This is a genomic window from Arthrobacter sp. GW460-12-1-14-TSB2 (assembly GCF_059423525.1).
On the sequence record NZ_JBWKYC010000012.1, the window covers coordinates 57,172 to 113,401 of the forward strand.

The 56,230-nt window shown below is 66.5% G+C and carries 53 protein-coding genes (2 of these 53 running past the window's edge); 26 read left to right on the forward strand and 27 right to left on the reverse strand.

The window, feature by feature from the left end; all coding sequences use genetic code 11:
* Positions 1-217, forward strand: partial view of a phage holin family protein gene (locus AC07YR_RS14845; RefSeq protein ID WP_028271454.1) — the 3' portion only. It extends 209 nt beyond the left edge of the window; 217 of the gene's 426 nt are visible here — the last part of the coding sequence; the start codon falls outside the window, past its left edge; it ends in the stop codon at positions 215-217.
* Between the two features lie 14 nt (positions 218-231).
* Here AC07YR_RS14845 and AC07YR_RS14850 read toward each other — a convergent pair whose 3' ends face one another.
* Positions 232-1,662, reverse strand: a complete 1,431-nt coding sequence (locus tag AC07YR_RS14850) for an alpha/beta hydrolase family protein (protein WP_494734425.1) — start codon at positions 1,660-1,662, stop codon at positions 232-234.
* Positions 1,662-1,967, reverse strand: a complete 306-nt coding sequence (locus AC07YR_RS14855) for a hypothetical protein (RefSeq protein WP_494734426.1) — start codon at positions 1,965-1,967, stop codon at positions 1,662-1,664. Before AC07YR_RS14855 ends, AC07YR_RS14850 begins: the two co-directional genes overlap by 1 nt.
* Positions 1,968-2,157: 190 nt before the next feature.
* Between AC07YR_RS14855 and purB the strand changes: the two genes are divergently transcribed.
* The 8 genes from purB (at position 2,158) to AC07YR_RS14895 (ending at position 14,659) form a co-directional block, all read left to right on the forward strand.
* A complete protein-coding gene (gene purB / locus AC07YR_RS14860; protein ID WP_494734427.1) occupies positions 2,158-3,600 on the forward strand; it encodes an adenylosuccinate lyase in 1,443 nt (480 codons plus the stop codon).
* Positions 3,597-4,268: a histidine phosphatase family protein gene (locus tag AC07YR_RS14865; RefSeq protein ID WP_436059138.1), complete on the forward strand. Its 672-nt coding sequence runs from the start codon at positions 3,597-3,599 to the stop codon at positions 4,266-4,268. The genes purB and AC07YR_RS14865 overlap by 4 nt, the downstream gene beginning before the upstream one ends.
* A gap of 122 nt (positions 4,269-4,390) precedes the next feature.
* Positions 4,391-9,244: an NAD-glutamate dehydrogenase gene (locus AC07YR_RS14870; protein WP_494734428.1), complete on the forward strand. Its 4,854-nt coding sequence runs from the start codon at positions 4,391-4,393 to the stop codon at positions 9,242-9,244.
* 116 nt (positions 9,245-9,360) lie between these two features.
* Positions 9,361-9,864 carry a GNAT family N-acetyltransferase gene (locus AC07YR_RS14875; protein ID WP_055799926.1) on the forward strand — a complete coding sequence of 168 codons (504 nt, stop codon included), beginning with the start codon at positions 9,361-9,363 and terminating at the stop codon, positions 9,862-9,864.
* An 82-nt stretch (positions 9,865-9,946) separates the two neighbouring features.
* Entirely contained in the window at positions 9,947-10,381 is a 435-nt protein-coding gene (locus AC07YR_RS14880) for an acyl-CoA thioesterase (protein WP_082506761.1), read from the forward strand.
* Between the two features lie 218 nt (positions 10,382-10,599).
* Positions 10,600-11,661 (forward strand): extracellular solute-binding protein, encoded by a 1,062-nt coding sequence (locus AC07YR_RS14885; RefSeq protein WP_442854032.1) that lies wholly within the window; start codon positions 10,600-10,602, stop codon positions 11,659-11,661.
* A 47-nt stretch (positions 11,662-11,708) separates the two neighbouring features.
* A complete protein-coding gene (locus AC07YR_RS14890; protein ID WP_494734429.1) occupies positions 11,709-12,821 on the forward strand; it encodes an ABC transporter ATP-binding protein in 1,113 nt (370 codons plus the stop codon).
* Positions 12,818-14,659: an ABC transporter permease gene (locus AC07YR_RS14895; RefSeq protein WP_494734430.1), complete on the forward strand. Its 1,842-nt coding sequence runs from the start codon at positions 12,818-12,820 to the stop codon at positions 14,657-14,659. Before AC07YR_RS14890 ends, AC07YR_RS14895 begins: the two co-directional genes overlap by 4 nt.
* Here AC07YR_RS14895 and AC07YR_RS14900 read toward each other — a convergent pair.
* From AC07YR_RS14900 to AC07YR_RS14910, 3 genes are all read right to left on the reverse strand, one after another.
* Positions 14,649-15,674, reverse strand: a complete 1,026-nt coding sequence (locus tag AC07YR_RS14900; RefSeq protein ID WP_494734431.1) for an FAD-dependent monooxygenase — start codon at positions 15,672-15,674, stop codon at positions 14,649-14,651. The two genes, AC07YR_RS14895 and AC07YR_RS14900, sit on opposite strands and share 11 nt — an antisense overlap.
* Before the next feature lie 36 nt (positions 15,675-15,710).
* Positions 15,711-16,898 (reverse strand): 4-hydroxybenzoate 3-monooxygenase, encoded by a 1,188-nt coding sequence (locus AC07YR_RS14905; RefSeq protein WP_055799935.1) that lies wholly within the window; start codon positions 16,896-16,898, stop codon positions 15,711-15,713.
* A gap of 131 nt (positions 16,899-17,029) precedes the next feature.
* Complete coding sequence (locus tag AC07YR_RS14910; protein ID WP_494734432.1) at positions 17,030-17,797, reverse strand: IclR family transcriptional regulator; 768 nt, start codon at positions 17,795-17,797, stop codon at positions 17,030-17,032.
* A gap of 136 nt (positions 17,798-17,933) precedes the next feature.
* Between AC07YR_RS14910 and AC07YR_RS14915 the strand changes: the two genes are divergently transcribed.
* Positions 17,934-19,220 carry an MFS transporter gene (locus tag AC07YR_RS14915; RefSeq protein ID WP_494734433.1) on the forward strand — a complete coding sequence of 429 codons (1,287 nt, stop codon included), beginning with the start codon at positions 17,934-17,936 and terminating at the stop codon, positions 19,218-19,220.
* A gap of 27 nt (positions 19,221-19,247) precedes the next feature.
* Here AC07YR_RS14915 and AC07YR_RS14920 read toward each other — a convergent pair whose 3' ends face one another.
* Positions 19,248-20,327, reverse strand: coding sequence for an FUSC family protein (locus AC07YR_RS14920; RefSeq protein WP_494734434.1), 1,080 nt, complete (start codon positions 20,325-20,327; stop codon positions 19,248-19,250).
* Positions 20,328-20,533: 206 nt separating this feature from the next.
* On the opposite strand from AC07YR_RS14920, the gene mscL reads away from it, so the two are divergent.
* Positions 20,534-20,995: a large conductance mechanosensitive channel protein MscL gene (mscL, locus tag AC07YR_RS14925; protein ID WP_494734435.1), complete on the forward strand. Its 462-nt coding sequence runs from the start codon at positions 20,534-20,536 to the stop codon at positions 20,993-20,995.
* Positions 20,996-21,006: 11 nt separating this feature from the next.
* Here mscL and AC07YR_RS14930 read toward each other — a convergent pair whose 3' ends face one another.
* Positions 21,007-22,182: a DegT/DnrJ/EryC1/StrS family aminotransferase gene (locus tag AC07YR_RS14930; protein ID WP_494734436.1), complete on the reverse strand. Its 1,176-nt coding sequence runs from the start codon at positions 22,180-22,182 to the stop codon at positions 21,007-21,009.
* Positions 22,183-22,467: 285 nt separating this feature from the next.
* On the opposite strand from AC07YR_RS14930, the gene AC07YR_RS14935 reads away from it, so the two are divergent.
* The 6 genes from AC07YR_RS14935 to AC07YR_RS14960 all read left to right on the forward strand — a co-directional run bounded on the left by AC07YR_RS14935 (position 22,468) and on the right by AC07YR_RS14960 (position 28,723).
* Entirely contained in the window at positions 22,468-23,307 is an 840-nt protein-coding gene (locus AC07YR_RS14935) for an ACT domain-containing protein (protein ID WP_436059150.1), read from the forward strand.
* A 261-nt stretch (positions 23,308-23,568) separates the two neighbouring features.
* The gene (locus tag AC07YR_RS14940) at positions 23,569-24,918 is read left to right on the forward strand and encodes an MFS transporter (protein ID WP_055799964.1); all 1,350 of its coding nucleotides are present in this window, start codon (positions 23,569-23,571) and stop codon (positions 24,916-24,918) included.
* A gap of 98 nt (positions 24,919-25,016) precedes the next feature.
* Positions 25,017-25,700: a GntR family transcriptional regulator gene (locus tag AC07YR_RS14945; protein ID WP_494734437.1), complete on the forward strand. Its 684-nt coding sequence runs from the start codon at positions 25,017-25,019 to the stop codon at positions 25,698-25,700.
* On the forward strand, positions 25,697-26,533 hold the full coding sequence (locus AC07YR_RS14950; RefSeq protein ID WP_494734438.1) for an aspartate/glutamate racemase family protein: 837 nt from the start codon (positions 25,697-25,699) through the stop codon (positions 26,531-26,533). Before AC07YR_RS14945 ends, AC07YR_RS14950 begins: the two co-directional genes overlap by 4 nt.
* A 10-nt stretch (positions 26,534-26,543) precedes the next feature.
* Entirely contained in the window at positions 26,544-27,986 is a 1,443-nt protein-coding gene (locus AC07YR_RS14955) for an amidohydrolase family protein (RefSeq protein WP_494734439.1), read from the forward strand.
* Between the two features lie 8 nt (positions 27,987-27,994).
* On the forward strand, positions 27,995-28,723 hold the full coding sequence (locus AC07YR_RS14960; protein ID WP_494734440.1) for a maleate cis-trans isomerase family protein: 729 nt from the start codon (positions 27,995-27,997) through the stop codon (positions 28,721-28,723).
* Between the two features lie 94 nt (positions 28,724-28,817).
* On the opposite strand, the gene AC07YR_RS14965 is transcribed toward AC07YR_RS14960, so the two are convergent.
* Positions 28,818-29,741, reverse strand: a complete 924-nt coding sequence (locus AC07YR_RS14965) for a diacylglycerol/lipid kinase family protein (RefSeq protein ID WP_436059155.1) — start codon at positions 29,739-29,741, stop codon at positions 28,818-28,820.
* Positions 29,742-29,850: 109 nt separating this feature from the next.
* On the opposite strand from AC07YR_RS14965, the gene AC07YR_RS14970 reads away from it, so the two are divergent.
* Positions 29,851-30,315 carry a pyridoxamine 5'-phosphate oxidase family protein gene (locus tag AC07YR_RS14970; RefSeq protein ID WP_055799982.1) on the forward strand — a complete coding sequence of 155 codons (465 nt, stop codon included), beginning with the start codon at positions 29,851-29,853 and terminating at the stop codon, positions 30,313-30,315.
* Between the two features lie 31 nt (positions 30,316-30,346).
* Here AC07YR_RS14970 and AC07YR_RS14975 read toward each other — a convergent pair whose 3' ends face one another.
* The 12 genes from AC07YR_RS14975 to AC07YR_RS15030 all read right to left on the reverse strand — a co-directional run bounded on the left by AC07YR_RS14975 (position 30,347) and on the right by AC07YR_RS15030 (position 41,989).
* Complete coding sequence (locus AC07YR_RS14975) at positions 30,347-31,171, reverse strand: IclR family transcriptional regulator domain-containing protein (RefSeq protein ID WP_494734441.1); 825 nt, start codon at positions 31,169-31,171, stop codon at positions 30,347-30,349.
* A gap of 147 nt (positions 31,172-31,318) precedes the next feature.
* On the reverse strand, positions 31,319-32,014 hold the full coding sequence (locus tag AC07YR_RS14980; RefSeq protein WP_494734442.1) for a 3-oxoacid CoA-transferase subunit B: 696 nt from the start codon (positions 32,012-32,014) through the stop codon (positions 31,319-31,321).
* A gap of 1 nt (position 32,015) precedes the next feature.
* Positions 32,016-32,693: a 3-oxoacid CoA-transferase subunit A gene (locus AC07YR_RS14985; RefSeq protein WP_055799992.1), complete on the reverse strand. Its 678-nt coding sequence runs from the start codon at positions 32,691-32,693 to the stop codon at positions 32,016-32,018.
* 3 nt (positions 32,694-32,696) lie between these two features.
* The gene (locus AC07YR_RS14990; protein ID WP_494734443.1) at positions 32,697-33,908 is read right to left on the reverse strand and encodes a thiolase family protein; all 1,212 of its coding nucleotides are present in this window, start codon (positions 33,906-33,908) and stop codon (positions 32,697-32,699) included.
* The gene (gene pcaC / locus AC07YR_RS14995; protein ID WP_436059159.1) at positions 33,905-34,366 is read right to left on the reverse strand and encodes a 4-carboxymuconolactone decarboxylase; all 462 of its coding nucleotides are present in this window, start codon (positions 34,364-34,366) and stop codon (positions 33,905-33,907) included. The genes AC07YR_RS14990 and pcaC overlap by 4 nt, the downstream gene beginning before the upstream one ends.
* Positions 34,363-35,181, reverse strand: a complete 819-nt coding sequence (locus AC07YR_RS15000; protein WP_494734444.1) for an alpha/beta fold hydrolase — start codon at positions 35,179-35,181, stop codon at positions 34,363-34,365. Before AC07YR_RS15000 ends, pcaC begins: the two co-directional genes overlap by 4 nt.
* Positions 35,174-36,619, reverse strand: a complete 1,446-nt coding sequence (locus AC07YR_RS15005; RefSeq protein WP_494734472.1) for a lyase family protein — start codon at positions 36,617-36,619, stop codon at positions 35,174-35,176. Before AC07YR_RS15005 ends, AC07YR_RS15000 begins: the two co-directional genes overlap by 8 nt.
* Positions 36,620-36,630: 11 nt before the next feature.
* A complete protein-coding gene (gene pcaG / locus AC07YR_RS15010) occupies positions 36,631-37,206 on the reverse strand; it encodes a protocatechuate 3,4-dioxygenase subunit alpha (RefSeq protein ID WP_436059161.1) in 576 nt (191 codons plus the stop codon).
* 4 nt (positions 37,207-37,210) lie between these two features.
* On the reverse strand, positions 37,211-38,116 hold the full coding sequence (gene pcaH, locus AC07YR_RS15015) for a protocatechuate 3,4-dioxygenase subunit beta (RefSeq protein ID WP_494734445.1): 906 nt from the start codon (positions 38,114-38,116) through the stop codon (positions 37,211-37,213).
* Between the two features lie 51 nt (positions 38,117-38,167).
* The gene (locus tag AC07YR_RS15020) at positions 38,168-40,090 is read right to left on the reverse strand and encodes a bifunctional sugar phosphate isomerase/epimerase/4-hydroxyphenylpyruvate dioxygenase family protein (RefSeq protein WP_494734446.1); all 1,923 of its coding nucleotides are present in this window, start codon (positions 40,088-40,090) and stop codon (positions 38,168-38,170) included.
* On the reverse strand, positions 40,090-40,971 hold the full coding sequence (locus AC07YR_RS15025; RefSeq protein ID WP_436059164.1) for a shikimate dehydrogenase: 882 nt from the start codon (positions 40,969-40,971) through the stop codon (positions 40,090-40,092). Before AC07YR_RS15025 ends, AC07YR_RS15020 begins: the two co-directional genes overlap by 1 nt.
* Positions 40,972-41,137: 166 nt before the next feature.
* Entirely contained in the window at positions 41,138-41,989 is an 852-nt protein-coding gene (locus tag AC07YR_RS15030; RefSeq protein ID WP_494734447.1) for an IclR family transcriptional regulator, read from the reverse strand.
* A 261-nt stretch (positions 41,990-42,250) separates the two neighbouring features.
* Between AC07YR_RS15030 and AC07YR_RS15035 the strand changes: the two genes are divergently transcribed.
* A complete protein-coding gene (locus tag AC07YR_RS15035; protein ID WP_055802980.1) occupies positions 42,251-43,570 on the forward strand; it encodes an MFS transporter in 1,320 nt (439 codons plus the stop codon).
* A gap of 167 nt (positions 43,571-43,737) precedes the next feature.
* Here AC07YR_RS15035 and AC07YR_RS15040 read toward each other — a convergent pair whose 3' ends face one another.
* The 4 genes from AC07YR_RS15040 to AC07YR_RS15055 all read right to left on the reverse strand — a co-directional run bounded on the left by AC07YR_RS15040 (position 43,738) and on the right by AC07YR_RS15055 (position 47,729).
* Positions 43,738-44,820: an ATP-dependent DNA ligase gene (locus AC07YR_RS15040; protein ID WP_494734448.1), complete on the reverse strand. Its 1,083-nt coding sequence runs from the start codon at positions 44,818-44,820 to the stop codon at positions 43,738-43,740.
* 70 nt (positions 44,821-44,890) lie between these two features.
* A complete protein-coding gene (locus tag AC07YR_RS15045) occupies positions 44,891-46,264 on the reverse strand; it encodes an NAD(P)(+) transhydrogenase (Re/Si-specific) subunit beta (RefSeq protein ID WP_436059166.1) in 1,374 nt (457 codons plus the stop codon).
* Positions 46,261-46,557, reverse strand: coding sequence for an NAD(P) transhydrogenase subunit alpha part 2 (locus tag AC07YR_RS15050; RefSeq protein WP_494734449.1), 297 nt, complete (start codon positions 46,555-46,557; stop codon positions 46,261-46,263). Before AC07YR_RS15050 ends, AC07YR_RS15045 begins: the two co-directional genes overlap by 4 nt.
* Positions 46,557-47,729 (reverse strand): Re/Si-specific NAD(P)(+) transhydrogenase subunit alpha, encoded by a 1,173-nt coding sequence (locus AC07YR_RS15055; protein ID WP_494734450.1) that lies wholly within the window; start codon positions 47,727-47,729, stop codon positions 46,557-46,559. Before AC07YR_RS15055 ends, AC07YR_RS15050 begins: the two co-directional genes overlap by 1 nt.
* Before the next feature lie 150 nt (positions 47,730-47,879).
* Here AC07YR_RS15055 and AC07YR_RS15060 point away from each other — a divergent pair, with 150 nt between their 5' ends.
* The 3 genes from AC07YR_RS15060 (at position 47,880) to AC07YR_RS15070 (ending at position 50,964) form a co-directional block, all read left to right on the forward strand.
* Complete coding sequence (locus tag AC07YR_RS15060; protein WP_494734451.1) at positions 47,880-48,866, forward strand: TIGR03885 family FMN-dependent LLM class oxidoreductase; 987 nt, start codon at positions 47,880-47,882, stop codon at positions 48,864-48,866.
* Positions 48,863-50,554 (forward strand): alpha-amylase family protein, encoded by a 1,692-nt coding sequence (locus AC07YR_RS15065; protein ID WP_494734452.1) that lies wholly within the window; start codon positions 48,863-48,865, stop codon positions 50,552-50,554. Before AC07YR_RS15060 ends, AC07YR_RS15065 begins: the two co-directional genes overlap by 4 nt.
* Before the next feature lie 173 nt (positions 50,555-50,727).
* The gene (locus AC07YR_RS15070; RefSeq protein ID WP_028271406.1) at positions 50,728-50,964 is read left to right on the forward strand and encodes a hypothetical protein; all 237 of its coding nucleotides are present in this window, start codon (positions 50,728-50,730) and stop codon (positions 50,962-50,964) included.
* A 5-nt stretch (positions 50,965-50,969) separates the two neighbouring features.
* Here the strand turns inward: AC07YR_RS15070 and AC07YR_RS15075 are convergent, their stop codons facing one another.
* Genes AC07YR_RS15075 through AC07YR_RS15085 form a run of 3 tightly spaced genes read right to left on the reverse strand, consistent with a single transcriptional unit; the run spans position 50,970 to position 52,660 of the window.
* Complete coding sequence (locus AC07YR_RS15075) at positions 50,970-51,257, reverse strand: MoaD/ThiS family protein (RefSeq protein WP_436059172.1); 288 nt, start codon at positions 51,255-51,257, stop codon at positions 50,970-50,972.
* A gap of 9 nt (positions 51,258-51,266) precedes the next feature.
* The gene (locus AC07YR_RS15080; RefSeq protein ID WP_494734453.1) at positions 51,267-52,400 is read right to left on the reverse strand and encodes a WD40/YVTN/BNR-like repeat-containing protein; all 1,134 of its coding nucleotides are present in this window, start codon (positions 52,398-52,400) and stop codon (positions 51,267-51,269) included.
* A gap of 59 nt (positions 52,401-52,459) precedes the next feature.
* Positions 52,460-52,660, reverse strand: a complete 201-nt coding sequence (locus AC07YR_RS15085; protein ID WP_055802996.1) for a hypothetical protein — start codon at positions 52,658-52,660, stop codon at positions 52,460-52,462.
* Positions 52,661-52,878: 218 nt separating this feature from the next.
* Here AC07YR_RS15085 and AC07YR_RS15090 point away from each other — a divergent pair, with 218 nt between their 5' ends.
* The 4 genes from AC07YR_RS15090 to AC07YR_RS15105 form a co-directional block, all read left to right on the forward strand.
* Positions 52,879-55,209 (forward strand): CHAT domain-containing protein, encoded by a 2,331-nt coding sequence (locus AC07YR_RS15090; RefSeq protein WP_494734454.1) that lies wholly within the window; start codon positions 52,879-52,881, stop codon positions 55,207-55,209.
* Positions 55,206-55,565, forward strand: coding sequence for a CU044_2847 family protein (locus AC07YR_RS15095; RefSeq protein ID WP_436059175.1), 360 nt, complete (start codon positions 55,206-55,208; stop codon positions 55,563-55,565). The genes AC07YR_RS15090 and AC07YR_RS15095 overlap by 4 nt, the downstream gene beginning before the upstream one ends.
* Positions 55,566-55,645: 80 nt before the next feature.
* A complete protein-coding gene (locus AC07YR_RS15100) occupies positions 55,646-56,152 on the forward strand; it encodes a universal stress protein (protein ID WP_436059176.1) in 507 nt (168 codons plus the stop codon).
* A protein-coding gene (locus AC07YR_RS15105) for a DinB family protein (protein ID WP_436059177.1) crosses the window boundary here: on the forward strand, positions 56,149-56,230 show its 5' portion. The gene runs 452 nt beyond the window's last position; only the first 82 of its 534 coding nucleotides appear in the window; it begins with the start codon at positions 56,149-56,151; its stop codon lies beyond the right edge, outside the window. Before AC07YR_RS15100 ends, AC07YR_RS15105 begins: the two co-directional genes overlap by 4 nt.

A 56,230-nucleotide genomic window follows, 5' to 3' on the forward strand; every position in this document is an offset into this window, starting at 1 on the left:
GATCGTCAGCCTGCTGTCCCTGCCGATCACCATCCTCACGCTGGGGCTGTTCACGATCGTCATCAACGCCGCCATGCTGTACCTGACCTCCTGGCTCAGCAGCTACACCCCCGTCCACTTCACCATCGACTCCTTCTTCTGGACGGCGGTTCTGGCGGCCATCATCATCACGCTGGTCTCCCTCGTGGCTGGCAGGATCACGGGCGTCCGCCGCTAAGCGGGCTGGTGCAGCTAGCGTGCAACCCACTTGGCAGCGCCCAATGGCGGCCGATCCGGCTGGCGGGCAGACGTAACCCGGGGCTCCCGGTTTACGGCGAAACGCGTGGCTGTCCCTGCGCCGCCGACGCCGAGGACTCCGGCCAGGACCGCAGTGTTTGCGACCAAAGAGGGGTCTTCACTGGCGGACACCGCCCTGGCCCCTGCCTCGTAATTTTCAAGACTATGGCCGGGCCCGAGCCCGGGGTCTTTCCCGTCCGGGGTGACCACCCGGTCCGTCAACGTAACGGTGACCCTGTCCCGGGTGTCCGGATTCGGAATTCCGTCGCTGCCGGGGACCCAGTCCTGGCGGTGTTCCATATGCAGGGACGTGATTCCGGTTTCGGGGGTAATTCCGCCCACCGGCGATCCGGCCGTGAGGACATACTTCAGGTCGAATTCGGCGAGGAACGCCTTGTCGCTGCTGAGGTTCATGGCATGCACCCCGCCTTGGCTGTAGCCGACAGCGACCACTTGGTCGCCCTTGGAGGCTCCGGTCTGGTGCAACGCCGAGGTGACGGCGGCATTGAGCTGCTCCGAGCCGTATCCCAGCGCCTCCACAATTCCTGCCTCATCCAGCGGGTTCACTCCCCCGGGCGGATCAGTGCGTTGTGTGCCGGGGACGATGACAATGAATGCCTTGTGCCCGCCGTTCCCGACCTGGACCACTTCGATTGTCCCGTGCCCGTCAGCGTCCAGCTCACGGAGCCGGGCAAGCAGCGCGGCTGGGGAGGTATCGACGTCGACGTCGCGCGTCAGTTCCTCTACCGCAGTAACCGGCCGGGGCTTCAACCACGGAAAGTAGTTCTCCGTCAACCTGCGAACGAAGGCACCCGAGGCTGAAATATGCCGCCCGGCAGCCACCTCTGCGGCCAGTGCCCTGGCGAGGTCCTCTTTCGGTGCAATCGTGCCCAGCAGCATGATCGATGCCTGCAGCGCGACGGCCTCGGCCGCGTCACGGCTGGGGTAGTTGGCCTGGGTCAGATCCACGAACAACAAAGGCAGGAAGCCCCAGCCGTCCTCCGGCAGGCGGATCCCGGCGGCGGCCAGCGACTCCGCCCTTTCATAGTCGCGGTGGCTTGCGCGGACCTGGTCGCTGAGGTGCTGGAGTCCTTCCCTGACGGCGCGCACCGATTGACCGCCTTCACCCACTGCGATGAGTGCCGCCGTGCCGCTGGGCCGTGGATCGTACTGGTAGGGACACAGCTCTTCCCAGATCCGGCGGACGCCGATTTCGACGGCGGCGAGTTCTTCAGCCATGCCGTCCAGCTCGGACACACCGGCCATGAGCTCCTCCAGCTGGAAGCGGATTCCGCCCACACCGCCGCGGATCCGCATGCTCCCGTCGGTGGCCGGTTCCAGCGGCCCCAGCGGTCCGCCGCTTCCGGAGGGTGTGGCCTCCGCCATCAGTACCCGCCCCCGGGAGTCCGCTGGGACGAGACAGGGACCTGCTGTGAGTGGCGAAGCACGGCTTCGTAAGCCGCCATCAGCCGCTCCCGTGCCCGGTCCAGCGCGGCTGCCTGCAGCGAGATGGCCGTGCGGTACGCCTGTCCGGCCGGGGACTGCCACTCAGCCAGCTGCACGTGGCGGAACCTGACCATCGACGTATCGAGGCTGTGGGCGAAGTTGGCGACCCGCCATGCCAGCTGCTGCACTTCGAAGCTCCGCGATCCGCACATGTTGGCATCCGCTGCGGTGATGCTGCCGCTCATTCCAGCTCCCCTGACTTTGTTGTTCTGCATGGTCGGTGATGACGACGCTACGGAGCGGCCCAAGGGCCTGGTACCGCCGACGTCGACTATGTGGAAAACGGGGGACACCCCGGAACCCCGGGCCTGGGGAGGAGAAGTCATACGGACTCCGCGCTTAAGGGGCGGCGCGACTTCGTGAAACAATCAGCACATGCCTGAAACTGCCGCCACAGCTGACACCCGTACGCCTTCCGGACGCCTGGCCCTCGCCGCGTCGCCGGACAAGATTGCCCTCGGCCCGCTGGACGGCCGGTACCAGTCCGCCGTAGCGCCATTGGTGGATTACCTGTCCGAGGCGGCCCTGAACCGCGACCGCGTGGCCGTGGAAGTTGAATGGCTCATCCACCTGACCGGCAACAACGTGCTGCCGGGCGCCGGTCCGCTGACGGCTGAACAGCAGGACCAGCTCCGCGCGATCGTCACCGAATTCGATTCGGCTTCGGTCACCGAGCTGGCCGAAATCGAGGCCGTGACGGTGCACGACGTCAAGGCTGTGGAGTACTACATCGGCCGCAGGCTCCCGGCCATCGGCATTGAGCGGCTGACCGCCATGGTGCACTTCGGCTGCACGTCCGAAGACATCAACAACCTCTCCTACGCCTTGGGTGTCAAGGGGGCTGTGGAGGACGTGTGGCTGCCCGCCGCCAGGGCCCTTGTGGCCCAGATCAGCAAGATGGCTGACGACAACCGCAGCGTGCCCATGCTCTCCCGCACGCATGGCCAGCCGGCCACGCCCACCACACTGGGCAAGGAACTGGCCGTCATTGCACACCGCCTGACCCGCCAGCTGGACCGTGTCGCCAAGACCGAGTACCTGGGCAAAATCAACGGTGCCACCGGCACCTACGCGGCGCACGTGGCCTCCGTGCCGGGCGCAGACTGGCAGCAGGTTGCGAAGTCGTTCGTCGAGGGCCTGGGCCTGACCTGGAACCCGCTGACCACCCAGATCGAAAGCCACGACTGGCAGGCGGAGCTGTACGCCGACGTCGCGCGTTTCAACCGGATCCTGCACAACGTGTGCACAGACATCTGGAGCTACATCTCCATCGGCTACTTCGCTCAGATTCCGGTGGCGGGCGCCACGGGTTCCTCCACCATGCCGCACAAGGTCAACCCGATCCGTTTCGAGAACGCCGAGGCCAACCTGGAGATCTCCTCAGGCCTGCTTGATGTTCTCGGCTCCACCCTGGTCACCTCGCGCTGGCAGCGCGACCTCACCGATTCCTCGAGCCAGCGCAACATCGGCGTGGCGTTCGGGCACTCCCTGCTGGCCATCTCCAACGTGGTCAAGGGCCTGGAGCGCCTGGATGTGGCCGAGGACGTCCTGGCCGCCGACCTCGACACCAACTGGGAAGTGCTGGGTGAGGCGATCCAGATGGTGATGCGCGCCGAAGCGATTGCCGGCGTCGAAGGGATGGAAAACCCCTACGAACGGCTCAAGGACCTCACCCGCGGACAGCGCGTGGATGCCGCCCGGATGCAGGAATTCGTACAGGGGCTGGGCCTGTCCCCCGACGCCGAAGCGCGGCTGCTTGCCCTGACGCCCGGAAAGTACACCGGCATCGCCACCGAGCTGGTGGACCACCTCAAATGAGGCTTCTGCTGATCCGGCACGGCCAGACCCCCGGGAACGTGCTGGGCCAGCTGGATACCGCACACCCGGGGCCGGGCCTCACGGAACTGGGCGAGCGCCAGGCCGAGGCGCTGTCGCGTGCCCTGGTGAATGAGCCGATCCAGGCCCTCTATGCCTCCACTCTGATCCGTACACAGATCACGGCTGCTCCCCTGGCGCGGCTGCAGGGCCTCGAGGCCGAGGTGATCGAGGGCATCCACGAGATCGAGGCCGGAGCGCTGGAAAAGCAGACGGACCACGAATCGCACAAGCGGTACCTGGGAACCATATTTTCCTGGGCCGACGGCGACCTGGACCGCAGGATGCCCGACGGCCCCAGCGGCCGGGACTTCTTCGACCGCTATGACGCCGCAATCGCACAAGTCGCCGACCGGGCAAATGGCCTCGGGGATTCCTCGTCGGTGGCCGTGGTCAGCCACGGTGCAGCCATCCGGGTGTGGGCCGGCCTGCGGGCCGGCAACATCGAACCGGACTTTGCTGCCAGGCACGTCCTGGATAACACCGGCATTGTGGCGCTGGAGGGGGACCCCGACAGCGGCTGGGAGCTCATCCACTGGGACGACAGTCCGGTGGGCGGCCTGGCTCTGGCCGACCCCACAGCAGAGGACCCCGCCGGCGGACCTGCCTGACCACCACACTGCCCGCAGGCACTGGACTGCTCCCCCGAACGCGTTCATGATGAAAGCAGGCGTGGGGACAGGATGGTCGGCCGCGGCGTGCGGTTGCTCCCGCGCAGTGGAGGCGCAGTGGCATGTCACGCAAGGCGGTACACCCCGAGCACGCCCCCGCCGGCGGTCTGTTCGGCGTCGACGAACAGTTCCTCGCGGCCTATTACGAGCACGTAGCGCCGGAGGATCTCCAAGGTTACAGTTCCGAAAACCTGGAACAGCGGGCCCGGCGCCATGCGAAGCTGGCGGACATCCGTCCTGCAGGGACGGCGGCCGTCGACATCCTGAACGAAAGCGACGCGAGTGTCCTGCTCGTGGTTGCCGACGCAATACCCCACCTGCTCCATTCGCTCACCGCGGAGCTGACCCGCCAGGATGAATCCATCCGCTTGCTGGTGCACCCCAATTTCCTGGTGCGGCGGGATCCGCAAACGGCCCGGTTGGTCGAAGTACGTCACGGGCCGCCGGCGACCGGAGCGACGGGTAGTGTCGCCGGCGCCGCGTCCACCGGCACCGCGGCAGCGCACACCGCCTGGGACCGGCAGGGGTGGTCGGCCGAGACGTGGGTGGCGGCGGAGATAGGCCGCCTGGCGGGGCCGCGGGCAATCGCGGAGCTCATCGGCAACGTGCGGCGTGTTCTGGCTGACGTTCAATTGGTCGCCGATGACACGCCAGCGATCCACACCAGGCTGGCGCGGGCCGTCAGTTCCCTGGACCGATTGCCTGCCGGCATGGTGCCGACACCTGAGCAGCTCGGGGAACTCCTGACCTGGCTGGACCGTGGCAACTTCATGTTTTTGGGATACAGCGAGTATGAGTACCCGACGGCGGGCGGCCCGGATAGCGTCAGGCTGCGGCCCGGCACGGGGCTGGGCCTGCTCAGGGACGGCCGGCCGGAAGCCTTCCAGCCAGTCACCGGCCTCCCCCATTCGCAGGTTCTGACAATCGCCACCTCCGACCTGAGATCATCCGTCCCCCGCCCGGCCTATCTGGACGAGATCCTCCTTCGGACCTTCGACACGGCAGGGACTGCGACAGGCGAGGTGCGGTTTGTGGGCCTGTTCGCCCCGGGCGCCACGGGCCGCTCCGTGCGGCGCATCCCGATGATCCGGGACAAGGTCCTTGCTGTCCAGGAACGGTTCGGCTTCACCGAGGCTTCCCATCCGGGCAGGCAGCTGCTGGCGGTCCTTGAGTCGTTCCCGCTGGATGAGCTGTTCCACCTGGACGTGGACGAACTGGCCAGGCTCTCCCGCGAGATCCTGCTCCTGCAGGCGCATCACCAGACACGCGTGTTCCTGCGCCCCGACACCTACGGCCGCTTTGTGTCGGCCCTGGTGTTCCTCCCCCGGCACAGGTACAGCACCGCCGTCCGGCTCCGCATCGAACAGGAACTCAAGCACGCTTTCGGGTCCTCATCGCTCGAATTCGAAGTACGGTTGAGCGAATCCCCCATGGCGCGCGTGTTCTTCCGGATACTCCTGCCTGCCAGCGGCATGTCCGACGTCGATCCGGGCTTACTGGAGCGGAGCGTTGTCAACGCAACGCGGACCTGGGCCGAAGGCCTGGATGAAACGCTCCGTGACAGGTTGCCGTCCGCCGAGGCCAGCCGGCTGTCGGCGCTGTGGTCGGCCGCGTTCCCGGCCAGCTACCGGGCGGATTTCGAGGTCGAGGATGCCGTGGAGGACATCCGGCGGTTTGAGCAGTTCGATCTCGACGGCGCCGGCGGACGGCCGCTGGACGACCCCCAGCTGGCCGTTTACGTCCGGACCGGCGCTTCCCCGACGCTGGCCGAAGACGCACGGATCCGGCTTTACCTGACCAGTGCCCACAGCCTGACGCGCATCCTGCCGTTCTTCCACAACCTCGGTTTGGAGGTGCTGAACCAGCGGCCCTTCGACGTGATGCGCGGGAACAGCCGGCCGTTGTTCCTTTATGACCTTGGCGTCCGGTACCCCGCCGGCGTGGATCCGGCCGGGACCAGCGGGCTGCTGGCTGACGCTTTTAGGGCGGCGATGCGCGGGGACTCGGAATCGGACCGGTTTGACGGCCTCGTGCTCCGCGAAGGCATCGAATGGCGTCAGGCGGCCATCCTGCGCAGCTATGCCAAGTACCTCCAGCAATTGGGCACCACCAACTCATACGGCTTCATGGCCGATACCCTCCTGGCCAACGTCCGGGCAACCCACGGGCTGCTGGCTCTGTTCCAGGCAAAGTTCGATCCGGACCTGGACGTGCCTGGCCGGTTCCGTGATACCGACGCAGTCCGGAAAGACCTGCTGGCGGCGATCGAGGACATTCCCGTCCTGGACGCCGACCGGTTGCTGCGCACCTTCATGAACCTGGTGGAATCCACGGTGCGGACCAACTACTTCCAGGGGAAACCCCATCTGGGCTTCAAGCTGAACCCTGCCGCCATCGCGAACGCACCGTTTCCCCGCCCCAAGTACGAAATCTGGGTATATTCGCCCCGGGTGGAAGGCGTCCACCTGCGCTTCGGGCCACTGGCCCGCGGCGGGCTGCGGTGGTCGGACCGAAGCGAGGACTTCCGCACCGAGGTCCTGGGCCTGGTCAAGGCGCAGAACGTGAAGAACTCGGTGATCGTGCCCACCGGCGCCAAGGGCGGTTTCTACCCCAAGCAGCTGCCGGACCCGTCCGCGGACCGCGAAGCCTGGCTGACCGAGGGCCTGGAATGCTACCGGATCTTCGTCCGCGGGCTGCTGGATCTCACCGACAATCTGGTTGCGACAGCGCACGGCGAAACAGTGGTGCCGCCGGAGCGGGTGGTGCGTCACGACGTCGACGATTACTACCTTGTGGTGGCGGCGGACAAGGGAACAGCGTCATTTTCCGACGCTGCGAACGCAGTGGCCGGGGAATACGGCTTCTGGCTGGGCGATGCCTTCGCCTCCGGCGGGTCCGTGGGATACGACCACAAGCAGATGGGCATCACGGCCCGCGGGGCCTGGGAATCGGTGAAACACCACTTCCGCAAGCTGGGCGTGGACTGCCAGGAGGAGGACTTCACAGTCGTCGGCATCGGCGATATGAGCGGCGACGTCTTTGGCAACGGGATGCTCCTCTCCCGACACATCCGCCTGGTGGCCGCCTTCGACCACCGGCACATCTTCCTCGACCCGGACCCCGATGCAGAGGCCTCGCTCGAGGAACGCCGGCGGCTCTTTGCCCTTCCGCGTTCTTCCTGGGTGGACTACGATCCGGCGCTCATCAGCGAAGGCGGCGGGGTACATTCCCGCCGGGTCAAGGCCATCAGCATCACGGAACAGGTCCGGAGCTCACTCGGCCTGGCCCAGGGCACCCGCTCACTGTCACCCCATGCACTCCTGCAGGCCATCCTCCGGGCACCGGTGGACCTGCTCTACAACGGCGGCATCGGAACCTATGTCAAGGCCTCCTCCGAGGGCAACACGGAGGTAGGCGACAAGGCCAACGACCCCATCAGGATCAACGGCAATGAGGTGAGGGCGAAAGTCATCGCCGAGGGCGGGAACTTGGGAATCACGCAGCTCGGGCGGATTGAGGCCGCACTTTCCGGCGTCCTGCTGAACACCGACGCGATCGACAACTCGGCCGGAGTGGACTGCTCGGACCACGAAGTGAACATCAAGATCTTCGTGGACCGGATGATCGCCGCGGGAAAGATGGCAGTACCGGAACGCGCAGCCTTCCTGCATTCCCTCACCGACGAAGTGGCCCGCCTTGTGCTCGCCAACAACACCGACCAGAACGTCCTGCTCTTCAACGACAGGCACCTGGTGCGCGAGTGGAGCCCGGGCTTCGAACGGACAATGGACTGGCTCGAGAACGCCACGGATCTGGACCGCCGCCTGGAGGGCTTGCCAAGCAACGAGCAACTCGAGGAGCGGCTGCGGTCAGGAAAGACCCTGACCTCGCCGGAACTGGCGGTGCTGGCCGCCTACGCCAAGATCGAGCTGGCGGCGGAGCTCAATGCCAGCGACCTCGCCGAGGACCCGTGGTTCCGGCGCGTCCTAAGAAGCTATTTTCCGCGCCAGCTGTCCGAACGGTTCGAGGCGGAGCTGGAAACGCACCCGCTGCACCGCCAGATCGTCTGCACCGTTGTGGCCAACGACATGGTCAACCTCGGCGGAATCACGTTCGCGTTCCGCGCCATCGAAGAAACCACAGCCCAGGCCGCAGCCGTGGCCAGGGCCTTCGTCGTGGCACGGGAGGCCTACGACCTGCCGTGGATCGTCAACCGGCTGGCCGCGCTCCCTGCCGGGTATCCCAGTGAACACGCCGCCGAAGCGACCCTGCACATGCGCAGGATCCTGGATCGCGCGACCCGGTGGTACGTCACGCACGACCACCGGGATCAGCCCGTTGCCGAAGCGCTGGGACGGATCCTGCCTACCCTGGAAGCGCTGCGCACCCGAACCGTGGACTACCTACGCGGCTCCGATCTGGACAGGGTGCAGGAACGGCTCGCCCACTGGGACGCCGTGGGGATGCCCCGGGAGCTTGGCCTGCGCGCCTCGGACCTGCTGGAGAGCTTCGGGCTGCTGGACATTTCCCTGGTTTCCGAACAGGTGCACGAACCGATCGACACCATCGCCGACGTCTACTACGCGGTGTTCCAGCGGATCGGCGCCGCTAACCTGCTGCTCAGGATCACCGACCTGCCGCGGCAGAGCAAATGGGAGGCACTGGCGCGCGCAGCCCTGCGCGATGACGTGTATTCGGCCGTGGCGGACATGACTGTTTCGGTGATGGAGACAACGCAGGTTCCCGACGCCGGCGGTTCTGACGCCGTCGAGCGCATCGTGGCGTGGGAACGCGGGCACCAGGAGCAGCTGGGACGGATCAAGGACACGTTCGCCGAGGTAACCAGGCCGGGCAACGTGGATATCGCTTCCATTTCCGTGGCGCTCAAGCTGCTGAGGACGCTGGTGCGCCGCTAGGTCCGGCAGCCGTCCGTGAATCCACAGTTCTCCGGACGCTTACCCGCAGGAAACACCGCGGAAACCGCCCCCTCTTAGGCTTATTTTGCATAACCCTTCGGCGAATCGAGGCAGCGATGCAGACCAACCCCCGTCTCAACATCCGGCAGGTCACTTGGGCCAACCCCGTGGGCGCCGACCTGCGTGCGGCACAGCAGGCAGAACTGGACGCCCGCTTCGGCACGAAGGACCACGAACCCGGCCCGCCGCCGTCGGAAGTGGACACGGCCGTATTCCTGGTGGCCTACGAAAAAAGCTCAGGGCAGCCGGTGGGCTGCGGCGGCCTGAGGATGCTGGACTCCACGACGGCGGAGATCAAGCGGCTGTACGTCCTGCCCTACACGCGGGGTTCGGGTGTGGCGAGCTCCATCCTCGCCGCACTGGAAGCGCACGCCTACGGCATGGGCGTCACATCGATCACCGCCGAGGCGGGCTCGGCGCAGCCGGACGGCAGGAACTTCTACCAGAGCTGCGGATTCGACGAAGTGCCTAACTTCGGGCCCTACATCGGGGTTGAGCACTCCTACTGCTACGCCAAGACGATCGATTCGCACAGCGCCGCCCACACTGCCATGGCCTGACGGCGGAAGGAGCCGGCCGCCGTCGTCCCCTGGCGGACCGTCACACTGCGGCTGGCGGCCCGCCGTCGGCTAATCTCGCATTATGGAATCGGCAGACATTACTTTCCGCACGCGCAAATGGGTGCGTCCTGAAGACCTCAACGCCAACGGCACGCTGTTCGGCGGGAGCCTGCTGAAGTGGATCGATGAGGAAGCGGCCATTTACGCCATCCTGCAGCTCGGCAACGGCCGGGCCGTCACCAAATACATTTCTGAAATCAACTTCGTCAGCTCAGCGGTCCAGGGGGACCTCATTGAGATGGGGCTGACTGCCACCCGGTTCGGCCGGACGTCCCTGACCATGCGCGCCGAGGTGCGGAACATGATCACCCGGCAGAGCATCCTCACCATCGAGGAAATCGTGTTCGTAAACCTCAACCAGCAAGGCAAGCCTGAACCGCACGGCTATACCGAGATCACCTACGACCGCGACCGCATCCCCACGCACCACCTGACGGAGACCCTGGAGCAGGACTGACCCCGCCCCCATCCTGAGACGCCGGAAGTTCACCGCACGTTAAAGCCACGGGCGCACGCCGTTGGGGCGCTTGGACCAGACTCGAACGCCGGGGCCGGGTAGTTTATCGAATCGATAGCTATAAACGGCCTTAATCGGCATGAGCCGCTATAGGCTTGCCGGACAATGCTCCGGTTCCAGTTCAGAAATGGGTCTCAATCGTGCACAAACTTAAAACAATGGCTGCCGCCGCCGTCGCCGTCACCCTCCTGGCCGGCTGCGGTGCCGGCGCCGCAGCGCCCGAAGCAACGGGAAGTTCATCCGCCGCCGGGGCATCAGGCGAGACCCTGGTGGTGTACACCAACTCCAACGGAGAGGGCCGCGGAGACTGGCTGACAAAAAAGGCGGCGGACGCCGGCTTCAAGATTGAGATTGTGGGCGCCGGCGGCGCCGATGCCACCAATAAGTTGATCGCCGAGAAGAACAACCCCATTGCCGACGTGGCCTTCGGCCTCAACAACATGTATTTCGCCCAGGTGAAATCAGCCGGCGCCATCGAGGCCTATGAGCCTGCCTGGGCGGGCGAAGTCGACGCCTCGCTCGCCGACAGCGACGACGACAAGGCCTACTGGCCGCTGGTGAAGCAGGCCATCCTGCTCGGTTACAACTCGGACAAGATCACCCCGGAGCAGGCACCGAAGGACTGGACTGACCTGTGGTCCAAGGACGAATTCAAGACTCGCTATGAGCGGGTCACGGGTCTGGGTACGGCCACGGCGCAACTGGTGTTCGCCGGCATTCTTTCGCGGTACAAGGACGATTCCGGCGATCTGGGCATCTCGGATGAGGGCTGGAAGCAGGTGGAGCAGTATTTCAAGAACGGCAGCCCCGCCGTCGCGAAAACCGACCTCTTCGCCCGCATCGCGTCAGGGGATGTGGACATGGGACAGATGCCGTCCTCGATCGTGGCGGAACGGGAGAAGTCCTTCAAAGTCAATGTCGAAACCGTGGTGCCGTCCGTCGGCGTCCCCCTCGCGGTGGAGCAGGTCGCCCTGGTGAAGGGCACTGACAAGAAGGAGCAGGCTCAGAAGTTCATCGACTGGTTCGGCAGCGCCGACGTCCAGGGTGAGTGGGCGCAGCAGTTCAATTCAATGCCGGTGAACAAGAGTGCCGCCGCCAAGGCCAAGCCGGAGGTGGTCGAGTTCTTCGACGGGCTGAAGCAGCAGGACATCGACTGGAACTTCGTCCAGGAAAACATGGGCGCCTGGGTGGAAAAGATTGAGCTCGAATACATGACGTAGCCCCTGCCCAGCCTCCCGCTTCTGCAGTCCCACCAGACAGGTTCCCCATGATCCGCTTGGACAACATCGAAGTTTCCTTCGGCGATTTCATTGCCATCCCGCACCTGGACCTCCACGTCCAACCCGGTGAATTCTTCACGCTGTTGGGCCCGTCGGGCTGCGGCAAAACGACGGCGCTTCGGACGTTGGCCGGATTCATAGAACCCTCCTCGGGAACCGTCCACGTTGACGGGAAAAACGTCACGCGCCTCCCCAGCGACAAGCGCCAGGTGGGGATGGTGTTCCAGAACTACGCTTTGTTCCCCAGCATGAGCGTCCGGGACAACATCGCCTTCGGCCTGCGCGTCCGGAAAGAGAAGTCCGCCGAGAGCGACCGCCTGGTGCGCGATATTGCGCGCCGGGTGGAGCTCAGCGACGAACAGCTGGACAAGAACGTGGCAGAGCTTTCCGGCGGCCAGCAGCAGCGGGTGGCAGTTGCCCGAGCGCTGGTGCTGCGCCCCAAGATCCTGCTGCTCGACGAGCCGCTTTCCAATCTGGATGCCAAGCTCCGGCACCAGCTCCGGCAGCAGCTCAAGGACCTGCAGTCCGAGTTCGGAATCACCACTGTCTACGTGACCCACGACCAGGACGAGGCCCTGGCCATGAGCGACCGCGTCGCCGTCTTCAACAAGGGCGTCGTGGAGCAGGTGGGCACTCCCCAGGACATCTACGACAGGGCAGCCACGGAATTCGTGTGCAACTTCATTGGCGACAGTTCTCCCCTGACCGCGGAGTTCGTAGCTGAAATGAACCGGCTCGCGGGTGCAGGTCTCAGTGTGACAGCCAACTCCTACCTGCGGGTGGAAAAGGCGTCACTGACCCGCCCCGCAGACGGCAGCACAGGCGCCGGCGGCACAGCCGTGGGGCTCACCGGAACCGTGGTGTCCCGGACCTATCACGGCCTCCACAGCCGCTATGTCGTTCGGAGCCATGGCGCCGACATCCGGCTGCTGGTCAAGGAGGACGGCGGCGTGCATCCCGAGGCGGGTTCGGAGACGACCGTCTATGTCCAGCCGGGTCATGTGCTGCAGTACCATCCAGACACCGGTGCCGCACTGCAGGATGCCGCACCGGCCGGGCAGGATCAGCCCGGCCGGGATCAGGCGGCGGCCCTCCGATGAGCAGCACCCCCGCCAGGACCATGCTCCGTTCACCGTTCATCATCATCGTGGGAACGGTCCTGACGTGGTTCATCGCAGCCTTCCTCGTCTGGCCCAACGCGAACGTGCTGATCGAAACCTTCTTCCCCGGCGGGACCTTTTCGGGCCGGGCGGCGGAGAAACTCCTATCGTCCCAGCGGGCCATGAAATCCTTGGGCAACAGCTTCCTGCTGGCCGTGGCACTTTCCATCACCGTGAACGTTGTGGGCATCTTCATCGTCCTCGTGACCCATTACTTCAGGATCCGCGGTTCCCGGATCCTGTTCCTGGGCTACGCCACGACCTTCATCTACGGCGGCATCGTGCTGGCGGCGGGCTACAAGTTCATTTACGGCGACAAGGGAATCGTCACCGCCTTCCTGCTGAACATCTTTCCCGGCATGGAGCCCGACTGGTTTTCGGGATTCTTCGCCGTGCTGGCGGTCATGACCTTCGCCACCACCACCAACCACATGCTCTTCGTCGCGAACGCCCTCAAAGGCGTCGATTACCAGACCATCGAAGCGGCCAGGAACCTTGGCGCTTCCACCTGGACCATCCTTCGGCGCATTGTGCTGCCCATGCTGAAGCCCACGCTCTTTGCCGTCACCATCTTGTCTTTCCTCACCGGCCTGGGAGCACTCAGCGCGCCGCAGGTCCTCGGCGGACGCGACTTCCAGACGATCACGCCTATGATCCTTACTTTCACGAATAGCCCCACATCACGGGATCTGGCTGCCCTGCTAGCCGTCATCCTGGGCGTAGCGACCATGCTGATGCTCGCTGTGATGTCCCGCCTGGAGAAGGGCGGGACCTACTTTTCGGTGTCCAAGGTTTCCTCCGCTCTGCAGAAGCAGAGGATCACCAATCCTGCAGCCAACATTGCCGTGCACGCAGCCGCTTACCTGCTGTTCGCGGTCTACACCCTCCCGGTAGTGCTGATTGTGCTGTTTTCCTTCGCGGACGGCGCCGCTATCCAAACCGGCCAGCTCTCGCCGGGCAGCCTTACGATCGACAACTACGTGCGCGTACTGACACAGCCCGCGGGCTTGCGGCCTTTCATTGTCAGCGTTATCTACAGCGCCCTGGCGGCGGCCATCGCTGTGGGCGGCCTGCTCTTTGTGGCGCGGATCCTTCAGAAACACAAAAACTGGGTGACTGGCCTCTTCGAGTACCTGCTGCACATCCCCTGGATCCTGCCGTCGGCTTTGCTCGCACTGGGATTGATCATCAGCTACGACCACCCCAACCCTCTGGTCGGCGGCGCCGTACTTACCGGAACCACAGTCATCCTCCTGATCGCGTTTGTCACGGTCAAGATTCCCTTCACGCTCAGGATGCTCAAGGCGTCGTTTGCGTCGATTAATTCTTCTCTGGAAGAGGCGGCAACGATCATGGGGGCGAAGACGATCTATGTGTTCCGCCGCATCCTGCTGCCTCTGGTGCTGCCCGCTGCGGCGGCCATTGCCGCCCTCAACTTCAACAGCATGCTGGACGACTACGACACCGCCATCTTCCTGGCCCACCCGCTGGTCCAGCCCCTGGGCCTCGTGATCAAGGCCAACACGGACGGCGCAGAAGGCGTCGACGGCGTTTCCAACACCTTTGTTTACACAGTGCTGCTGATGGTCATCACCGGGCTGACCATGTACCTGGTGTACGGGCGGTCCGGCAGCCGGCCTGGCGGACGCCGCGGCTCCAAGCGCGGCAAGCGCGGCACACCAGATGCCAATGCTGGCACTGCGGTGCCCGTCGGTTCACCGGCGACGGAGGCAGCGGGCGCCAAGGTGTCGACGGCGAGCGGCGGGCTTACCGGCTGAGCCGCCCGGCCACGCTGAGAATCCTGTCCCTGAGCGGCTGGGCGGATTCTGCGAGCACGAGCCGGGTCATTGCCGACGACGCCACCCGCAAGGCCTGGCTGCGCAACACGCGCCGTTTGTTGTATGCCTTGAGCGCCTCCGGAAGCGGCCGGGAGTTGAGCAGTTCCGCCAGTGCGACGGAGTCAATCAGGGCCTCGCAGGCCCCACGCCCAAGATTGGGCGTCATGCCGTGGGCGGCATCTCCCACCAACACGGAGCCGCCCCGCACGTAGCTGCGCAGGGCCGGCACGGTCCAGATCCGCTGGGCGAGGGTCCCCTCCGGTGTTGCCCCCGCCAGGACACTGACGATTCCGGCCGCTTTTCCGGAAAACCGACGGCGGGTGTGGTCCAGCGCCGCTTCGACGTCGATGCCGCCCGGCCCCAGGTCTGACCGGTAGGAGGCGTACCAATACGTCCGCTGCCGGGAGGCCGGCGCGATGCCGAACAATTCGCCGCGGCCCCAGTATTCGCCGCCACTGTCGGCGGGCACAGGTTCGTTGATGACGCCGCGCAACGCGAGGTAGGGGCTGAGCCGCTCCCGGGACCGCGGACCCCAGCGTGCCCTGCGAACCACGCTATGCACGCCGTCGGCCCCGACCAGCACGCCGCCGTCGGGGAGCGAGGCCACGGCCCCAAACACGCGGGTTACCGAATCCGGCACGGCGGCGTCCAGGTGCCGAAGCAGGTCCGCCCGTGAAACGCCGATGACACCGGCTACCTCGGCTCGAAGCCAGGCTGTCCCGGCAGCATCCCGCAGGGCCATGCCTTCGAAGGCGGAGCCTGCCGCCCGGATTTCCGGCAGGATCCCGACGGAGTCGAGGGCGTGCTGGGCCTGGGGCCACATAGCCAGGGACGTTTCCACTGCCGGCAAGGCGTTGCGCTGCTCGTGCACGGTTACGTCGAAGCGATCCGGGTCAAGGGTCGCCGCCAGTGCCAGCCCGGCAATGCCCCCGCCGACGATGGTGATGGCGTACATGCACCGAGTCTACGGCGGACCCGTCAGGCAGACCCGTCAGGCAGACGGCCAGCCGGTGTAGGCCTCGGCCAGGTACGCCCTGCCATGCCGGGATGAGACCACCGAGTTGAGTTCGCCCAGCTGGCGTGCGCGGGAAAAGTCATCGGCATCCACCGGAGTGTGCAGCATGGAGGTCATCCAGTAGGAGAACTGCTGGGCCTTCCAGACGCGCTCCAGGGCGCGGTCGCTGTAGGCGTCCAGCAGTGCCGTGGAACCGCCCTTGTAGTAGCTTTCCAGGCCTTCGAAGAGGACCTTGACGTCGTGGATGGCAAGGTTGAGCCCCTTGGCCCCGGTGGGGGGCACGGTGTGGGCGGCGTCGCCGGCCAGGAAGAGCTTGCCGTGGCGCATGGGGGCGTGGACGAAGCTGCGGAACTTGAGCACCATTTTGTCGATGACCGGGCCTTCCTTCAGCTCGAATCCGTTGCCGTTGACCCGGCTGCGGAAGGCGTCCCAGATGCGGTCCTCGCTCCAATTGTTGACGTCCTCGTTGGGATCGCACTGGAAGTACATCCGCTGGACGGTCTCTGTCCGCTGGCTGATCAGGGCGAAGCCGTTGTCCGAGTTGGCGTAGATGAGCTCATCGGAGCTGCGGGGCGCTTCGGCCAGGATGCCGAACCAGGCGAAGGGGTATTCGTGGAAATACCACTTGCGGTCCGCCTCGGGGATCTGGAAGCGGCAGTGGCTGCGCGAACCGTCCGCGCCGGTAATGAAATCAGCCTGCAGCTCGTATTCCACGCCGTCAGCGTCCGTGAACCAGACCTTCGGCGATCCCTCGATGTCGTGGATGGTGGTGTCGGTGACGCTGTAGCGGACGTCCCCGCCGTCGGCCTCGCGCCGTGCGGCCAGGTCCATGAACACGTCGGTCTGCGGGTACAGCCACACCGACTCCCCCACCAGGTCCTTGAAGTCGATCCGGTGGCTTTCGCCGTTGAAGCGCAGCTCAATCCCGTCGTGCCGGTCGCCGTCCCGCAGCACCCGGTCCGAGACGCCGCTGTCCACCAGCATGTTCACGGTGCCATGCTCCAGGATGCCGGCGCGGACCGTCTCCTGGATTTCCTGCCGGCTGCGGATTTCGATGACGGTGGATTCGATGCCGGACTTGGCGAGCAGATGGGAGAGCATCAGTCCTGCCGGGCCGGCGCCCAGGATGGCCACTTGGGTGGTGATGACTTTTCGGGCTGCCATGGTGTTTCCTCGCTTCGTTGCGGGGCCCGGCGGGGGTTTCCGGGGCCTGTTGGATCGTCTGGCTACAGTGTGCTCCCGGCCGAGTGATCCGCGTTACAAGGATTCCGTTGAATGGAATTTGCGGGGCCCGTCTAGTCCCGCCCCTCCGGAAGGCTTTGCGATTCAGCAAGGCGCCGCCCTATTCCCCGGGCGGCTGTCTGCAGCGCCGGCACCAGCGCCTGCAGGCGCACCTCGCGCAACGGAACCACGACGCCGATCGCGGCCACTGTCCGCTTCTTGCGGTTCATGACCGGGACGGCAATGCCCCAGGTGTCCGGATCCACCACGCCGGCCAGCTGGGCGTACCCCTGGTGCGCGGCCTCCCCCAGCTGGATGCGGAGCTCTTCCACCGTCAGCCTGCCGGCAGGATCCGTGAAGCCCGCCAGGTATTCCGCCTGGACCGCGTGGGGCTGGTTGGCCATCAGCACCAGTCCGGCGGAGGACACATGCACCGGCATACGGCCGGCCACCTGTGCCCGGTTGGCCACAGAGCCGCGCCGCGACAGACGCTCCACGAAGAGGGCCTCCCAGCCGTCCAGCACGGCGAGGTTCACGTTCTGGTTGAGCACTTGCTGGATGTCCTCCATGAACGGCATGGCAGCCCGGCGCAGTTCCAGTGTGGGCGAATTGCGGTTCACCAGCTCCCACAGCCGCAGCCCGAGCTGCACCGAGCCGCCGGACCCGACATCCAGGAGCCCGTGTCCCGCCAGCTGCCTGACCAGCCGGTGAGCCGTGGTGAGCGGAAGCCCGGCCCGGGCCGCGAGTTCGGAAAGCGGCAGGACGTTGACGCCTTCCGGAAAGGCGGCGATGACGCGGACCACGCGGTCCACCACTGAGTCCCCGGAGCCCGAGTTGGCCACATTTCCCCTTCCATTGAATGGATTGAAGTGTCCCACACAACAGGGGCCAGTGGTACAAATCTCAGGAGAGGGAACGTTCGGTCCCGGCCGGTGCCATGGAGAAACCAACCGGCATGAAATCAACTCTGAGGTAGCAATGTCAACGACGTCGTTGGAAAACAAATCACGCTGGCCCGTCTGGCTGTGCTGGCTGGCCATGGTCCTGGACGGCTTTGACCTGGTGGTGCTCGGCACCGTCATCCCCACCCTCATCAAGACCCACGACCTCGGCTTCGACGCCGTCGGCGCCACGTTCGCCGCAACGATCTCACTGGTGGGCGTAGGGCTGGGAGCGCTGTTCATTGCGCCGCTCTCGGACCGCTTCGGCCGGCGGAACCTGCTGGTTGCCTGCGTGACGTGGTTCTCCATCTTCACCATTGCCGTGGTCTTTGCCCCCAACGTTGCCGTCTTCAGCATCTTCAGGCTGCTGGCGGGGCTGGGGCTGGGTGCCTGCCTCCCGGCCGCCCTGGCGTACATGAACGACTACGCCCCCGCGGGATCGGCCGGCAAGTCCACCACGCGGACCATGACCGGTTACCACGCCGGGGCCGTGGCCACCGCCTTCCTGGCGCTGATGGTCATCCCGGACTGGCGCATCATGTTCGTGGTCGGCGGTATCGCCGGCTTCGCGCTGGTGCCGTTCCTGTGGTTCAAGCTGCCGGAAACGCTGCCCGCGGTTGTTTCCCTGCCGGCAATCTCTCCGGCGTCCGGCACCCATCCCGCCAAAGCCGCTGAGCCCGCCGAGCCCTCAGTCGAAGAACGCGCCAGCTTCCGGGACCTCGGCCGGAAACCGTACCCCCTCGTTGCGGCTGGCATCGCCGTCGCCTCCTTCATGGGCCTGCTGCTCGTGTACGGGCTGAACACCTGGCTGCCGCAACTCATGTCCTCCGCCGGTTACACGCTCAGCGCAGGACTCTCCCTGCTCCTTGTCCTGAACGTGGGCGCGGTGGTTGGCCTGGTGGTGGCCGGCATCCTGGCCGACAAGCATGGAACCAAGAAGATCGTGCTTCTCTGGTTCTTCCTCTCCGCCGTCTTCCTCGCAGCGCTCAGCGTGAAGATCGAGAACGAACTGCTCCTGAACGCGGCCGTGTTCGTGACCGGCGTCTTCGTCTTCAGCTCACAGGTGCTGGTGTACGCCTGGGTCAGCCAGCTGTTCCCGGCCCGGCTGCGCGGCACCGCACTGGGCTTCGCCGCAGGGGTCGGACGCCTCGGCGCCATCCTCGGCCCGGCCGTGACGGGCACCCTGGTGGCCGCCGGAATCGCCTACCCCTGGGGCTTCTACGTCTTCGCCGGCGCGGCCGTCCTCGCTGTGGCGGCGCTCGTGCTGGTGCCGCAGGCGGTCACCGCAGCGGCAGGCAAGCGGACCGCCGTCGGGCCTTCCTAACAGCCGGGCGCTCCAAGCGGCCGGGCCTCATGACGCGGCAATGCGCCGCGCCTTGTCCCCCGCCCGCATCCGCCGCCAAACGGCGGGTGCACCCACAACGGCGATGCCGACGGCGGCGCCGATGACCGTCTCGACGATCCTGTCCCGCAGCAGAACTTCGGGGGCAGTGGGCGCCGCCAGCAGCGTGGCAGTGAGAGCCAGCGGCGTCACGAATATTTGCGCCAGGACGTACTGGCGGGCGATGAACATCTCTGCGCCGAACTGGCACGCGGCGATCATCAGGACCATCTGCCAGGGCGCGGGATTCAGCAAGAGCACACCGGCAAGCACGATCAGCCCCAGCACGGTGCCGATGATTCTCTGGATGCCCCTGGCCACGCGGTGTCGGGTGGTCCGGCCCACCAACGGAACGACTGCAGCCACCATGGCCCAGTAGTTGTGGCCGAAGCCAAGCCACTGCCCCACGATGGTGGCCAGTGTTCCGGCGAGCCCCGCAGCCACAACGTAGCCCACAGCTTCAAGCCAGGCGGCGCGCTTCTCCTCCTGCGTTAGCCGGGCCGGCGCGGGCATGGCCCAGGGCGTTCGGCGGCTCCGCACCAGGCGGGAGGAAATGCCGATCAGCAGGCAGAACGCGGTGGTGAGAATCGCGACGAGCATGCACTGCCAGAGCGGCGGCTGGTTCGGAATCGAAGCGATGGCCGCGAAGGCGAAGATATGGAACAACGAACCCGCCGGCCGGTGACGCCACAAGGCAATCACCAGCGAACACGCCCCGGCAACCACCGTGGTGGCTGCCACCTGTGTCCAAGTGCTCGCGGCGTCCGACAGCCCCAGGGCCTGGCCAGCGCGGGCGGACAACGTGGCCATGAGGATGACGAGCAGCATGAGCGAACCGGCGCGCATCTGGATGAAAAGCCGCTTCCGGTGCAGCTCCCCGCGGCCATAGATTCCGGTGAAGGCACCAAAGGAGGCGAAGATCGCCAGGTCGCTCCGGCCGATCAGGACAAGGATGATCAACGGAACATAGACACCCACGGCGCAACGGATCGCGACCTGATGGTCCTTATTGCCGGGGGCAATCGTGAACATCTCGGCCAAAAGCTTCAAGGGGGGTCACGCCTTTCCGTACGGTGCCAGTCTGATGGCGGCAGCGTTGGCGTCCATTTCAAATCCTACGCCCGGCCACCCGGCGGCACCCTCAAAAGTGGCCCGGCTCGGGCTTCCAGCCCCCCCTCGCGGGAGCGATCGGAAGGGGCGGACTGGTATTGTCTATCGGTTAAATCACCGACAGAAACGCAAACCGGAGGACCCCCATGCTCAAAGGATTCAAGGATTTCATCCTTCGCGGGAACGTGATCGAACTGTCCATTGCCGTCGTCGTCGGCACGGCGTTCACGGCGCTGGTGACCGCTTTCACCACACACATCGTCAACCCGATCATCGCAGCGGCCGGCGGGGTCCAGACCGAAGGCCTGGGCTTTGCCATCTGGCCCGGCAACAGCAAGACATTCGTCAATATCGGCGGCGTCATCACCGCCTTCGTGACCTTCCTCATCACTGCCGCGGTGGTCTATTTCATCTTCGTGGCACCCATGAACAAGATCAACTCGCTGGTGAAGAGCCGGCTGGCGACGGCGGAGCCTGAGGAGGAGCCCATTCCGGCGGACACCGCACTGCTGGCCGAGATCCGGGACCTGCTGGCCCAGCTCGCGGGTACCGACAGGGAACTCACCACCGCCGGATCGTCAGCGAAAGAGTCCGAAAGCTCCCTCTGACGATCCGGCGGTCAGGCGCTGGCCGCGTCTGTGCGCCGGAAGCCGCCGGTCCACTTGCCGCGCCGAACGGTGACGGGTATTCCGGCCGCCGCGAGCCGGACAGAGCGGAGCACCCTGGACTGCTCGCCGGGGGTCAACTGGTGATACACCGGCAGGACCACCAGCCGGTCCGCCAGCCGCTCGGTGACCGACAGGTCCGCCAGGCCGGTGTCCCGGTCCCAGTACGCCGGCTGCCGATGGACCGCCGTAAGCCCGACGCCGGCAGAAATACCGTCGCGGGACAGCCGCTCCAGAAGCTCATCCCGGGGCAAGGCGAATGACGGCAGCACTTCCATCCAGAAGGATTGGAAATTGCTGCTGCCGTAGTCCGGGTCCTTGATGAACCGCAGCCCTGCGATCCGTGAGAGCGCGAGCTGGTAGCTGGCGACAATTTCCCTGCGATGGGCGACGGCTTCGTGCAGCCGCCCCAGCTGGACCAGGCCGATGGCGGCCTGCAGATCGGTCATGCGGTGATCGAATCCCGCGTCATTCCCGGTGTTGTCACGAAGTTGCCGGGCCGCGGCCGCCCACGCCTCTTTCCGGGTGGTGAGCATGCCGCCTTCGCCGGTGGTCAGGACCTCGCACGAATCGAAGGACCACACGGTCAGTTCGGCGCCGGCGCCCACCGGCTGTCCTTGGTAGGTGGAGCCCACGCCGCAGGAGGCATCCTCGATAACTGTGACATCGAGCGGATCACATAGGTCGCGGATGGGTTCCAAGTCAACAGGCATGCCGCCCTGGTCCGCCACGATCACCGCCCGGGTTGCCGGTGTCAGCGCCTCCTCGATGGTCGCGCGCGAGACATTGCCGGTTCCGGCCTCCACATCGGCAAAGACCGTCCGGGCGCCCAGGCGGCCCACGGCGTCGGCGTTGGCAATTGGACAGAACGAGGGCAGAACGACGTCGTCCTGCTGTTGAACCCCGGCCACCCTGAGCGCCAGGTGGAGGGCCGCGGTGCCGCTGGACACTGCGACGGCGTGCGGCGCCTGCTGCGCCGAACCGAACGCCTCTTCAAACTGCCCTACGCGTGGCCCTTGAACCGTCCGGCCCGAAGAAAGCACTTGCACGACAGCGTCCGCTTCCTCCTGCCCGAGCCACGGCCTCATTACACCGATGTGGCTAACCGCACGGTCTTCGCTGATGGTCACCGGGACCTCCCCCTCGGTAAAAAGGAAATGGTATGCCTTTCCATTCAACGCGCCACTCGACGGTGCGGTCACGAGAGTTACGTACGCGCCTTTTCCCGCTGAGCACCGCCGTGGCAGCGCGTAATACCCGCCTGGGCACTGCGGTTCTGCCCGGCGAGCAGGGCAGTACTTGTATTCCTTGCCGCCGGATACCCCTGGGTTACTTGCTGAGGGATGCAGCATCATAGCCGACAATCGTGACCCGGTTGCAACGCCTCTGAAACAGGGCCCGGACATGATGTGAGTATGAAGCGCAAGGCACAGTCCCCCGAATCGGCCGACTTGAGCTGCGAAGTTTGCGGCCAGATGCCGGAACCCACAAAAACCCGGCTGACACTGGCGAATATCGCCGTCATGCTGCCCATTGAGCTCCTTGTGCATGCCGCCGTGGTGGAGACGCACCTTCCCTATGTGGCCAAAGTCCTGGTCCTCACCCTGACCGCCACGGTGCTGGTGATCTGGGTTGCTGAGCCCTCCGCGGCCAGGATGCTGAGGAGTTGGCTGCACGCTCCTGCCCTGCGGCACCGCAAGCGGCTGAACACTGCGCCGGCCCTGTGGCGCGCACGCACAGTGCTGCGCGACCAGCCAGGGTCGCTTCAAAAAATCACGGAAGCCCTGGCACGGCTGGACACCAACATCCTCAGCATCCACCTCCATCCGGTGCCGGGCGGCGTCATGGACGAGTTCGTCCTGTCCGCCCCTGGGCATCTCGGCGAGCGGGAGATGCTTGAGGCACTGCGCGACGGCGGCGGGAGGCACTCCCACGTCTGGCCCACCACGGCCCTGGCCATGGCGGACGGCCAGACCAAGGCGCTGAGCCTTGCCGCGCGGATTGCGGGCAACCCGGATGAGCTTCCGCTGGCCGTCGCCGAGCTGCTTTCGGCGAGGATCGTACCCGTGGCCGCGGAGGGCCGTGAGGAAGCCCCGGCCGCTGCCGACGCCGGGACGGTGCTGAAGATCCCGACGGCCTGGCACGGCCCCATCACCTTTTACCGCCCCGGCGAGCCCTTTACGCCTGCTGAATCGGCACGGGCGCACCGGCTGGCTGAGCTGGCCGAGATCCTCGCGCACAGCGACAGCCGGTAGCTGCCGGCAGTCACAATCGGTAAATAGGCTGCCCGCCGGCCAGCGGGCGAAAAACCCTTGACAGTGGCGGGGCTCACTTCTATCTTTAATTTTGGGATCCCAAAACGGGATCCCAAAAGTGACATCTTCCCGGAGCCTGGCGCCACGAAAGGCGTACGCAGATCCAGCCGGGACAGTACGGCCGCCGCCCGATCCGGCCCCGGCCAGCCACAGCACCAGAGTCTTTCCCCTGCCCGCAATCTTCCCCGTGAAGGAGAAGCTGTGTCTCTTCCCAGTACCGAAACCGATCCAACAGCAGTTCAGTCCCCCGAAGGCCAGACCGGCAAGGACGGAGTGCAACGGCGCACCAACGTCCGCTGGAAGCTCTTCCTGCTGCTCCTCGTCCTCGTCGCCGTCAACTACATCGACCGGGGCTCCATCTCGGTGGCGCTCCCCATCATCCAGAAGGAATTCAACCTCGCACCTGAGCTGGTGGGCCTCCTCCTCTCCGCCTTTTTCTGGACCTACGCCCTCATGCAGATCCCCGTCGGCCTGCTGATCGACAAGTTCGGCCCCCGCAAAGTCATGACAGCCTCCTGCGTCGGCTGGGGCGCCGCAACGGCCGCCTCAGGCATGGCCGGCGGCTTCCTGAGCATGTTCATCGCCCGGCTGGGCATCGGCGTAACGGAAGCCGGGGTCATGCCTGCCGGCGGCAAGCTCAATGCCATCTGGATGCACAAGTCGGAACGCGGCCGCGGTGCCACCATCCTCGACGCCGGCGCTCCCCTGGGCGCCGGGTTGGGCGGCATCCTTATCGCCGGCCTCATCGCCGCCACCGGCAGCTGGCGCAGTTCCTTCGTCATCGCCGGTGCCGCCACGGTGCTCATGGGCCTTGCCGTCTGGTGGTACGTCCGGGACAACCCGCGCCAGCACCGCGGAGTTAACGCTGCCGAGGCCGAATACATCGAAGCCTCCCACGCGGCCGAGGACGCCGAAGCCGAGCTGGACGGCAGCAAGGGCAAGCGCGCCCTGCTCCCCTACCTGAAATTCCGCTCCTTCTGGGCCATGTGCTTCGGCTGGCTGGGCTTCAACGGCGTGTTCTACGGCCTGCTTACCTGGGGTCCGCTTTACCTGGCCCAGGCCAAGGGCTTTGACCTGAAAACCATCGGCTGGTCCACGTTCGTGATCTTCGGCGCCGGTTTCGTCGGCGAGATCCTGGGTGGCACCATCGCCGACAAGTGGCGGGCAGCCGGAGCCTCGGCCAACCGCGTCATGCGCACGCTGCTGGGAACCTCAAGCGTCGTGGTGGTAGGCGGCCTCATCGGGGTGACCGTCGTGGCGGACCCGACCACCGCCGTCGTACTTCTTTCCGTGGTGATGTTCTTCCTCCGCTGGGTGGGCCTGTTCTGGAGCATCCCGTCCATCCTGGGCGGCCGGACCAACGCCGGCGTCCTGGGCGGCGCGATGAACTTCAGCGGCAACATCTCGGGCTTTGTCACCCCTATCGCCGTCGGCCTGATCGTCGGCGCCACCGGCTCCTACACTTGGGCGCTGCTGTACTTCGTGGGATCCGCCATCATCATGGGCGTGTCCGTCCTCATGCTGGACTACAACAAGCGCCTGCCCGTCTAGGCGGTCGGCCCTAAGCCGGCGGCCCTAAGCTAGGCACCGCAGCACCTCCTCCCGGCGCCGGGAGCGCACCACCCGTCAAGAACACCGAATGGAGCACCATGCTTACCGCAGAAGAAACCCAGGACAAGGAACGCCCCCTCCGCGAGACTGTCCGGGACACGCTCCGCACGCGGATTTTCGAAGGGCACTACGCTCCCGGCACCAGGCTGGTGGAACGCGACCTTGCAGCCGAGTTCAACGTCTCGCGGCTGCCGGTCCGGGAGGCGCTGCGGATGCTGCGCCAGGAAGGCCTCCTCAGCGACCGGGGAGCCCGCGGCGCCGAGGTCAGCTCACTCAGCCCCAAGGACGTCGAGGATCTCTTCGATGTCCGCCAATCACTGGAGGTGCTGGCCTGCCGCCTCGCCGCCGTCCGCGCAACGCCGGAGGATCTGGCCTACCTTGACGGGTTGCTGGACGAGGCCGAACGCTGCCTCACCAAAGGCGCCGTCATGGAGGCACATCGGGCCAACAGCGAATTCCACGACGCCATTACCCGGATCGCGGACAACGGCTTCCTCAGGTCCGCTCTTGAACCTCTGCAGGGCCGCATGCACTGGCTGTTCCGCCACGTCAGCGACCTGCCGGAACTGATCCAGGAACACCGGGACCTGTACGGCGCCATCGCCAGCGGCGATCCGGACCGCGCCGCCGCCCAGTCGGCGTCGCACATCGGCAAATACCGTGAACAGTTCCCCGACGACTTCCAGAAAACAGAACCCGCCCTTCACCGGAAGAAAAAATGAAGCTCCTAGTCATCAACCCCAACATCAGCGACGACGTCACGGCGCTGATCGAATCGGAAGCCCTGCGCTCCGCCTCGCCGGGCACCGAACTGGTGGTCCGCACCGCCGGGCACGGCGTCGAATACATCGAAACCCGCTTCGAGTCCCTGATCGCCGCCGGCGCCGTGGCCGAGGTCATCGCCGAATACACCCCGGAGACTTCCGGCGGCGGCGCGGTCTCCTCCGCTGCACCCGCCGACGCGGCGCCCATCGACGGCGTCGTCGTGGCGGCCTTCGGCGATCCGGGCATGCCTGCCCTGAAGGAACTCACGGACGTCCCCGTCATCGGCATCACCGAGGCCGCGCTGTGCGCTGCCGCCCTGCAGGGCCACCGCTTCTCCATCATCGCCATCTCCGACCGGATCCGGCCCTGGTATCTGGACTGCGTGGAGCGCTTCGGCCTCGGCGGCCGGCTGGCCTCCATCCGCTCCATCAATGAGACCCTCACCGGCATCGGTTCCGTGCAGCAGGACTTCAAGGAAACGCTGCTGGCGCTCAGCCTGCAGGCGGTCACCGAGGACGGGGCCGACGTCGTGATCCTCGCCGGCGCGCCCCTCGCCGGGCTGGCCCGCGAACTCCGCGGCCAGATCCCCGTTCCGGTGGTGGATGGCATCTCGGCCGGCATCCGCATGGCAGAGGCCGTCGTCGGACTTCAGTCCGGACCGCACCGCGCCGGCGCCTTCGCGCCGCCACCGGTGAAAGCCCGCAAGGGCCTCTCCGAAAACCTCGACGCCGCACTGGCCGCCGCCCAGTCTGCACTCACCGCTTCAACAAGCGCCGCTTCAAAGAACTAGGAGGACAATGATGTCCCGCATTCCAGACCTCGTCATCGCCCACGGCACCGTGGTGAACAGCTTCGGCCGCCGGAACGCCCACGTGGTGGTCCGCGACGGCCGCATCGACCAGCTCATCGACGCTGCCGAACCGGTCCCCGCCGCTGACCGCATCGTTGACGCCACCGGCCGGCTGGTGGTTCCCGGCGGCGTGGACGGCCACTGCCACGTGGCCCAGGTGACCGGACGTTTCCGCACCCTGGACGACTACCGCACCACCTCCACGGCAGCGCTCTGGGGCGGCACCACCACCATTATCGACTTCGGCATTCCCCGCGACGCGCAGGAAACCCCGCTGGCCGCTGTGCTCCACAAGAAGGAACTGGCGCAGGAGTCCCGCTGCGACGTCGCCCTGCACGGCGCCGTTGTCAGCTGGGACGAGACCGTGCCGTGGCAGCTGGAGCAGCTGGCCGCCGAAGGTGTGCGCTCGGTTAAGATGTACACCACCAACCGCGGCACCACCATGGCGGACGGGGACACCATCCTGAAGGTCATGCGTGAGATGGTGCGGCTGGACGGCCTCACTTACATCCACGCCGAACACGACCCCATCATCAGCGACTGCACGCAACAGCACGCCGACGACGGCAGGATCGGCATCGAGCACCTGCACCGGACCCGCCCCGAGCTTGCCGAGGAAATCTCGGTCAAGGAAACCCTTGCCATGGCCGAGTACACCAAAGCCCCCGTGTACTTCGTGCACCAGTCAACCCCGGGCGCCGTCGACCTGGTCACCGAGGCACGTGCCCGCGGCCAGGAGGCCTATTCCGAGACGTGCCCGCACTACCTCACCCTCGATGACACGGCGTACGGCTCCGCTTTTCCCGAGTGGTACGCCTGCTGCCCGCCCATGCGCAGCCCCGAAACCGTCGCCGCGCTCAAGGAACGGCTGGCCGACGGCGCCATCCACACCGTCTCCTCGGACCACTCCTGCTACGACCTGTCCCAGAAGCGTGAACGGACGGACGACGTCCGCGCCATGCCGCACGGCCTTCCGGGTGTGGAAACGCGGATGCCCGTCACCTTCACAGCCGTGGTTTCAACCGGCGGTTCGGTGGAGGCCTTCGTGGAGGTCTTCTCCGCAGGCCCGGCACGCGTCAACGCGGTTCCCCGGAAGGGGACCATTGCCGAGGGCTTCGACGCCGACCTGGTGATCTTCGACCCCGCCGAGGAACGGACGGTCGACGGCGGTGCGCTGCACATGGGCACTGACTTCTCACCGTTCGATGGCCGCACACTCACCGGCTGGCCCGCCGTCGTAGTGTCCGCCGGACGGGTGGTGCTGGACGCTGACGGCTTCCACGATCCCGGCGCGGTGGGACGTTTCGTGGCCCGCAACGGCTTCCACGAGCACCTCTCGTCCGGTGCCGGTTCGGCCGCCGCCACTCCCGCAACCCTCTTCGCAGCAAAGTAGGAGCAACCATGCCTTCCGCAGCACGCAAGACCCGCATCGGCATGATCGTGCCGTCCTCCAACACCTGCCTGGAGCCGCAGAGCTACCGGATCCTGGGCGACCGGGACGACGTCACCATCCACTTCACCCGGATCCCCGTCACCCGGATCGCCCTGGATGACTCCTCGGACAAGCAGTTTGATCCCGCTGTCATGCGCGCCGCCGCCGAGCTGCTGGCAACGGCGGATGTGGATGTCATCGCCTGGAACGGCACGTCCGGCTCCTGGCTAGGCGCGGACCACGACCGCGGGCTGGTCGGCGAAATCATGGACGCGACCGGCATCCCGGCCACCACGTCCACGCTCGCCTACCTGGAGGCTTTCGAGTCCTTCGGCACGGAACGGATAGGCCTTTTCACGCCGTACACGGAGGACGTGAACCGCGCCATCATGGCCTCCTACGAGACGGACGGCATCAAAACCATCGGCCACCGGGCCCTGGGGCTGAGCGACAACGAGTCGTTCGCCAGGGTGACGGACGAGGAAATGCGGCCGGGGTCGCTGGAGCTGGCCGCAGCCCGCCCGGACGCCCTGATCTACCTCTGCACCAACCTGTACGGCGCCAACATCGCGGCGGAGGTGGAATCAGAAACCGGCATTCCGGTGCTGGACTCCGTGGCGGTGACTTTGTGGCACTGCCTCAAACTTGCCGGGTCCCCCTTGCTCGCACCGAGGTGGGGCAGGCTGCTCGCGGACTGATCCAGCAGCCCAGGCAAGAACGACGGCGGCCCGCCCTCTGGGAGCGGGCCGCCGTCGAACCTCCGATGTCTGATGCCCAGGCTGGGCAGTGCCGCTAGGCGTCGGCCGCCGCGCTCATCCGGACGGTCAGCGCACCGGGAAGCATGGTCATGTTGACGTACTTGGTGTCGCCCTCGTGGTCGCCGTCGAGCTGGTAGTCGTCCGGGTGCTCAAAGGTGATCTCAACGGTTTTTCCCTGGAAGTACTCCACCGACGTGTCCTTGCCCCGGCCCTTGCCGATCATGCCGGCCACCACGGAGAACCAGCCGAGCTTGCCCCGCGGCGCCAGGACCACCACATCCAGCAGGCCGTCATCCACCTTCGCGTCCGGAAAGATTTCCAGACCGCCCTGGACCTTGCCGCAGTTCCCCACCATGACGCTGCGGACCCGGCGGTGTGCCACCGACTTTCCATCGATGACGATGTTTGCCTTCACGGGTTTTCCCGGAAGGTTCCGGATGCCGGCGTCCACGTAGGCCAGCCAGCCCACTTTGTCCTTCAGGTCCTCGTTGGTGTCCGCCATGATGGTGGCGTCGTAGCCCATGCCGGCCATGACCAGGAAGAGCTGCTCCTTTTCCGGGTCGCTCCGGACGGCCTGGACGACGTCGATCTTGCGGTCCTCGCCCGTGAGGGCACCCGCCATCGCCCCTTCGATGTCGGTGACATCCATCCCGAGGTTGCGGGCCAGCAGGTTGCCGGTCCCCAGCGGCAGCAGCCCCATCGGGGTGTCCGTGCCGGAAAGGACCTCGGCCACGCACCGTACGGTGCCGTCGCCGCCGGCAGCTATAACGACGTCGGCGCCCCGCTCAAGCGCTTCCTTCGCCTGCCCGACGCCCGGGTCCTCCTTGGTGGTTTCGATCCACAGGGGTTCATCCCATCCGGCGTCAGCGCAGTGTTTGGCCATCAGGCCGCGGACATCAAAGTCCACCGGCTTGGCGGGATTGATGATGATTGCGGCGCGTTTGTTTTCCTGGGTCATGGCATCCTTCACAGGCAAATGGTCGGGGGTTCTCCCAAAGTGAAGCCTAACTGAAATCCGGGACTTGCTACCCTGCCGCAACGCGGACCGGGCACCTAGGCTCAGCAGCATGAACACGTCTGGGCCGGGGCCGGAAACAAAAGATCTCACCGTTCATGAATGCTGGCAGCACCTGCGTTCCGCGTCCGTGGGAAGGCTGGCGGTCATCAGCGATGCGAAGCCGGAGATCTTTCCGGTCAACTACCTGCCGGACGAGGGCACGGTGCTGTTCCGGACAGGTCACGGAACCAAGCTGGACGCCATCCTCTCCGGGGAGCCCGTGGTTCTGGAAGCGGACGGGCTGAACATCTACGGGACCATTGCGTGGAGCGTGGTGGTCAAGGGAGTGGCCGAGGCCGTGCAGCCCGGTGAGGACGCCCCCGCCGAGACGCCGTCGCCGTGGCAGGAGGGTGCCAAGGACATCCTCGTCCGCATCACGCCCAGTGAACTGAGCGGTCGCCGGTTTGTCATCGGCCCGCCCACCAAATGGTGGCCGCCCGTGGAACCGGTCACCCTGCCCGGGCACCAGCAGTAGCCCGGCTTCCAAGAGTCCGCCGGGCACCGCGCTAGTGCTTGGCTGAAAGGTCCGCGGATATCAGCCTTGCCGTCTCCACAGTTTCCTTCTGCACCATCTCCAGGTAGGCCTTGGGGTCCGGTTTGGTGGCCACCGACTGGGCCTGCAGCGACACGTTGATGGCTGCCACCACCTTTGTGGGGCCGTGGTAGACCGGCGCCGCGATGGACATCAGGCCAAGTTCGAGTTCCTGGTCCAGCAGGCACCAGCCCTGCGACCGAACAGTGTCCAATGCTGCCACGAGGCCTTTCTTGGTGCCGATGGCGCGGGGCGTGAGGGGCTTGATCTCAGCTTCTGCGAGGTACTTCTCCAGTGCAGCCGGAGGAAGCGCGGCGAGCAGCACCCGGCCCATGGACGTGGCGTAGGCCGGGAAGCGGGTCCCCACCGTGATGCCGATGTTCATGATCCGGCGCGTGGTGACGCGGGCGATGTAGGCGATGTCCTTCCCGTCCAGCACAGCGGCCGACGTCGACTCTCCCAGCCGCAGCGACAGCTCCTCGAGGTGCGGCTGGGCGAGCTGCGGCAGCGACAGGCCGGACAGGTATGCGTAGCCGAGCTGCAGCACTTGCGCCGTGAGGGCGAAGGTCTTCCCGTCCGTGCGGACGTAGCCCAGCTCCACGAGCGTGTGTAGGAAGCGGCGCGCGGTGGCGCGGGTCAGGTCGGTCCGGGCAGCCACCTCGGTCAGGGTCATCACCGGGTGGTCGGTATCGAAGGCGCGGATCACGGCCAGCCCGCGGGCGAGGGACTGCACGTATTGGTCACTGGCCTGGGGCGCAGACGAAGGCCTGGGGGCGGTCTCTGCTGCTGCGTCGGTCATGGTTACCAATCCTATTAGCCTCCGCCGTCTCCCCCGAGCGCGAACGGACACTTCCGGCCCTCCCGGGAGCGCGAACGGACACTTCCGGCCCTGCCGCAGGGCTGGGCGGGGAGCTTAAGTGTCCGTTCGCGCTGTTGGGTTGGCGGGTTAGCGTTCGACGGCGGGGGCTGCTGTGAGGGGGACCGGCACCAGGGCCTGGAGTTCCTCGAGCGTGCAGCCGAACGTCTCCCGCACCTGGACACCGTCGGGACCGGTGAGGAACACGGCCTTGTCCGTGTACACGCGGGTCACGCAGCCCACGCCGGTGAGCGGGTACGTGCAGGCTTCGACGATCTTGGACGCGCCGTCCCGGGTCAGGAGCGTCATCATCACAAAGACGTCCTTGGCACCGGTGGCCAGGTCCATTGCGCCGCCCACGGCAGGGATGGCGTCCGGTGCGCCGGTGTGCCAGTTGGCGAGGTCTCCGGTGGCCGAGACCTGGAACGCGCCGAGGACGCAGATGTCCAGGTGGCCGCCGCGCATGATCGCGAACGAGTCGGCGTGGTGGAAGTAGGACGCACCCGGGAGCTCGGTGACGGGGATCTTGCCTGCGTTGATGAGGTCGCCGTCGATCTGGTCCCCCTCAGCCACCGGGCCCATGCCAAGCATGCCGTTCTCGGTGTGGAGCGTGATGTTCTGCTCCGGCTCGAGGTAGTTGGACACCAAGGTGGGCTGGCCGATGCCCAGGTTCACGAACGAGCCCGGCCTGATGTCCTTCGCCACCAGGCGGGCCAGGTCGTCGCGGCCCAGGGGCGTCTCGGACGTCTGGATCGAGCCGGTTTCGCTGCTTGTCTGTGCGCTCATGTCAGGCCGCCTTCACTGAATTATTAACACGGACAATGCTGTTGACGTAGATCCCGGGGGTCACGACGTTTTCCGGGTCGAGTCCGCCGGTTGGCACAATCTCGGACACCTGGACGATGGTGTGCTTCGCCGCAGCGGCCATGATCGGGCCGAAGTTCCGTGCCGTCTTGCGGTAGACGAGGTTGCCCTTGCCGTCGGCCTTGAGTGCCTTGATCAGGGCGACGTCAGCGTGGATGGGGGTCTCGAAGACCTGGCCGCGGCCGTCCAGGATGCGGGTTTCCTTGCCCTCGGCCAGCATGGTGCCGTAGCCCGTGGGGGTGAAGAAGCCGCCGATCCCGGCGCCGGCTGCCCGGATGCGCTCGGCCAGGTTGCCCTGCGGGACAAGTTCCAGTTCGATCTCGCCGGCCTTGTATTTGGCGTCGAAGTGCCAGGAGTCGGACTGCCGCGGGAAGGAGCAGATCATCTTCTTCACGCGGCCTTCCTTGATGAGCAGGGCCAGGCCCTGGTCGCCCTGGCCGGCGTTGTTGTTCACCACGGTCAACTCCCGGGCGCCGCCGTCCAGCAGCGCGTCGATCAGTTCGAACGGCTGGCCGGCGTTGCCGAAGCCGCCGATCATCACGGTGGAACCGTCCTTGATGCCGGCGACGGCCTCGCCTACGGTGTCAATGAAATTCAGCATCGCTTACGCCTTTCCAGTGTTGGTTCCGGCAACGGTCATGTTTTCGAGGACGACGGCGAGGCCCTGGCCGACGCCGATGCAGATCGCCGCGACGCCCCAGCGTTCACCGGAGGCCTGCAGGGACCGGGCCAGCGTGCCCAGGATCCGGCCGCCGGAGGCACCGAGCGGGTGGCCCATCGCGATCGCGCCGCCGTGCCGGTTCACGATCGAGTGGTCGATGCCCCAGGCGTTGATGCAGGCCAGGGACTGCGCGGCGAACGCTTCGTTCAGTTCGACCGCGCCCACCTGCTCCCAGCTGATGCCCGCCTTCGCGAGGGCCTTGTTCGCGGCCTCCACCGGGGCGTAGCCGAAGTACTGCGGATCGTTTGCGTGCGCACCGCGCCCGGCGATCCGGGCCAAAGGGTCCATCCCGAGGATCCCGGCGGCGTTCTCGGAACCGATCCAGGCCGCGGACGCGCCGTCCGAGAGCGGGGACGCATTCCCGGCGGTCACGGTGCCGTTCTCGGCCCGGAACACGGTCTTGAGCCCGGCGAGCTTCTCGGCCGAAGACCCGGACCGGATCCCCTCGTCGCGGACCAGGTCGGTGCCCGGCACCGGCACCACCAGATTGTCGTAGAACCCCTCATCCCAGGCCGCGGCGGCCAGGTTGTGGGAGTTCGCGGAGAACTCATCCTGCGCCTGACGTGTGACGCCGTACTTCTCGGCCAAACGTTCGGTGGCTTCGCCCAGGGAAATGGTCCAGTCCTTGGGCATGGCCTTGTTCACCAGGCGCCAGCCCAGCGTGGTCGAGGCCAGGTTCAGATCCCCTGCCGGGTAGGGCTTCTCCGTCTTCGGCAGCACCCACGGGGCACGCGACATCGACTCGGCGCCGCCGATCAGCATCAGCTCCGCGTCCCCGGCGTTCACCTGGCGGGAGGCGATGATCGCCGCGTCCAGCGAGGACCCGCACAGCCGGTTCACCGTGGTGCCCGGGATCGACACCGGCAGACCGGCAAGCAGGGTGCCCATCCGGGCGACGTTGCGGTTCTCCTCGCCGGCGCCGTTCGCGTTCCCGAACACCACCTCATCGATCCGCTCCGGATCGAGCTTCGGGGCCCGCTTCACGATCTCACCGATCACATGCGCGGCAAGGTCATCCGGCCGGACACCGGCAAGGCCGGAGCCGAACTTCCCAAACGGGGTGCGCACGGCATCGTACACAAAAGCCTGGTTCATGAGGTTGCGTCCATTCCGGTGTTGTCCATTTCCTGGAACACCTGTTGTGCTGTCTTGAAGGCGGTGTTGGCGGAGGGGACTCCGCAGTAAATGGCGGTCTGCAGCAGGATTTCCTTGATCTCGTCCCTGCTCAGGCCGTTAGTGATGGCTGCGCGGATGTGCATGGCCAGTTCTTCCCAGTGCCCGTGCGCCACCATCGCGGTGAGGGTGACCGCGGAGCGCATCTGCCGGGTCAGGCCTGGACGGGTCCAGATGCCGCCCCACGCGATGCGGGTGATCATGTCCTGGAAGTCCTCGGTGAAGGCGTCCTTGTTGGCGTTGGCGCGGTCAACATGCGCGGCGCCCAGCACCTCGCGGCGGACCACCATGCCGCCGTCGTAAATTTCCTGGCTGGTGGCGTCCGGCTGGACGACCCCGTGCCGCTCGGTGCCGGTGCCGGACACTTCTGCGCCGCTCACTTAGCAGCCCCGCTGGTTTCGCTCCAGGAGATGAGGCTCTTCAGCAGCTCGGCAACGTGGGCGGGCGCCTCGGCCGGAGCCAGGTGTGCCACACCCTCGAGCGTCACCGCGTTTGCAGTCCCGCCGCCGGCGGTGATGCCGTCCGCGATTTCCTTGGCGAACGACGGCGGCACCACGGCATCCTCCGAACCCGCCACCGCCTGGGTGGGAACCCGGATGCTGCCCAGCTCTGCGCGGACGTCGAAGCCGGCCAGGGCCTCGCAGCAGAAGGCGTAGCTGAAGCGGTCCGCGTCGCGCAGGGAGTGCAGCAGGCGGCTGCTGAGCTCGGGCTCGCGGTCCATGAAGCCGGCGGCGAACCAGCGCTGCGCCGAACCCTGGATCATCACCGCGGTGCCCTGGGTGCGGACGGTCTCGGCACGTTCCAGCCAGCCTTCGGGCGTGCCGATCTTGGCACCGCTGCACTGCACGGACAGGCTCTTGAGCCGTTCGCCGTGCTTGATGCCCAGCTGCAGTCCGGTGGCCCCGCCGAGCGATACGCCGGCGTAGTGGAACCTCTCGCCCGGGGCGATTGAATCGACAAGGTCGACGACGGCGTCAGCCAGTTCGGCGACGTCGAACGTTTCCGTCGCGGCCGGTGAGACGCCGTGGCCGGGCAGGTCCCAGGCGACGACGTCGAAGTCGGTCCCGAGGAGGGCGCCGGCCTGCGTCCACAACACTGAGGAGGTCCCCAGCGACGGCCCCACCACCACGAGGGGCTTGTCCCCCAGCGGGCGCTGCGGGGAGAGCAATACTGCCTTGACTGTGGGTCTAGCCACGGGAATCTCCGTTCGGGTCTGTTTGGGTGGGGGCTGGCGCAAAGCCGGGAAACGCGGCCAGGATGCGGTGGGAAATTTCGGCGGCCTGCCCCAGGTAGCTGGCAGGATCCAGGAGTTCTTCCAGCCGGTCGTCGGACAGCGCACTGGCGGGCACGGTCTCACGTAGCAGGCGGCGGTACGTTCCGGACTGCTCGGCGGACGGAGCCTGCAGCGTCCGGTCCACCACCGCCTGGAGCTGCTGCTTGCCGTTCCTGCCGTCGCGCTCAGCAAGCAGTGGCGCGACGGCGGCGGTCACCCCTTCGCTGAGCAGCAGCGGCCCGGACAGCTCCAGGTTGCGGCGCATGGCATCCGGGAAGACCTGCAGGCCTTCGGTGAGCTCGCGCAGGTGCCCGGCCGCGCCGAGCGCCAGGCGGAGCAGCTGGCGGAAGGCCGGCCATTCGCTGTGCCAGGCGCCGTCGGGACGCTCATCGTTGAAGTTGGCCGCCGCCAGGTGCAGCTGCGCGGCCAGGTTCGGGGCCTGCAGTGCCGCGCTGCGGACCAGCACGGACAATACGGGGTTCTGCTTCTGCGGCATCGCCGAGGACACTCCGCGGCCGGCTGCCCGGGGTTCGGCGAGCTCGCCCACTTCCGGCCGGCTGAGGAACAGCACGTCGGAGGCGATCTTTCCTAGCGCATCGGTGACGCCGGCCAAGGCATCGCCCAGCGACGTAACGGCCAGCCGGTTGGTGTGCCACGGCCCGGGAGCTGCCGCCAGGCCAAGGTGCGCGGCGAGGTTGCCCGCGAGGTCGAAAGGCGTCTCCACCGAGTCCTTGGTGAGCACCGTCCCGGCCGCGAGCGTTCCCGCGGCGCCGCCGGTCTGCAGCGGCAGCTCGGCAGCTTCAAGGCGCCGGGCTGCGGCAGCCAGGCCGTGGAACCACTGCGCGGCCTTCAGCCCGAACGTAAACGGCAGCGAGTGCTGCGTCAGGCTCCTGCCGACGCACAGCGTCTCCGCGTGCTGCTCCGTCATGGCCGCCAGCGCCGTCGTGATTCCGCGAAGGTCGGCCAGGAGCGAGGTAACCGCGTTCTTTGCCAGGAGCATCAGCGCCGAGTCCAGCACGTCCTGGCTGGTCAACGAGGTGTGCACCGCACGCACAGCGTCCACACCATCCGTATCCAGTGCCTTGACCTCGGCGCGGAGATCTGCGAGCAGCGGGATGACCGGGTTGGCGCCGCCCTGCGCGCGGACAGCGATGCCCGCCAGGTCATAGCGGTCCACGTCCGCCGCGGAAGCCACGACGGCGGCGGAACCGGCGGGCGCGAGGCCGGCCTTCTCCAGGACCGAAGCCCAGCCGGCCTCGACGGCGAGAACTGCCGCCAGGACCGCCCGGTCCCCCGTCAGCGCCGCCACCGAAGGCGACGCCGACACGGGACTGAGGAGTCCGACGTCGCCGTCGGACAGGTGGGAAGCAGTCACTGGGAGGCGCCCTCGAAGTCGAGGAAAACGGTCTCGCCCTCGCCCTGCAGCCGGATGTCCCAGGTGAGTCCGCCGTCAGCGTCGCGGCGCGCAATCAGCGTGCTGCGGCGCTCCGGGTCCAGGGAGGAGAGCAGCGGATCGGCCGCCAGGGCTTCTTCATCCTCCGGCAGGTACAGGCGGGTGAAGAGCCGGTTCATCAGGCCGCGGGCAAACACGGCCACCGAAATGAAGGCCGCTGCGCCGGGCTCGGTGGGGCCGGGATTGACCGTGGTGAAGGTGTACACGCCCGTGTTGCCCACCGCGCTCCGGCCGAAGCCGGTGAACGTGTAGCCGTCCCGGACCAGCGAACCGGTCTGGTGGACCACCTTGCCCTCGGAATCCGGCTGCCAGATTTCCAGGATCGCGTCCGGGATGGGGTGTCCGGCGCCGTCGTACACGGTGCCCTGCAGGCGGATGGAGCCCGGTGAGCCCGGTGCCAGCAGTTCACGGTCCTTCTCGTAAGGGAGGGCGTAGCCGTAGAAGGGGCCAACGGTCTGCCCGGGGGTGGGGGTCAGCTTCGTGGGGGTGCTCATCCGACTACTCCTCTTCGCCATCTGTGCCAAATGCTTCGTTTTCGGTCCAGGTCCGCTTGGACCCCGTCAGGACGATGTCCCACTTGTAGCCGATCGCCCACTCGGGCTTGGTGACGTCGTGGTCGTAGGTGGCCACCAGGCGGTCCCGGGCATCCTGGTCCACGATGGACTGGTAGATCGGGTCCAGCGGGAAGAGCTGGTCACCCGGGAAGTACATCTGGGTGACGATGCGCTGGGTGAATTCCTGCCCGAACAGCGAGAAGTGGATGTGCGCCGGCCGCCAGGCATTGAGGTGGTTCTTCCACGGGTACGCGCCGGGCTTGATGGTGGTGAAGCTGTAGGAGCCGTCGGCGCCGGTGATGCAGCGGCCCACGCCCGTGAAGTTGGGGTCGAGCGGGGCAGGGTGCTGGTCCCGCTTGTGGATGTAGCGGCCGGCGGAGTTGGCCTGCCAGATCTCCACGAGCTGGCCCGCCACCGGACGGCCGTCGCCGTCGAGCACGCGGCCGGAGACCAGGATGCGTTCGCCCAGGGGTTCTCCGTTGTGCTGGATGGTCAGGTCCGATTCCAGCGCGTGCACGTCCATGTGCCCGAAGGCCGGCGAGTACAGCTCGATGGTCTCCGGATCCGCGTGGTGCAGGTCCTTCGTCGGGTGACGGAGGACGCTGCTGCGGTACGGTGCGTAGTCCAGCCGGGGCTGGATCTCCACCCGGGCACCGTTCTTCAGCGCCGCCGCGTAGGCCTCCCCGATCGACTTCATCTCGGCGCTGAGGTCCGCCTGCGATTCCGCAGCGGCATCAAGCGGCGCATAGGTCTTCGGTGCGGCTTCGGTTCCGGCCAGGGGCGCCGCGTCCGACACGTCTTCGGTGATTGGGTCGGCGTTGAAAATTTCAAGGTTGATGTCTTCAGGCACAGCAGCCTCCTTTCAGTGTTTGATATTGATGGTTGGAGATGGTTGGTCTTTTCAGGTGGTGCGGCCCAGCTGGTGCAGGTAGTCGTACTGGACGGCGTGCCGCACCGGCGCGTTGGGCGCACCGTAGCCGTCGTAGCCGCGGCGGCGTTCCACCATTTCGAAGAACACGCTGCCCACGGTGGCGGTGTAGAAGTGCAGGAACTCGCCGTCAACGTCACGGTCGTACAGCAGGTTCAGCTCCCGCAGCGTGGCAAGGAACGCGGGATCGAGGTCGAACCGGGCATCCAGGTCCTCGTAGTAGTTGGCCGGGATCTGCAGGAAATCCAGGCCCCGGTCCCGCGCTGCACGTGCGGTCTCCACGAGGTCGTCCACGGCGAAGGCGATGTGTTCCTGGTAGGTCTTCCGGTGCGAAGTTCCCGCCTCCGCGCCGTCCTGCTGGATCACGGGTGCCAGGTTGAGGACCAGGCGCACGGCGCGGTCGGCCGTCAGCATCACCTGGGAGCGCACCAGTCCGCTGGGGCTGGGAACCTCCGCGAACGGCTGCGGTTCCAGGGCCAGGGCGCTGGTGTAGAACAGCACGGCTTCGTCAAAGTGCTGCCACGGCTGGGCGAGGTTCACGTGGTCAATGACGGCGCTGCGTCCGCCTGCGGCCGGAACTTCCAGGCCTTCGCCGAACTCGCGGGTCCAAGCCGCGGTGCCGTCCGGGCTGCCCTGGCAGAGGAAGATCTCGGTGGAGTCCGGTGCGGCGAAGCCTTGGAAGACTTCTTCGTTGGCCTGGCTCTTGCGGGGCACGGCGGGGGCCTTGAGCTGCTGGGCGCGGGCGGCGGCAATCACGGGCGAATCTACGTCAAAGCCGAGGGCGGCAATTGCTGGTGACGAGTCACCGGCGTCCACGGATGCCTCGTTGATGATCACGCGCGCGTGGCCCATGCTCCACAATTGCACGTCTTTGGTGCGGTGTCTGCCGTTGAATTCAAATCCCAGCTGGCCCAGCACCTTCTCGAGGCCAGCGGTGTCAGCGGCCTTGACCTCGGCGAAGTTGAAGCCTGCCGGTTCGGCCACCTGCGGGAGCGTGGCCAGTTCCATGGGATAACGACGGCGGGCAGGGACCGCAGACCCACCAACAACAGCACCGTCCGTAAGGGCGTCGTTGGCGTCCAGCCACTTGGCGCTCTGCTCCTCCAGCCAGATCAGCGACCGCATGGCGTCCACGGCGGTGCGTTCGACGTCGGACTGGCGGAAGACGTCGTTGAAGACCTCCAGCGACACCGGTCCGGTGTAGCCGGCGCGGACCACGTGGCCCATGAATTTGGCGAGTTCAAACTGGCCCTCGCCCGGGAAGACGCGGTAGTGCCGGCTCCAGGACAGGACGTCCATGGACAGCTTCGGGGCGTCGGCCACCTGCACGAAGAAGATCTTGTCCGCGTTGAACGATTCAATCGGCGCGGTGTCCCAGTCGCGGGAAAGGATATGGAAGGAGTCCAGGCAGGTGCCCAGGTTCGGGTGGTCCACGGTTTCCACCAGGCGGTGGGCGTGCTCGTAGTCGTTGACGTACTTGCCCCAGGCCAGCGCCTCGTAGGCCACCTTGACGCCGTGGTCCCCGGCGAGTCCGGCCAGCCGGGCCAGCTGTTCGGCGCGCAGGGAATCGTCGTCGATGGTGGCCGTGCCGACGTTGGAGCAGACCAGGATGGTGTCCATGCCCAGGCGGGACATCAGCTTGAACTTGGCCTCCGCCCGGCGCAGGTTGGCGGCAAGGACATCCTCCGGAACGCTGTCGAAGTCGCGGAACGGCTGGTAGAGGTCCAGCGTCAGGCCCAGGTCCGCGGCCATCTTCCGGATGTCCTCCGGGCTCAGGGACGACGTCACCAGGTCCTGCTCGAAGATTTCGATTCCGTCGAATCCCGCGGTGGCGCAGGCCTGCATTTTTTCCTTCAGCGTGCCGGACAGGCACACCGTCGCGATTCCGGTACGCATCAGGCAGCCACCTCTTCGGCGGCCACAAGCTCCAGGAAGTGGGCGCGCATGCGGTCCGCATCCGCCTCCAGCCCGGTGAAGATCCTGAAGGCGTCCGCCGCCTGGCCCACGGCCATGCGTCCGCCGTCCAGCACTTCGCAGCCCTTGGCGCGGGCCTCGCGGACCAGCTCGGTTTCAATCGGGCGGTAGACGATATCCGCCACCCAGTGCCGTGATTCCAGCAGGGACAGGTCCAGCGGAACGCCGGGGTGTGCTGCCATGCCCACAGGGGTGCAGTGCACCAGGCCGTCGGCGAGGGGCATCAGCTGCGGCAGCTCCGCCGTCGTGCGTGCCGTGACGGTGCTGTCCGGGAAGAACCCGGCCAGTTCGGCAGCACGCGCGGCGCAGCGGGCGGCGTCCGTATCCACGAGGTCAAGGTGGCGGACGCCGGCGGTGAGCAGGGCGTACGCGACGGCGGATCCGGCGCCTCCTGCGCCCAGCTGGACCACGCGGTCAAGCTTGGCGCCGGGGAGCCCGGCGGCGAGGGCCGCGGCGAAGCCGGAGAAGTCCGTGTTGTGGCCGATGAAGCGGCCGTCCCGGATGGTGACGGTGTTGACGGCGCCGAGGCGGCGGGCGTCCGGCGACACTTCGTCGAGGTGGTCCAGGACCAGCTGCTTGCACGGGTGCGTGATATTCAGCCCGTTGAAGCCGAGGCGGTGGGCGCTTTGCAGGAGCTCGCCCACGGATTCACCGGGCAGGCCCAGCTCCAGCAGGTCGATGGGGCGGTAGAGGTACCGCAGGCCCTGCACATCGCCTTCGCGCTCGTGCATGTGGGGCGTGAGGGAAGGCATTACGCCATCACCCACGAGGCCCACCAGAAAGGACTCTGCTCGATTGCTCATCCGTTTAGCTCCTTTGACAACGGCATCCGGCGGACCGGGGCGCACTGGGCGCCGGCGGTGTGCCGGGTGATAGGGATTACAGTACAGGAAAAGTTCACATATTGCACTGATGTTCTTATGACGAACAAATCACGACGGCGGGCTACGGCTCGACGGCCGGCGCACCTCATCGCTGCGGCAGCCTTGCGGCCAGTTCGGACGCGGCCTCCTGGAGTGCGGGGACAAGTGCCACCAGGTCCTCCAGGCCGAGCCGGAAGACCGGCACCGCCGTGGCCAGGGACGCGAAGGCGTAGCCCTGGGCATTGAAGACGGGGACGGCCACGGCGCGCATGCCCAGCTCATTCTCCTCATCCATGACGGCGTATCCGCGCCGGCGGACCTGGTCGATCTCGGCACGGAAGGCGTCCCGGTCCGTAATGGAAAATTCCGTCAGCGGCTCAAGCGGCAGCTCCTCCACGAGGCGCTTGCGTTCAGAATCCTCGGCAAAGGCAACCAGCGCCTTGCCCACCGAGGTGGTGTGCAAGGCGCCGAGGTGCCCCGGATCGCTCGTCACGCGGAACGTCTGCGGTCCGTCCACCTTGTTGACCGTAAGGTGATGGTTTCCGTCGCGGACGGAGAGGATGGTGGCCTCCCCGGTTTTCTCCGTGACCCGGCGGAGGATGGGAAGCGCCGTACCGGCAAACCCGTGATGGTTGGAGACGCGCTGGCCCAGCTGGAAGACGCGCAGGCCCAGGTGGTAGCGGCGGCCGTCCGGCTCATAATCGACAAACCCGTCCCGCGTGAGCGAGCCCAGCAGGCGGTAGGTGGTGCTGAACGGCAGCTCCGCGCGGCGGGACAACTCGGCCGCACTGGCTCCCCGCGGCTCGTCGCCCAGCAGGACAAGAAGGCCCAGGGCCTTGCCCACCATGTCCGTGCGGGAGTCATCCTTGGCGACCCTGGGCGACTTTGCCTCTTTGGCCGCAGTGGCCGGGGCTAACTCGACGGCGCCCTCAAGCTCTGTGTTTTGGTTCACACTCATAACTTGATGTTGCCACATTGTGAGAGCTATTTCTAGATGGTGATTATTTTTCTTGACAAGTGACAGTCCTCACAGCCATCATTGCTGTATCGCACAAGTAGCTCCCACCATGTGGCTACTCGTCCGGGTCTTCACGAGGACCACCAGCCGCCGCCACGAAAGCCGCCGTCTGAGACGGACGGCTGGGTCTCCAGAAATGAAGCGAGGCAGCTGCGAAAATCCTGATCCATCCGCGACAATGTCGTCACACAAAGGAACACCATGAGCCAGACACTCCCGTCCACGACGCCGGGCACCGTTGCACCGGCCGGGACCCCGAAGAAGGCAGCCCTCGCCAGCTTCCTGGGAAGCGCCGTCGAGTACTACGACTTCTTCATCTTCGGTTCCGCCGCAGCGCTGATCTTCCCGCACGTGTTTTTCCCCAATGCTGATGCCAATGCCGCCATCATGTCCTTCGCCACCTTCGGCTTCGCCTATGTGGCCCGCCCGATCGGCGCCGTCATACTGGGCCACTTCGGTGACCGCGTGGGCCGGCAGAAGGTCCTCATGTTCACCCTGGTGCTGATGGGAGCCTCCACCTTCCTCATCGGCTGCCTCCCCGACTTCAATACGGTGGGCTGGTGGGCTCCCGCCCTGCTGGTCCTCGCTCGCCTGTGCCAGGGCCTGTCCGCAGCCGGCGAGCAGGCCGGCGCCTCCTCCATGACCCTGGAACACGCCCCGGACAACCGCCGCTCCTTCTTCACGTCCTGGACCCTCACCGGCACCCAGGGCGGCCAGATCCTCGCCGCCCTGGTCTTCATCCCCGTGCTCGCCCTGCCTGACGAGGTCAAGTACGGCATCGGCTGGCGCATCCCGTTCTGGCTCAGTGCCGTGGTGGTCCTGGTGGCCTTCTTCATCCGCCGCACCCTGCACGAACCGCCGGCATTCGCCGAAGCCCAGAAGTCCGCCGCCATCTCCAAGCTGCCGGTTGCCGATCTCCTGAAGCACCACTGGCGCGATGTCCTCCGGGTGGTGGCCTGCGCCTTCATCGCCGCCGTGTCCACCGTGTTTGGCACCCTGGCCATCAGCTACGCCAAGACCGTGGCCGGCGTGGACGGCACCACCACACTGTGGCTCGTGGTCGGCGCCAACTTCGTGGCCCTCGGCACGCAGCCGCTGTTCGGCATGCTGGCGGACAAGATCGGCCGCAAGCCGGTGTTCATCTACGGCGCCGTGGCCAGCGCGATCCTGACTCCGGTCTTCCTGCTGAGCCTCGAATCAGGCAGCGTCCCGCTGATGTTCCTGGCCGCCATCGGATTCTTCTCCTTTGGCTACGCAGCCTCCAACGCCGTCTGGCCGTCCTTCTACGCCGAGATGTTCAGCACCAAGGTCCGGTTCTCCGGACTGGCCATCGGCACCCAGCTCGGCTTCCTGATGGCAGGCTTCGCCCCGGCGATCGTGGCGGCCATGGGCGGCATCAAGCCCGGCGGCTGGGTCCAGATCAGCATCTTCACGGCAGTCATCTGCGGCATCGCAGCCATCTCGGCCCTCACGGCCAAGGAATCCTTCAAGACTCCCACCCGCGAGCTCGGCCTGAAGTAAGGCGCGTCCTGCGGCAGCCGCCGTCGTGACCCTTTTTGCCAGTCAAAACGGCTCCGACACGGCGATTCCCTGACCTTCCGGCCAAGTTCACCCAAGAAAAGGTCACGACGGCGGCCCGTCCCCTCCCGGGGCGGGCCGCCGTCGTTTAGCCATTAGTTTGAGGCCGGTCAGGTGGCCAGCACGTCGTCGAGGTTGTACTTCACCGGCTCTTCCAACTGCTCGTAAGTGCAGGATTCCGGTTCGCGGTCCGGCCGCCAGCGGACGAACTGGGCAGTGTGGCGGAACCGTTCACCTTCCATGTGGTCGTACTTCACTTCCAGCACGCGCTCGGGCCGGAGCGGGATAAAGGACAGGTCCTTGCCCGCGCTCCACCGGCTGCCTTCGGCGTTCCGCGGCGTCCGGCTGCCCTCCTCCTGCTTGGCCCAGGCCCAGGGGTGGCCGTCGAAGTCCGTCACCAGGGGCTGGAGCTCCTCGAACAGGTCCTTGCGGCGCTGCATCGGGAAAGCACCCACCACGCCCACGCTCGCCAGGACGCCGTCGCCGTTGTACAACCCGAGCAGCAGGGACCCGATCCGGTCCGGGCCGCTGGTGTGCACGCGGTAGCCCGCCAGGACGCAGTCCGCGGTGCGTTCGTGCTTGACCTTGAGCATCACGCGCTTGTCTGGCTGGTAGCTGCCGTCCAGGGCCTTGGCCACAATCCCGTCGAGGCCGGCTCCCTCGAAATGGTGGAACCACTGCTGCGCCGTGCCGTTGTCCCGCGTTGTGGCGGTCAGGTGGACGGGCGCGGAACTGCCCGCAAGGGCCTTCTCCAGCATGCTCCGCCGTTCGGAAAACGGCCGCCCGGTGAGGTCCTCGTCGTCAAGCGCCAGAAGGTCGAACGCCACAAACTTCGCCGGCGTCTGCGCCGCCAGGAGCTTCACCCGGCTGGCCGCGGGGTGGATCCGTTGCTGGAGCGCTTCGAAGTCCAGCCGGTCACCGGAGGCACCCACCAGGACGATCTCGCCGTCGAGCACGCAGCGCGCCGGCAGGTTCGCCTTCAGCGCCTCCACCAGTTCGGGGAAGTAGCGGGTCATGGGCTTGCCGTTGCGGCTGCCGATCTCCACCTCGTCGCCGTCCCGGAAGATGATGGACCGGAAGCCGTCCCACTTCGGTTCGAAGCTCCATTTCGGGCCGGAGTCCGGGACTTCGGGCAGGGCGCTGACGGCTTTGGCCAGCATGGGCGCGATCGGGGGCATCACCGGCAGTTGCATAACGCCCATTCTTACCCGCCGGTACGCCTCGCACCACCCCCACGGCAGGCCCATTGTGCCGGCCAGGCTGCTAGAGGGCCTTGACTGCCCCCAGCACCTTGGTCAGCGAATCCTTGGCATCGCCGAACAGCAGGGTGGTCTGTGGTTCGTAGAGCAGTTCGTTCTCGATCCCCGCGAAGCCCGGTCGCATGGACCGTTTGAGGAACACCACCTGCCGGGCGTCGGCCACTTCCAGGATGGGCATCCCGTAGATGGGCGAGCCGGAGGACGTCTTCGCCGCCGGGTTGACCACGTCGTTGGCGCCCACCACGAGGGCGACGTCGGCGGTCTTGAACTCAGAGTTGATCTCGGTCATTTCCTTCAGTTCCTCGTACGGCACGTTGGCCTCCGCCAGGAGCACGTTCATGTGGCCAGGCATGCGGCCGGCCACGGGGTGGATGGCAAAATCCACCTGGATTCCGCGGAGCTGCAGGGCCTTGGCCAGTTCGGCCGCGGTGTGCTGGCCCTGGGCGACGGCAAGGCCGTAGCCGGGAACGATGATCACGCGCTGCGCGTAGCCCAGCAGCACGGCGACGTCCTCCGCGCTGGACGAGCGCACCGGCCGCTCACTGACGGCGGTGGAACCCGCCGTCGAGCCTCCCCGGAACGCGCCGAACAGGATGCCCGCCACGCTGCGGCCCATGGCGGCTGCCATGGCCCGGGTCAGGATGGTACCGGAGGCCCCCACCAGGGTGCCTGCCACGAGCAGCAGCACGTTGCCAAGCACCAGGCCGGAGGCCGCAACGGCCAGGCCGGTGAAGGCGTTCAGCAGCGAAATGACGATCGGTACGTCCGCGCCGCCCACGGGCAGCACCAGGAAGATTCCCGCAGCCAGTCCCAGCACCAGCAGCACCAGTGCCAGGGGCAGCGAACCGGACAGGACGACGGCGGTGCCTGCACCCACCGCGGCCAGCAGTACCGCCGCCATGACCACGGGCAGTCCGGGGAAGACCACCGGCCTGGTGGTCATGAGCTCCTGCAGCTTGGCGAAGGTGATTGCGGAGCCTGCGAAGGAGACCGCGCCAACCAGGAGCGTGAAGGCGATGGCCAGGCGGACCCAGGCTTCCTCCGTGTGTGCCAGTTCAAGGAGCGCCACGAGGGCAGCGGCGCCGCCGCCCACTCCGTTGAAGGCGGCCACGAGCTGCGGCATCTGGGTCATCTTCACGCGCCGGGCCACGGGGGCGGCCACTGCGGAGCCCACGGCGATCGCGCCGAGGATCCAGGGAATGTTGTCCAGCCGCGCGGACAGGAACACAGTGGCTACGCCCAGCACGGCTCCCGCGGCACCCACGAGGTTGCCGCGGCGCGCGGTGCGCGGCGAGTTCAGGCCCATGAGCGCAAGGATGAACAACACTGCCGCCAACAGGTAGAGGAGCCCCGTCCAGGCCGGGTCCAGGATGCTCATCGCGGTTCCTTCCCGTCCTTACGGCCGCGAAACATCTCCAGCATCCGGTCCGTCACCACGAATCCGCCCACCAGGTTGGCGGTGGCCAGGACGACGGCCAGCAGCGCGACGGCGAGTACCCACGGGTCCGCCGCCTGCCCGGCCACGATGATGGCGCCCACCAGGATGATTCCGTGGATCGCGTTGGCACCGGACATCAGCGGTGTGTGCAGGGTGCTGGACACTTTCGAGACCACCTCAAAGCCCACGAAGACCGCCAGCACGGTGATCGTGAGCAGGCTGATGCCGTCCATCAGGCCACCCCCTCGTTGTCGGGCTGTTGGTCCTCGGCAGCGAGTGCGTCCGCCGTGGGCGCATGGCGCACCTTTCCGTCGTGCGTCAGGCAGGTGCCGGCTACGACTTCGTCGCCGAAGTCCAGGGACAGAGCGCCGTCGCGGACCACCAGGGCGAGCAGGTTGGCCACGTTCTTGGCATAGAGTCGGGAGGCATCGGCCGGCATGGCTGACGCGGCGTCCTTCAGGCCCACCAGGGTCACCGTGCCCTGGCCGTCGGCGGTGTCCACCTGGATCTCCTGGCCGGGAACCGATCCCTCCACGTTGCCGCCGGATTCCGCGGCGAGGTCCACCACCACGGAGCCGGGCCGCATTCCCTGCACCATCTCCCGGCTCACCAGCAGCGGTGCCCGCCGGCCCGGGACTGCCGCCGTCGTAATCAGTACGTCCGCCTGGGCCACGTGCGGCGCCAGAAGCTGCCGCTGCAGGGCACCGCGGTCCGCGCTGAGCTCGCGGGCGTAGCCGCCGGAGGCTTCGGCGGTTTCCAGGTCGAGCTTGATGAAGGTGCCGCCCATCGAGGCGACCTCGTCCGCCGACGCGGGCCGGATGTCGTTCGCCGAAACCCGGGCGCCCAGCCGTTTTGCCGTGCCGATCGCCTGCAGGCCCGCCACACCCACGCCGAGCACCAGCACGCGCGCCGGCGGGATGGTCCCGGCGGCTGTCATGAAGAGCGGGAAGAAGCGCGGCAGGCGGATCGCCGCTTCCAGTACGCAGCGGTAGCCGGCCACCAGGGCCTGGGAGGACAGGGCGTCCATCGACTGGGCCCGGGAAATCCGCGGCACCAGTTCAAGAGCGAAGGATGTCACCCCGGCGGCAGCCAGCGCCCGCACCGTGGGCAGTTCGGACGACGGCGACGCCAGGCCGGCGGTGACGGCACCGCGGCGCAAGGCCGCCGCCGTCGCCGGTTCCAGAGGCCGCACGTGGGCGAGGATATCGAGGGATCCGGGATCCAGTTCGGGGACGATCCGCGCGCCGGCCCGGGCATACTCTGCGTCGCTGTGGCCGGCCTCCTTTCCCGCACGGGATTCGACCAGGACCTCGAGTCCCAGGCCAATCAGTTGCTGGACCGTCTCCGGCGTCGCGGCCACCCGTCGCTCGCCCTCGCGGCGCTCCCGCGTAATGCCCAATTTCACCCGCCACTCCCTTTCCAGCGTCATCGCCGTCCGGTGTCCCGCTGTCCCGCGTCGGTATGGCTAGAGTCTATGCAGAAAGACCCGACTCCGCCGGTGCTTTCCTCGACTGCTTTCCTCGACACGCTTCCGCTCCGCGGGTAGACATGAACGATGGCAACTATCGGTTTTCACGCGTCGCATGAACAGATCAGCCCGGGCCAGCTTCTCGAGGACGTCCGGCTCGCCGAGCAGGCAGGCTTCGACGCCGCCATGTGCTCGGACCACATAGAGCCCTGGTCCGCCCGGCAAGGCCATTCGGGCTTCGCCTGGTCCTGGCTGGGGGCCGCACTGGCAACCACCTCGCTCCGCTTTGGCGTGGTCACCGCACCAGGCCAGCGCTACCACCCGGCCATCATCGCGCACGCCTCGGCCACCCTGGCGGACATGTTTCCCGGGCGCTTCTGGATGGCACCGGGCAGCGGCGAGAACATGAACGAGCACATCACGGGCGATGCGTGGCCGGCCAAGGAATCACGTCAGCAGCGCCTGGAGGAGTGCGTCGACGTCATCCGCCGCCTGCACAACGGCGAGGAGGTGACGCACCATGGCCTGGTCACGGTGGAACAGGCACGCATCTGGGACGTCCCGTCCACCAAGCCGCCGCTGATCGCGCCGGCGATCAGCGTGCAGACCGCCCGGCGCGCCGCAACGTGGGCTGACGGGCTGGTCACGGTGAACCAGCCACACGCGAAGCTGAAAGAGATGCTCGACGCTTACCGGGGCAACGGCGGCAAGGGCAAGGCGGTGCTTCAGATCCACCTGTCCTGGGCACCGCGGGAGGAGGATGCGGTTTCGATTGCCCTGGACCAGTGGCGGTCCAACGTCTTCGCCCCGCCCATCCCCTGGGACCTGCCCACCGCGACCCACTTTGACGGCGTCAGCACCGACGTCGGCGAAGACCAGGTCCGGAAGGCCGTCAACATTTCCTCCAGCCTGGACCAGCACGCCACGTGGCTGCAGGAGTATGCGGACCTGGGCTTCGATGAGCTCTACCTGCACTTCGTCGGCCAGGAACAGAAACCCTTCATCGAGGCGTTCGGCGAACACGTCCTGCCCGGGCTGCGGGCCGGTAGCGCGTCACGGGAGGTGACGGCATGAGGATTGCGGAGACGTCCGATCTGTGGTGGAAGAACGCCGTGATCTACTGCCTGGACCCGGAAACCTTTTTTGACGACGACGGCGACGGCACCGGGGATTTCGGCGGCCTGATCCAGCGAGTGGACTACCTGGCGGCCCTGGGGGTCACGTGCATCTGGCTCATGCCGTTCTACCCCTCGCCGGACCGGGACGACGGTTACGACATCACCGACATGTACGGAGTGGACCAGCGCCTCGGCACCATGGGCGACGTGGTGGAGTTCGTCCGGACGGCCAAAGACCGGGGAATGCGGGTGATCGCGGACTTCGTCATCAACCACACCTCCGATAAACACCCCTGGTTCAAGGAATCCCGGAAGTCCGTGGACAACCCCTACCGCGACTATTACGTGTGGCGGAAAGACACTCCCCCGGACACCTCCGAACAGGTGGTGTTCCCCGGTGAGGAGACGTCCATCTGGACCCAGGACAAGGCCACCGGCGAGTGGTACCTGCACATGTTCGCCAAGCACCAGCCGGACCTGAACGTCGCCAATCCGAAGGTCCGGGACGAGATCGCCAAGTCCATGGGATTCTGGCTGCAGCTGGGGCTGGACGGTTTCCGGCTGGATGCCGTGCCGTTCTTCCTGGAGCTGCAGGGCGTGTCCAAGGAGGACGCGGCGAAGATCGATCCGCATGACTACCTGGCGGCCCTGCGGAGCTTCCTGAACCGGCGCAACGGCAGTGCCGTTCTCCTCGGCGAGGTCAACCTTCCCTATAAAGACCAGCTGAAATACTTCGGCGGGCCGGACGGCAACGAGCTGAACATGCAGTTCGACTTCCTGAGCATGCAAAACCTGTACCTGTCCCTCGCCAGGGAGGACGCCCGCCCACTGGCCAAGACCCTCGCCGGCAGGCCGGCCATCCATCCTGACAACCAGTGGGCCATGTTCGTCCGCAACCACGATGAACTGACACTGGACAAACTCACCGATGAGGAACGGGCCGAGGTCTTCGCGGCCTTCGGGCCGGACCCGGACATGCAGATGTACGGCCGGGGGCTTAGGCGCCGCCTGCCAACGATGCTCGGCGGCGACCCTGCCCGGATCCGGATGGTCTATTCGCTGATGTTTTCCCTCCCGGGAACACCGGTCCTTTTCTATGGCGAGGAAATCGGGATGGGTGAGGACCTGCGCGCCAAGGGCCGCTCCGCTGTGCGCTCCCCCATGCAATGGAATGACACGGCTAACGGCGGATTCTCCACGGCCCCGGCGGACAAGCTCGTGGCGCAAGTGGTTGACGGCTACTTCGGGCCGAAGAACATCAACGCCGCCCACGCCAAACGGGACCCCGACTCGTTGTGGAACTTCATCGCGGCGCTCATCCGAAGCTACCGCGAAAGCCCGGAGCTGGCCTGGGGCGACTTCGAACTCATCAAGCAGCCCCATCCCGGCGTGCTCCTGCACAGCTGCACCCGCGCCGGTTCCACCCTGGTCCTGGCACACAACATGGCCGCACAGCCGGCGTCCGTCACGGCAAAAGTCTCGTCGCCGGAAGATCCGGCAGAGAACTTCGCAGGCGCCGTCCTGCTGGACCTGCTCGACGGCGACAATGTTCCCCTGGCGGACGACGGCGGCTTTGAACTGGAGCTGGAGCGCTACGGCTACCGCTGGTTCAGGATCCAGCGGCCCGCCGACAGGCGGATATAGCACCGGCGGATCTGACGCCGCCGGTTAGCTGCTTTCCGGGCGGAAACGGCATGGGCGCGGAAAACTAACGCGCCCATTACCGGCATGAAACGCGGCGGCAACAATGGCGCAGGAAACTGGATGTGCCGGCAATTGCAGGCACCAGCACAAGCTCCAGCTCAGGAGGCCCCGCCATGTTGAAGGAAGCCAAAACCCATGTAACCCGTGTTCGCGCCCTGGACCAGTTGCACCGCGGTGACGAGATTGAAGCCCGCCTGTCCGTGGGCCCCAGCTATGACGACGTGGTGATCCGCCGGGGTCGCGTGCAGGAAACTGCGCCGGGCATCGGCGTCGTGTGGATCATGGACCGTCAGACCGGGATGCGCAAGGCGATCAATACGGATGAATGCAGCGTTTGGCGAGTAGCCTGAGCCCTTCAGCCGCCCGCCACGGACTGGATGATCACCACTTCCTGGCCGGCAGCCACTTCAGTTTCCAGTCCCCTCAAGCGCCGGACCTCGTCCCCGTTCACGTAAATATTCACGTAGCGGCGGAGGGCACCGGTTTCATCCCTCAACCGCCTCGCAAGGACCGGATAATCCCCGGCCAGCGAGTCCAGCAGGAACCCCACAGTCACCGCCCCGTCGGCGGGCGTAGTCAGGATGGACTGCCCGCCGGCGAGCGGCTGGAGGATGCTGGGAAGCACCACGCTGATGTCAGCCACAACGGACCTTTAAGCGGGTACCGGAGCGCCAGGCACCAGGGCCGCGGACACCACGGCCGCGCGGACACACAGGACGTCCGGCAGATGTGACGCCACTTCGGTGAAGTGCTCGCCCTCGTCCGGGCTGGCGTAGACCGAGCCACCGCGCGTTCCGAAGTACACCCCGGCCGGTTCCGCAGTATCCACCGAGGCAGCGTCACGGAGCACCGCGTTGTATTCGCCCTGCGGCAGCCCGGAATCCAGGCGCTTCCAGGTCTTCCCCGCATCGTCCGTCCGGTGCACGGCCAGCTTCGCGTCCGGCGGGATGCGTTCGCCGTCGGCTTTGAGCGGGACCACCCACGCGGTCCCTGGCCGCCGGGGATGCGTCAGCATCACAAAACCAAAATCAGCCGGAAGGCCTTCCGCAATCGACTCCCAGTTCTCGCCGTTGTCATCGGTGCGGTACACGCCATGGTGGTTCTGTGCGTAAAGGCGGCCCTCGACGGCGGCATCCGCCGCGATCTTGTGCACGCACTGGCCGAACTCGGGGTTCGGATCCGGCATGAAGTACGCCGAAATGCCCTTGTTCCGGGGTTCCCATGAGGTACCGCCGTCGAGCGAACGGTACACACCGCCCGTACTCATCGCGACGTGCACGTTGTTCCCGGAGGGATTGACCACGATAGAGTGCGCGGCCGCGCCGCCGTACCCGGCGCCCCATTCGCTGCGGTGCGGATGGTCCCAGAGCCCGCGGTTGAGCTCGAAGTGTTCGCCGCCGTCAGTCGATTTCCATACGGAAATGGGTTCGGCGCCAGCCCAGACCACACCCGGACGGGCGTCGGCGTCCGGGTAGATCTGCCAGATGCGCTCCACCGCGGCGTCAGTGCCCTCCGGGAACTTGATGGCACCCTGCTCCGGCTCGGTCCAGGTGGCACCGAGGTCGTCCGAATGCGCAACGGTGGGTCCCCAGTGCTCGGAGCGGACACCCACCATGATCCGGGTACGCCCGTTGCGGGTGTCAATGCCGATGCTGGGGACTTCGCTCATCAGAAAATGCGGGCCGGACATGGACCATGTCTGCCGGTCCTGGCTGGTCGCCAGCCATAGCCCTTTTTTGGTTCCGATCGCTAGGACATAACTCTCTTCGGTGGCCATGCACCCCATGCAACCACTCCCGCCCGGAGGCTGCAATGGTTTTGGCGCGGCATTATCCGCCCGGGCGGTCAGTCCACGAATTCAGACTGCGTCTCGATGAAGTCCCAATCCGCATTCGTGAGGACTCCGGTTGCGGTGTCAGGGTGCGGGCCGCCGGCCTCGGCAATCCCTTGCAGCACAGGCAACGGCAATTCCTCCGTCCGCAGGTTCTCGCGCAGCCATTCCTTGCTGGCCAGGTCCAGATCAAGCCACCACATGTAGATTTCCACCGCGGACCACCTCTCCCTATGCCTCAACGTTATTCCGCGGCAAAGGGGTGTACAAGGGCCCAACGGCCGTTGCACCCGCGTTCCCGGGCGCGCAGCCGGGCAGCCCTTGTGCAGGCACTTCCGCTGCGCCAATCTTGTCTTGTAGGGCTGTCCGGCACCGGAACGACCGGCGCCGAAAGTCCGCTGTGGGGACTCCGCACTGCGCTGAGAAGGTTGCCATGGACGGTGACATAGAACTCGAACTCGCATCAGGCTCCGAGCGGGGCGAGTACACCGTGCGCGTGGTTCAGGCGCCGGCCGGAGGAAACGCTTCAGGAGTGTTCAGGCTGGACGTGGACCGGATACTGGAACGCCGCGCCGAACTGGAGTCCACCGTCCTGGCCTCCGCCGTGTCCGCCCGGCGCACCACGCCGGTCGCCGAGCTTCCGGTCCGGGGAGTTGGCCAGGAACTGTTCCAGGCCCTGTTTACCCGCGAGGTCTACGGAACGTACCGGGCGAGCCTGGGCGCCGCGCAGCACAGCGGCCAGCAGTTGCGAGTGGTGTTGCGCCTCGCTGCTCCTGAACTGGCTGCGATGCCGTGGGAAATGTTGTTTGATCCGGAAACCGAAAGCTACCTGTGCCAGACGGAGCCATTGCTTCGCCATATTCCCGCACCGGACTACCACCTGAACCCGCTGGAAATCGTCCCTCCGCTGAGGATCCTTGGCCTTATTGCCTCCCCGCGCGACCTTCCGCTGCTCGACGTCGAAGCGGAACGCAACCACCTTGCTGCAGCCCTGGCGGGCCCGGTTTCCGAAGGCAGGATTGAACTCGTGTGGTCGCCGGGCGGCGCGTGGGACGAGATCCAGTCGATGCTGCTGGAAGGACCTTGGCACGTAGTCCACTTCATCGGCCACGGTGACTACGACGCCAGGAGCGATGAAGGCCGGATCGCCCTGGTGGGGGCCGACGGCCGGGCATCCATGGTGCGGGCCATCCGCCTGATGGCCCTGTTGAGCGTTGCCGTGCCCCGCCCGCGCCTGGTGGTCCTGAATTCCTGCTCCTCCGGAGAAACCGGCCGTGAGGATCTCTTCTCCGGCACAGCTTCCACCCTGGTCCGCAGCGGCATCAGTGCCGTAGCAGCGATGCAGTTCGCCATAAGCGACGGCGCCGCGATCGCCTTTGCACAGGGCTTCTATGCCGCGATCGCCAACGGCCGCGGCGTGGACGAGGCCGCCCGCGTGGGGCGGATCTCCGTCATGGGAAGCCCTGACGGAACCTTGGAATGGGTGACGCCTGCGCTCTACGTCAGGGGTGGCGACACCACGCTGTTCAACTTGAAGGCACCGGCCCGCCCAGCGGTAAAGGAAAGGGCTGCACCGGTGGAGCCGGCCGCGGGCACGTCCGCGAACAGCGCGGCCGGATCGGCGGAGCCGTCCAGTGGCCGGATCCGGCAGGCGGAACTCCGCGCGCTGTACGTGCAGGCCTGCGCCGAGCTGAGGACCAAGCATTATCCGGTGGCCATCGAGTTGTTCGATGACCTGCTGACCCTCGACGGAAGTTACCGCGATGCGGCGCTGCTTCGCGCTTCCGCTGCGCAGCACCTGGAACGTTCCGAGGCCTACCGCCACGCCAGGGAAGCCGAAGACGCCGGAGATTGGACGGCCGCTGCAGACGGTTACGCCGCAGTGCAGGACGATCCCGATTTCCCTGACGCCGCCGGCCGTGCCCGGGATTGCGCCAAACGGCAGCGGACAGCCGACCTGCAGGGTGAGCTCGAGTATCACGCAGGCAGCCGAAACTGGCAGGCCGCGGTGGACGTGGCGGCGGAATTGTATGCCCTGGATCCCGCTGCGTCCGATCCGGAAGGACTGGCGACGAAGGCGCGAAACGAACTGCGCCGCGAAAACGACGCTTTGCGGGCGGCGGAAAGGACAGCCCAGAGGACTGCGCGCCAGGCTGCACCGGCCCCGAGCAGCGCAGAAGGCCCTCCGCCGGAACCGCAGAGGAGGCCCACGACAGCTGCCCTGGATCCCCGGTTCCTTGCGGCCGGCGGGATTGTCCTGACCCTTGCCGGGGCACTCCTGGCGGTCTTCTTCGCCTACCTCAACTGGGTGGACATGGACTGGTGGTATTCCGGCGGGGAAGTCAGCGTGCGCTTTGTCTACGCACTCCTGGCGCCAGCGGGTTACTTCCTGCTCCTGCTCGCCGGCCTGCCGGATCGGACCGAAAGGGGGCGCGTGACGCTGGCCGTAGCGGCCGGAGCCGGTGCACTGCTGGGCGTGGTTGGCCTGGAAACGGACCTTCTATGGGCGGCAACGGCCGCCACCCTATTCCAAGCACTTTTCGGCGCATGGGCAGGCATTCTGGCCATCCGCGCTCCCAAAACACCGGCGTTGGCCGGCTGGCTTCTCCTGGTTTGCCTGGCCACGTTGCCGCTGATGTGGCTCCCCGGAGATGATCTCTCAGCCCGGGCGGTGGTGCTAACCGTGCAGAACGCAACGGTCGCCGTCGGCGGTTTGATCTTCCTGGGACTGGCCCTCAGACAGAATTGGAAGGACGAGAGATGACACGGTTGGTCGAATTTCCGACGAACGACGGCGGAACCGTGCTTCTGGAAGTTTCAGACAACACCGGCGGGCTGGTGACGCGCGGGGGCGGACAGAGCAGCGTTTTCGCGCGGGCACAGCAGACCTTTGAGCGCGCCCTCAGCAACATCCGGCCGGCGGTCCAAGGCGTCATCGATGAGCTCACCGGCCTTCCTGACAAACCCGACGAGGTGTCGGTCAAGTTCGGTCTGGACCTGCACGCCGAAGCCGGGGCATTCATTGCTGCGGCCAGCACCAGCTCAAACTTCACGGTAACGCTCACCTGGCGCCGCCCCAAACCGGCACGGGAGGCTCCGGACGGCGACGAACCCGACTAAGCGGCCCGCACCGGGAACCGTCCAGTGACCTGACTGACGGCCGCGCTGTTCAAGGGATGCCCTCAGGGTCACAATGGAGTATGTCTCCAGAGCGCTTCAGCGGACCGCCTCCCCTGGTGGTCGGCGTACTGCCTGGCCAGCACGCAGAAGTGCTGCAGTCGGCCACCGCCCTCGCAGAAAAGTTGGGCGTTCCTCTGCTATGCGCCTACGTCGACGAGGCGAGCTACCTCGTCGAGTGGGATCCGGCGCGGTCGGCGCACCGGCTGTCCCTGCATCCGGACAAGGACGACGCCGATGTCCGGACCGTAAGCGAAGAGCTCCGCGCCCTTGTGGGGGCTGCCTGCGGCGCGAAGCCGGTGGAGTGGACGCTGCGGATCCTGGCTGGGGACCCTGCCCGCGCCCTGGGCCGTGTGGCGGCGGAGGCGAATGCTTCCATGATCATCGTGGGAACGCCGGAGCGCGGACTGGGGCACCGCATCTCGGCAGCCCTCAACGGTTCTGTGGCCGCGTGGCTGACCCACCATCAGGACCGCCCCGTCCTGGTTGTACCGGCCCACATGGGCGCCCACCGGGACACACCCGAGTGAGTGCGGCTCCAGGCACTGTCCAGCACGGCTACGAGCGCAACGTCAGGGAACTTGAGCGATGGCTGGCCGCCGCGTCCG

Coding starts and splice junctions, on each gene's coding strand:
- AC07YR_RS14850 (WP_494734425.1), bottom strand. CDS start 1,662: ATGGCGGAGGCCACACCCTCCGGAAGCGGCGGACCGCTGGGGCCGCTG.
- AC07YR_RS14855 (WP_494734426.1), bottom strand. CDS start 1,967: ATGAGCGGCAGCATCACCGCAGCGGATGCCAACATGTGCGGATCGCGG.
- purB (WP_494734427.1), top strand. CDS start 2,158: ATGCCTGAAACTGCCGCCACAGCTGACACCCGTACGCCTTCCGGACGC.
- AC07YR_RS14865 (WP_436059138.1), top strand. CDS start 3,597: ATGAGGCTTCTGCTGATCCGGCACGGCCAGACCCCCGGGAACGTGCTG.
- AC07YR_RS14870 (WP_494734428.1), top strand. CDS start 4,391: ATGTCACGCAAGGCGGTACACCCCGAGCACGCCCCCGCCGGCGGTCTG.
- AC07YR_RS14875 (WP_055799926.1), top strand. CDS start 9,361: ATGCAGACCAACCCCCGTCTCAACATCCGGCAGGTCACTTGGGCCAAC.
- AC07YR_RS14880 (WP_082506761.1), top strand. CDS start 9,947: ATGGAATCGGCAGACATTACTTTCCGCACGCGCAAATGGGTGCGTCCT.
- AC07YR_RS14885 (WP_442854032.1), top strand. CDS start 10,600: ATGGCTGCCGCCGCCGTCGCCGTCACCCTCCTGGCCGGCTGCGGTGCC.
- AC07YR_RS14890 (WP_494734429.1), top strand. CDS start 11,709: ATGATCCGCTTGGACAACATCGAAGTTTCCTTCGGCGATTTCATTGCC.
- AC07YR_RS14895 (WP_494734430.1), top strand. CDS start 12,818: ATGAGCAGCACCCCCGCCAGGACCATGCTCCGTTCACCGTTCATCATC.
- AC07YR_RS14900 (WP_494734431.1), bottom strand. CDS start 15,674: ATGTACGCCATCACCATCGTCGGCGGGGGCATTGCCGGGCTGGCACTG.
- AC07YR_RS14905 (WP_055799935.1), bottom strand. CDS start 16,898: ATGGCAGCCCGAAAAGTCATCACCACCCAAGTGGCCATCCTGGGCGCC.
- AC07YR_RS14915 (WP_494734433.1), top strand. CDS start 17,934: ATGTCAACGACGTCGTTGGAAAACAAATCACGCTGGCCCGTCTGGCTG.
- mscL (WP_494734435.1), top strand. CDS start 20,534: ATGCTCAAAGGATTCAAGGATTTCATCCTTCGCGGGAACGTGATCGAA.
- AC07YR_RS14935 (WP_436059150.1), top strand. CDS start 22,468: ATGAAGCGCAAGGCACAGTCCCCCGAATCGGCCGACTTGAGCTGCGAA.
- AC07YR_RS14945 (WP_494734437.1), top strand. CDS start 25,017: ATGCTTACCGCAGAAGAAACCCAGGACAAGGAACGCCCCCTCCGCGAG.
- AC07YR_RS14950 (WP_494734438.1), top strand. CDS start 25,697: ATGAAGCTCCTAGTCATCAACCCCAACATCAGCGACGACGTCACGGCG.
- AC07YR_RS14955 (WP_494734439.1), top strand. CDS start 26,544: ATGTCCCGCATTCCAGACCTCGTCATCGCCCACGGCACCGTGGTGAAC.
- AC07YR_RS14960 (WP_494734440.1), top strand. CDS start 27,995: ATGCCTTCCGCAGCACGCAAGACCCGCATCGGCATGATCGTGCCGTCC.
- AC07YR_RS14965 (WP_436059155.1), bottom strand. CDS start 29,741: ATGACCCAGGAAAACAAACGCGCCGCAATCATCATCAATCCCGCCAAG.
- AC07YR_RS14970 (WP_055799982.1), top strand. CDS start 29,851: ATGAACACGTCTGGGCCGGGGCCGGAAACAAAAGATCTCACCGTTCAT.
- AC07YR_RS14975 (WP_494734441.1), bottom strand. CDS start 31,171: ATGACCGACGCAGCAGCAGAGACCGCCCCCAGGCCTTCGTCTGCGCCC.
- AC07YR_RS14980 (WP_494734442.1), bottom strand. CDS start 32,014: ATGAGCGCACAGACAAGCAGCGAAACCGGCTCGATCCAGACGTCCGAG.
- AC07YR_RS14985 (WP_055799992.1), bottom strand. CDS start 32,693: ATGCTGAATTTCATTGACACCGTAGGCGAGGCCGTCGCCGGCATCAAG.
- AC07YR_RS14990 (WP_494734443.1), bottom strand. CDS start 33,908: ATGAACCAGGCTTTTGTGTACGATGCCGTGCGCACCCCGTTTGGGAAG.
- pcaG (WP_436059161.1), bottom strand. CDS start 37,206: ATGAGCACCCCCACGAAGCTGACCCCCACCCCCGGGCAGACCGTTGGC.
- AC07YR_RS15020 (WP_494734446.1), bottom strand. CDS start 40,090: ATGCGTACCGGAATCGCGACGGTGTGCCTGTCCGGCACGCTGAAGGAA.
- AC07YR_RS15025 (WP_436059164.1), bottom strand. CDS start 40,971: ATGAGCAATCGAGCAGAGTCCTTTCTGGTGGGCCTCGTGGGTGATGGC.
- AC07YR_RS15030 (WP_494734447.1), bottom strand. CDS start 41,989: ATGAGTGTGAACCAAAACACAGAGCTTGAGGGCGCCGTCGAGTTAGCC.
- AC07YR_RS15035 (WP_055802980.1), top strand. CDS start 42,251: ATGAGCCAGACACTCCCGTCCACGACGCCGGGCACCGTTGCACCGGCC.
- AC07YR_RS15040 (WP_494734448.1), bottom strand. CDS start 44,820: ATGCAACTGCCGGTGATGCCCCCGATCGCGCCCATGCTGGCCAAAGCC.
- AC07YR_RS15045 (WP_436059166.1), bottom strand. CDS start 46,264: ATGAGCATCCTGGACCCGGCCTGGACGGGGCTCCTCTACCTGTTGGCG.
- AC07YR_RS15050 (WP_494734449.1), bottom strand. CDS start 46,557: ATGGACGGCATCAGCCTGCTCACGATCACCGTGCTGGCGGTCTTCGTG.
- AC07YR_RS15060 (WP_494734451.1), top strand. CDS start 47,880: ATGGCAACTATCGGTTTTCACGCGTCGCATGAACAGATCAGCCCGGGC.
- AC07YR_RS15065 (WP_494734452.1), top strand. CDS start 48,863: ATGAGGATTGCGGAGACGTCCGATCTGTGGTGGAAGAACGCCGTGATC.
- AC07YR_RS15070 (WP_028271406.1), top strand. CDS start 50,728: ATGTTGAAGGAAGCCAAAACCCATGTAACCCGTGTTCGCGCCCTGGAC.
- AC07YR_RS15080 (WP_494734453.1), bottom strand. CDS start 52,400: ATGGGGTGCATGGCCACCGAAGAGAGTTATGTCCTAGCGATCGGAACC.
- AC07YR_RS15090 (WP_494734454.1), top strand. CDS start 52,879: ATGGACGGTGACATAGAACTCGAACTCGCATCAGGCTCCGAGCGGGGC.
- AC07YR_RS15095 (WP_436059175.1), top strand. CDS start 55,206: ATGACACGGTTGGTCGAATTTCCGACGAACGACGGCGGAACCGTGCTT.
- AC07YR_RS15100 (WP_436059176.1), top strand. CDS start 55,646: ATGTCTCCAGAGCGCTTCAGCGGACCGCCTCCCCTGGTGGTCGGCGTA.